Source organism: Streptomyces sp. WM4235 (assembly GCF_001279725.1).
Taxonomy (GTDB): Bacteria; Actinomycetota; Actinomycetes; order Streptomycetales; family Streptomycetaceae; genus Streptomyces.
This window is the reverse complement of the sequence record NZ_LGDE01000125.1, coordinates 1-54,368: the sequence shown is the minus strand read 5'-3', so window position 1 is coordinate 54,368 and position 54,368 is coordinate 1. Positions and strand designations below refer to the sequence as shown.

Here is a 54,368-nt window from a genome sequence, read left to right as displayed (position 1 = left end):
AAGTCGAAGTACGCGGACTCGTCCCGAACACTGTCGTGGGTCCGGCTGAAGACCTGGAACACCAGGAGCCCGATCAGGTTGCTCCACAGCACGATGCCGCGCTCGATCAGGTCCGAGAACGGGGCCTCGGGCGCGCCCCCGAACAGTGCCACGGCCTCCGGGCGCAGCAGCGGCGGCCCGGGCACCACCCGCCGCGGCGGGGTGAGTTCACCGGCCTCCAACGCGGACCGCACGATGCCGGCCAGTACCGCGGGGGTGCGGGAGGCATGAGGGACGGTCTCCTGCGGAGCGTGGTAGCCCGGCACGGGCGAGCCGTAGATCAGCGTGAACTCCGCGGAGTTGTCGAAGGACCAGCCCCGCAGCGCCCGCGTCACGGCGAGGAGCCGTGCTCCCGCCGTCGCCCCGGCCGACCGGGCGACCTGATCGGCCTCCTCCATCGCCGCGGCGGACTCGTCGTACGCGTCGATGATCAGCGCGGTCAACAGGTCGTCCCGGTGCGGGAAGAAGGCCTCCACGTCGGGGGCGGACAGACCGCCGGCGCGGGCGACGACCTCCGGGGAAAGCCCTCCGGCTCCCAGCTTCACCAGGAGTTCGCGTGCGGTGGCCTTGACGGCCGCCCGCCGGCCGGTGTCCTCGTCGCTGCCTTGGGTTCCGGAAGTATCCATGGCCAAACCGTACCTTTGGGTGACCGTGGCCCGGGGGTGGTTTTCGGTCGGTCCCGCCGCGGTCCCGCCGCCGGTGGTCGCTCGGCCTGGGACCTCCGTGCGGGGCGTAAGGGACGCTCAACAGGCCCACCGCGCGGGGTGCGCCCCGTACACCTCCATCGGGTCGGCCGGGCAGCACCGAGTCCCGGGGCCTGGGCCCCGGGACTCGGTGTGGTCCACTTCGCTGACCGTTCTTCTCAACGACCGTCCGGCTGCGGGGACACCGCCTTCCGAGACCGTGTTCCCGGACACCGGCCGACCGCGGGCCACCCAGGTGCTCCGCAAAACGGCATGTACCCGTCGGTACCGTTCCATTCATCGCACTACGCAGCGTGTTCGTCGTGACGCCGGGTCGCGGGCCGGCCCGTACGCGAGGGTGCGGGGTCACGCCGTCTCACGCGGGGGCGGCGGCCACACAGAACTCGTTGCCCTCCGGGTCCGCCATCACCACATGGTGACCCTCGAACTCCTCCACGACCTTTCCGCCCGCCGCCACCAGACGCCGGGCCTCCGCCCTGATCCGTTCCCACCGCTCGTCCGTACCGCCGTGCCCCGGCACCCGGATGTCCATGTGGAGGCGGTTCTTGGCCCGCTTGGGCTCCGGAACCCTCAGGATGGAGAGGCGGGGGCCGACGCCGTCGGGATCGTGGAGCCATGCCCCGCCGCCCGCGGGGTCGGCCGCGTCCGGGTTGTGCGCGGCCGCGCCGTCCTCCGGGGGATCGAAGTGGGCGGCCCACTCCTCGCGCGTGGCGAAAGGAGCGGGTGGCGGCTCGTCTACGTAACCCAGTGCCGTCTTCCAGAAGGCGGCCAGCGGCCGGGCATCGGCACAGTCAAGCGTCAGATCGATTCGGGTGGCCATGGCCCGACCGTAGCGCTCACCGCGGTTTCGGCCGATGGTGGCCACGCCTCCCGCGCCCCCGCCGGCGTCAGGACAGCTTGCCGCCGTAGTCGGGCAGCTTGACGGTGCGTTCGGCATGGCCGCCGACGAGGTCGCTCGTGTTGTTCCCGATGTTGGCGATGATCGTGTAGCCGCGGGCCTCGATCTCGGCGCGCTTGCCCGTCTTGTACGCGCTCACCTCGTGGAACAGGTCGGGCAGGTCCCGGACGTACAGGCCCGAGACCGGGTAGCCGACGGCCTTCAGGTTGCGTTCGGTGAGGGAGTACACGATCCCCGGGCGCGCGGTCACGAAGAAGACGGCGACCCCACGCTCACTGGCGTACCGGGTGAGCTCACGGACCTTGCCGATCGCGGGGGTGGGGAAGGTCCAGAACCAGTGGAAGTCGGTCTCCAGCGAGCTGTTGTCGATGTCCAGGACGAGCGCGGGCTTCTCCCCGGCGGGCGAGGCGGCGATGCGCTGCTCGATGGCGGGGCGGGCCGCGTCGATGACGTCGGCGACGTCACGCTGCCAGGTGGCGTAGTCGATGCCGAGGATGGCGGCGTTGCCGCCGGGCGCGGAAGCGGCGGGGGCCGAGACCGCGGGCACGGACGCGGGCGCGGATCGTTCGGCCGCGTCCGCGACGGTGGCCGGAAACAGGGTGAGGACGGTGGCCGCGGCGGCCACCGCGGCGGCGGTGGCGGTGCGGGTGGTGCGGGGGCGGGTGCTGCGCATGGGGGACGCTCCTCGTCACACGTTGGCATGTACGCGCCCATGCTTGGGGAGCGTCGTCGGTATGTCTACTGGCCGGTAAGAAACATTTGGTGGCCGACGGATGAATGCCTGGTCGCGAGGACCGGGCCGGACGGAGCGGGTGCGCGCGGCGCGCGGGCCGCAGGGGCGCCGGACGCGCGGCGTGGTTCCCGGCCGGGCGGCGAGGGTGCGCGGGGAAGTGCTGCGGCGACAGTGCCGGAGCGGTTTCCGGCCGGGGCGGCGAGGGCGCGTGCGCGGGCGAACGGCGTCTCCGCGCCCCGACCGACTCGCCCCGCCCTTCGGCGGGCCAAACCCCCTCCGCGGGCCAAACCCCTTCCGCGGCGGCTCCGAATGATGGACGAGGCCGGGCCGGCTTCCCGTCCGTGGGTGACCGACCGAGAGAGCGGACGCGGCGGCCGCCCGGCCCTCGCGACGACCCCTTCGCGTCGATCTGCGCGGCGCGGCCCGACAGCGTGCTCGCGCCCCCTTGCGCGTCACGGCAGTGCCCCGCGCCCCGTGCCCCACGCCCTGTGGCACCGGAGGACGACGCCGCCGGCCGTGGCGAACCGGCCCACCGTGTCCGGCTGTTCGCGTGCCCGATCCCCGGAGGCCCGGGACCCGGATGCCGATGCCGGGGCCGGTGCCGACCGCTCTCGACACGAACGAGTGCGCGTACCCGCTTTGCGCCCGAACGCTCGACCTCACGGCCCGCCAGGGGGCAGACTCGGGACAGCAGTCGATCGAGGGAGCGTCCCATGAGCGCGCAGCCGGTCCACCCGCACGGACCGCGTCGGATCCCGAGGCACGCCGAGGGCATCGCGGCGGCGCTGTCGGGGGAGTGCCGGCGGGAGTTCCACGCCGAACTCCTGGTCGCCGCGCCCGACGAGGCGAAGGGCGTACTGCTGCGTTGGTGGGGCCGGGCGATGCTCGCCGCCGACGCCGACCAGGGCCCGCGGGTCGCGGGCGCGCTGGCCGGGCACACCCCGACGGTGTCGGTCGGGGAGATGATCGAGCGCCGGCGGGCGGCCGGCCTACCCGTGTGACCCGCCCGGTGTTCCGTTCGAGGAGGGTGCTCGCCCGCGACCGGGCCGGCGTACGGCCGGTGGCCGGCGGCACCGGTGTCGGTGCTCCGTCGTAGGGTGCCCGTCAGCCGACCACCTCGTTTCGGAGAACCTGTGCCCTCTCTCGCGCGCCTCCTGACCACCATCGCCCCCGTGTTGTCCCCGGCCGAGGCGGATGCTCCCCACGTGGAGTCCTGGTCCCCGTCGAGCCGGCTTCTGGTCCAACGGGGCGACGCCGAGCTGCTCGTTCAGGAGCTGGAGGCTCCCGTCGGAGACCGCCGGCCCGCGCGGCCCGTCCGCATCCCGGCGCCCTGGCCGCGCGGGATCGGGCAGTACGCGGTGGCGCCGTCGGCGGATGTGGCCGTGTTCTCCGGGGCGCACGCCCTGACCGCCGTGGACCGGACGGGAGCGGTGCGCTGGGAGGTACGGCACCGCTGCTGGGCGGGGTGCGCGTCCCACGACTCGTACGAGGAGTACGCGCACGACCGTGATCACCGGTACGCGAGCAGCGGTTCGGCCGCCTTCTCGGCGGACGGGGCCCTCGTGTGGGCCCACGTACGGGGACCGTTGGAGCAGGACGGACAGGAGAGGGCCGCGGGGATGGAGGAATGGCTGGTTCTCGACGCGGCGGACGGAAGGGTTCTCGCCCGCGCCGCCACGGGGTCGGCGGCGGCCGGGTCGATCCACGTCCCGCCCGCCGACCCGGGGCGGATGGGCCTGTCGATCGGTGAGGGGCAGGACGGCGCCCCCCTGCGATGGGGGCGATGGGACGGTGCGACGCTCTCCATCGAGTCCTTCGCCGACGAGGACCTCGTGCTGTCGGCGGTGAGCCCGTCCGGCACGCGCCTGCTGACCGTCGCGCACGGACAGGAGGCACTCGCCGTGCACCGGCTCGTGGACGGATCCGCGGAACCCGGACCGGAAGCGGAACTGCACGCCGACACGGTGATCCCCCGACATCCGGAAGCGGACCCGGACGACCAGGACGTCGAGGTCTTCTGGGACTACGAGGCCGGCTTCCTCGACGAGGACACCGTCATCGCCGCGACGGTCGAGAGCGACGAGGAGTCCGGTGCGGGCCGGCACTGGATCGTCGACCTGGCCCGGGAGGGGGCGGTCGATCCGCTCCTCCATCCGTACCCCGTCACCGGAACGGTTCGCGCCCTCGGCGACGGCACCTGGTACACCGTCTCCCCGGCGGACCACGTCATGCGGATCTGGGGCTTGAGCTGACATTGGACCCGAGGCGGGTACCCGGTCGCAGGTCCCTCCCACCGCCGTCGGCGAGGGCGGCCGCGCCCGGTGCCCGAGACACCACGAGGTCCCGGATGCGGGGGCTCCGGGACCTCGTGGGGTTCATTTCGCCGAGCGTCGGGTTCAACGACCGATCGGCGAGCCGGTCACCGGCGTGGACGGGAAGTCGCCGGGGCGAAGGTGGTGTCCGCCCCCGGCCGGTCACGGCGCCGCGGCCTCCCCGGCCGGCCCCGTCCGGGCGGCGAGGCCCGAGGCCTCGTCCGTGGGTGCGGCGTCGGCCTGCCGGGGGAGCCACCGGGTGCTCCAGTCGTCCTCGCCCACCAGATCGGCGGGGGAGGACACCAGCGCCGCCTCGACGCGGCCCCAGGTGCCGTCACCGACCCAGATCCGGTACCGCTCGGCCATGCTGTGCCAGGGCCCGTACCGAGCGGGTAGATCCCGCCAGGCGGCACCCGTCGACAATTTCCACACGATGGCCTCGACGGCCGTGCGCTCCACACGGGCCGCGGGCCTGCCGAGCCGCGTCTCGATCGCGGTCCAGGCCTCGTCACTCAACTGAAATCGGCGCTCCACGGGAGCATCAACGACTGGCCGCACCCCACCGGCACGCCCGGAGAGCCACCGGTTCCCGCTCGCCGCATTTCAGGGGGGTTTCCGGGCAATGAACACCATTCGGTATGGAAAGCGGATTAGCGGGCAGGAGCCGGGTTGAAGGCTGCCCCGTGCGCCCCTCCGGCGCACGAATCCGCCGGGAGTCACCATGCTGATCATCCTCGGGCTGGTCGTTCTGATCGCCGCGGTCGTCGTCGCGGTCGCCGGTGTCCTCGGCAACGCCGGGGTCGGCCACGGGATCGGACAGGGATTCGACGTCTTCGGCTACCACGTCACCGGTTCGACCGGGACGCTGTTCCTGTACGGCATCGTGGTCGGCGCGGTCGTGCTGTTCGGTCTCCTCCTTTTGCTGGCGGGTGCCCGCCGTGCCTTCAGGCAGGGGCGGACCGCGCGTGCCGAACTCGGCGAATCACGTCGACAAGAGGCGGCCGCCAAAGCGGAACGCGATCAGCTGATCAGTGCCCGCGAGGAAGCGGCCGCGGACACCGGGGCCGTACCGGCCCGGGACCCCGCGACCGGGGTCGCGCCCACCCGGTCCCCGGCCGATCCGGCCCCCACCCCAGCCTCCACCAACCAAGCCCCGCCCACCGACGAGTCCCGCCCCGCGGGAGGAGTCCCTCGAAGGCGGCACCTGTTCGGACACTGATCCGTCCCCCACCCCGGAGCCGTGTGGCCGCCGGGTCCACAGTGAAGAATCATTACGCGAAAATCGGAGGGCACCGTGATCATCCTCGGAGTAATCCTGCTCATCGTCGCGATCGTGGCCCACATCAGCATCCTGTACACCATCGGGATCATCCTCATCGTCGTAGGCCTGATCCTGTGGATTCTGGGCGCCATGGGGCACGCGCTGGGCGGACGCAAGCATTACTACTAGGCGGCGCCGGTAGGCGGTGTCCTTCACGGCCGTCCCACACCGGCCCGGTACGTGGCAACCACACGCACCGGGCCGGTCGTTCGTTCCACGCGCGGATGAGAGCCCACACACGGAGACGAGGGGTGGACACCGATCACGGTGTCCACCCCCACCCGCCTGTGCGGCCGTTCCGGCGGCCCCCGCGGGCGGGCGCCGCGCCCGCGGGCGGGCGCCGCACGCGGGATCCGACCGGGTGTGAGACGCGTTCGCCCGGGCATGCGTTCGATGATTTCGGGAGGTCGGCTCCCCACCGCGCCCCGCGGACCCACGCCCGCGCGGCCGGAAGGCCGCCAGAAGGGACATCATCATGGCGGACCACGCACAGGCCGCGTCCGACGACGGGGGCAAGACCCCCGTGGCCGGCCAGGGACATGCGCACGACGGTAGAGGTGAGAGCCCGGAGGAACGCGCCGACCGCCAATGGCAGGAGCTCGTACAAGAGATACGCGTGGCTCAGACCGGAGTGCAGATCCTCTTCGGCTTCCTCCTGACCGTGGTCTTCACCCCGCTCTTCCACGGGCTCCCGTCGACCGACAAGACGATCTACATCATCACCGTCGTCCTGGGATCGCTCGCCACCGGTGCCCTGATCGCCCCGGTCGCCTTCCACCGCATCGTCTCGGGCCGCCGCATCAAGCCACAGGCCGTGGCCTGGGCCTCCCGGCTCACCTTCGTGGGACTCGTCCTGTTGCTGGCCACCCTCGTGACCGCCCTGCTGCTCGTCCTGCGGGTCGCCACCCACAACATGCTCGCGCCCTGGATCGTGGCCGGCGTGTTCCTCTGGTTCCTCGTCTGCTGGTTCCTCCTGCCCCTGTGGGCCCGCTTCCGCTACACCTCCGAGGACTGAGAACCGGCCAGGCATGAGGGGGCGTTCCGAGGGCAGGCGGATGAATCCACCGCCCGCGTTCCGGAGGCCCATGTGAAGACCTGTGTGTCGGACACGATTTCGATGCGTCTGGAAGAGGAGGCGGGACTCCCGCTCGTCGTCGAGGCCCGGATGACCTACGAAGGCAGCGACCCGCACGCGGTCCGGGCACGGTTCGTGTACGGCGAGACCTTCCTGGCCCAGTGGTACCTGGACCGCCAGATGCTGGCCGACGGGCTGCGCCGGCCCGTGGGGGAGGGAGACGTCACCCTGCGACCGCAGCGCGACGGCGCGGATGCCGCCGTCCGCTTCGAGCTGCGGGGCGACCCCTCGTCGGGTCAGGGGCGAGCGGTGCTGCTCGCGGACGCCGGCGCGGTGTCGCGGTTCCTGGAACAGACCTACGCCATGGTGGCCGCGGGTGAGGAGAACCAGGACGTGGACGGCTTCCTCGCCGAGGTGTTCGCCGCCGAATGAGATGCCCGGCGCCGGCCGGCCCGGTGCATGCCCGACACCGCGACGGGTACGCGGGTGACAGCCACACGAGAGCCGGCCACACGAGTGACGGGCACACGAGCCCGTGCGGTCCGGAAACAGGCGGGAGGCGGAGCCAGTGGTCATGAAAGCGGTCGGATGGGCACGCTCGTTCCCCATCGCCCAAGGAGTCCGTGCGGCACGCCGCTGGACGGACGAACACCTCGACACCCTTCCGTGGGCACGGGAAGCACCGGACACCGTGCACTCCGTCCTGCTCACCGTGTCCGAGTTGGTCACCAACGCGCACCTGCACACCGATGGCGCCGCACATCTGGTGCTGACCTGGGACGGCAGCTGCCTGCACGTCAGCGTGGCCGACGACGACCCCCGCCTGCCCGAGCCGCGCGAGGCCGGCGACGGAGCGACCTCCGGGCGCGGCCTGGGCATCGTGGCGACGCTCGCCGACACCTGGGACGTGCACGCCTGCCACGGCGGCAAGGCGATCACCGCCTGTTTCCACCCCGCCGGTCCGCCGCACCCGCACATGAACTGAAAGAGCGTCACGCGACCCGCCGAGGGGTGGACACGCCACTCCCGAGGACGGCGCGCGAACCGGTGGCCCCTGCCACCCCACCCACCGACACCCACTCATCTCGACTCCACCCCGGCGGGTTTGTGCCCGGGGGTTGCGGGCAGCCGCCTCAGCAACCGAAGAGACGAGGCCGCGGCCTGGAGGCCAGCATGAACACAAGCACACTCATCGCGATCATCATTCCCGCCGCGCTGGTGCTCGTCACCCTCGCCGCGGGGCTGTGGTTGTTCACGCGCCGCAGGAACCTCCAGCGGCAGTTCGGCCCCGAATACGACCGGACGGCCGAGGCCGCCGGCAGCCGAATGGCGGCCGACCGCGAGCTGCGGGCGCGGCAGCAGCGCCACGACACGTTCGAGATCAAGGACCTGCCGGCCGAACGCCGGACGGAGTACGCCGAGGAGTGGCGGGGCGTACAGGAAGCCTTCGTGGACCGCCCGGAAGGGTCGGTCGCCCGGGCCGACGAGCTCGTGTCCCGGCTGATGCGGGAGCGCGGCTACCCGGCGGACGGGTTCGACGGACAACTGCGTGACCTGTCCGTCGAACACGGACGCACCCTCGAGCACTACCGGGCGGCCCACGAGGTCAACGTGCGCAGTGGCGAGGGCGAGACGACGACCGAGGAACTCCGCGGGGCGATGGTGCACTACCGCGCCCTGTTCGACGACCTGCTGACGAACACGAACCAAGGGAGCCGATGACATGCGCGAGAACGAAGACACGACCGGCCGACCCGTCGAGGGCCGCCTGACCACGGAGAACCTCGCCCACCCGGGTACCGAGCGCGGCTCCTCGGTGTATCCCGGTGGCGCCGACACCACAGCCGGGACCGAGGGCGACGTCATACGCGACGACCCGCGCGGGTTCGGCCGGGACGGCCTGCCGGCCGACCCCCTGGACGGCGTACGGGACGACCCGCGTGAGGTCTCGGCGGACGACCCGACGGCGTTCGGCCGGGACGTCCTGCGGGACGAGCCGGCGCGAACCGAGGTGCGCACCGACGAGGTCGGCGCCGGCGAATCGGACGAGCCGCTGCTCGGGGGAGCCGACGCGGACGGCCTGCGCAAGCAGTGGAGCGAGATCCAGGGGCGCTTCGTGGACGACCCGCAGGAGGCGGTGCGATCCGCCGACACCCTGGTGGCCGAGGTGATGCAGGAACTCGCCCGGACGTTCTCCGCGCACAAGCAGGACCTGGAGGGCCAGTGGGACCGCGGCGAACAGGTGGCCACCGAGGACCTGCGCCTCGCACTGCAGCGCTACCGCTCTTTCTTCAACCGCCTCCTCAACACCTGAGGCGCGCACCGGGTCAGGCCCCCGCACCGGGGCCCTGACCGCCGCGCGTCCGCCGGTCGCCGCGACACGAGCGGATGCCGGAGCGGGCCGGATGAACCACGCTGGACCTCCCGGGGCGAGTCGCCCCTCACCGGACAGCGGAGGAAACCGTCGTGGACCGCGCGACCGAACCACCCGGGGCCCGGCGTCGGACACACGACGCCGGGCCCCGCGCCGTGTGAACACCGACTCCTGAACCGACTTCCGAACCGACCGGGCCGCACCCGGCTGGCGGAGCGGATCGAGGGCAGAAGGGCAACGACACGGAGGGAGGTTCCGAATGCCCGGAATCCACAGATGGCTCGACCGCGTGAAAGAAGGCGCGACCGCGTTCGGCGAGCGCCGCGCGCAGGCCCAGGCGCGCCGCGACGCGGAGTACGGGGAGAGCGCGGAGGAGGAGCGGGCGGCAGAGGCCCGACGGGCCCGCCCCCGTACGCCCGACCCGGCCGCGGCGGTGCCCTGGAGCGTTCGGGTGGCGGCCGAGGCGGGCTGGCGGTTCCTGGTGCTCGCGGCCACGCTGTGGGTGCTGATGCGGGTCATCGGCTCCGTCCGACTCGTCGTCCTCGCCTTCGTCGTGGCCCTCCTCGTCACCGCGCTGCTCCAGCCGACGGTCGCCCGCCTGCACCGCAGCGGTCTGTCCCAGGGACTGGCCACCGCCGTGACCGCGATCTGCGGGTTCCTCGTGCTGGGCCTGGTCGGCTGGTTCGTGGTCTGGCAGGTGCTCGACAATCTCGACACCCTTTCGGGGCGCCTCCAGGAAGGCATCGAGGAACTGAAACAGTGGCTCCTCGACAGCCCGTTCCATGTGACCGAGCAACAGATCAACGACGTCGCGAACAACCTGAGCGACGCGATCGGCACCAGCACCAGCGAGATCACCTCCAAGGGCCTCCAGGGCGTGACCGTGCTCGTGGAGATCCTCACCGGCATGCTGCTGGCGATGTTCTCCACGCTCTTCCTGCTGTACGACGGCAAGCGCATCTGGCAGTGGACGCTCAAGCTGGTCCCGGCCGTGGCCCGGCCGGGCGTGGCCGGCGCCGGACCGCGGGCCTGGCGCACGCTCACCGCGTACGTGCGCGGGACGATGATCGTCGCCCTGATCGACGCGCTCTTCATCGGCATCGGCATCTACCTCCTGGGTGTCCCGCTCGCCGTGCCCATCGGAGTGGTGATCTTCCTGGCGTCGTTCGTGCCGCTGGTCGGCGCGGTGGTGTCCGGGGCCCTCGCGGTGGTCGTCGCACTCGTCACCCAGGGCGTGTTCACCGCACTCATGGCCCTGCTGGTGGTGCTCGCGGTCCAGCAGATCGAAGGGCACATCCTCCAGCCCTTCATCCTTGGACGGGCCGTTCGGGTCCATCCCCTGGCCGTGGTCCTGGCCGTCGCGACCGGCGGACTGGTCGCGGGGATCGGCGGCGCCGTCGTCGCCGTACCGCTGGTCGCCGTCGCCAACACGGTGATCGGTCACCTGCGCGCCTACGCGGGGGACGAGGGCGACGAGCCCCCGGCCGAGGACGGTACGCGGACCGGGGCGCAGCCGGGGCCGGAGGCCGGCCCCCAGTCCGCGGCCGACCCGGGGCCGACCGCCGCCGCCGACGGCCCCGCCTGAGCCGTCCGCCGGGCCGGGCCGGGACCGACGCGCGCGTCTCAGTAGCGCAGGGCGGTCCCGGTCTCGGCCTTCACCTCGCCGGAGAGGTTCCGGGTGCTACGGGCCGTGCCCTTGCCGGTCGCGCCGGCCGCCACGTCCGCGAGGGTCACCACGACGGTGTCGAGCAGGTTGCCGCCGCTGTCGCGGAAGTTGACCTGGACGGCGAAGGACTTCTTGTCCTCGGCCGTGTTGGACACCGTCACGGGCACGGTGGTGCGCCCGTCGCCGTCCTGGGCGACGGTGCCGAGGGTCACGTCGTTCTTCGCGCTGACCCCGTCCTTCACACTGTCGAGCTTCTTCTTGGCCTCGGCGGCCGCGGAGTCCAGGCCCGCCCCGACCGACTGCACGGCGGACGCCGCCTTCGAGGCGACGTCCGACGGGGTGCTTCCGTCGGAACACCCCGTCGCACCGGCGGCGAGACCCGCGAGAACGACCAGCGAGAGGGCGCGCATCCACACACGGTTCATTCGGCTCTCCATTGCAGCTCGGGCCGGCCGCCGCGGGTGCGTGGGCGGGACGGCGGACGATCCATCGATGGCGGTTCGGCAACGCCATGATGGATCCCGAAGCCCGTGAACGGGCGGCCCCGTGTGCGGGTGTCGCGGTGAACGCCCCTGATGGCGCCTCCGGGGGCGCCTCGTGTCAGCTCGTGGGCAACCGCCGGTCAGGAGCGGGCCGGCCCCAGCAGCACGGCCAGCCCGAGGAGCACGCTGACGTTCGCACCCACCAGGGAGAACCACTGCCCGGCGCGCATCCGGAAGCGGGCCTTGACCAGCAGCGTCCACTCAAGGGACAAGGCGAGCAGCGCGAGGGCGAGCAGGGGCAGCCACAGAGCCGTCCACCAGCCGTCCGTGCCCCCGAGCCGCACCGACGCGAGGAAGCCGCCGCCGAGCGGCACCGCCAGGTCCCAACCCGGCTTCTCCGCAGGAGGCTTGACGTCGTTCCTCGGCTCTTCCGCAGTCGTGTCCATGGAGGCCCAAGGTACACGGAGCGTCGTGAGGGAGCCGGGGCGTCACGACCTCACCCCGGGCGGGCGGTGTGGTGGGGGGAGTGAGGTGTCGTGGCACGCGTGCGGGGAGGGAGCCGGCGCCGTGGCCGGTTCCCTCCCCGCACCGTCGGTGGGGTCAGCTCAGCGGCTTGTCCAGGACCGCCTTGAGGTGGCTGAACGTGGCCAGCGACCAGTGACCGTGGTAGTTGCCCATGCCGCTCTCGCCGACCCCGCCGAACGGGAGGTCGGAGACGGTCAGATGGGCCACGGGGAGGCCGAAGGCGAGACCACCCGAGGAGGTCTCGTGGGTGAGGCGTTCCCGCGTGGTCTCCGACTCGGTGAAGGCGTACAGGGCCAACGGCTTGTCCCTGCCACCGATGAACGCGATGGCCTCGTCCAGCCCGGCCACCTCGACCACCGGCAGGATCGGACCGAAGATCTCCTCGCCCATCACGGGGGAGTCCGGGGACACGTCTGCCAGGACCGTGGGGGCGATGTAGCGGGCCGCCCGGTCGTGGTCACCGCCGACCACCGTACGGCCCGAGGCCAGCAGGCCCGTGAGGCGGTCGAAGTGACGGTCGTTGACGATCCGGCCGTACGCGGGGGAGGCGGCCGGGTCGTCCCCGTACAGCGAGTGCACGGCGTCGGCGAGGGCCTTCTCCAGCTCCCGGGCCGTCTCGGGGTCGGTGAGCACGTAGTCGGGGGCGACGCACGTCTGCCCCGCGTTCATGAACTTGGTCGACGCCAGCCGGGCGGCCACGACGGCCAGGTCCGTGCCACGATCGACGAACGCGGGTGACTTGCCACCGAGTTCGAGTGTCACCGGTGTGAGGTGCTCGGCCGCGGCACGCATCACGATCCGGCCGACCGTCCCGTTGCCGGTGTAGAAGATGTGGTCGAAGCGCTGGGCCAACAGCTCCGTCGTCTCGGGGACGCCGCCTTCCACCACGGCGACCGCGTCGGTGTCCACGTACAGCGGCAGCAGCTCGGCCACGGCCCTCGACGTGGCCGGGGCCAGCTCGCTGGGCTTGGCGACGACGCAGTTGCCCGCCGCGAGCGCGCCGATGACCGGGGCCAGCAGCAGTTGCAACGGGTAGTTCCACGGGGCGATGACCAGGACCACGCCCAGCGGGTCCAGCACGGTGTGGGCGGTGGCCGGGTTCAGCCGCTCGGGCACCGCCACCGGCTGGGGGCGGAGCCACTGCGCGAGATGGTCCAGCGTGTGGTCGATCTCCCGCACGACGAAATCGATCTCGGTGCGGTAGGCCTCCTCGCGCCCCTTCCCGAGGTCCGCGTGGAGCGCGCCGGCCAGCTCGTCCCCGCGTTCCTTCAGCAGGGCGCGTACCGCCCGGAGCTGCGTCGTACGCCAGGAGAGCGACTTCGTGCGACCGGAGGCGAAGCCGGCGCGGAGGCGCTCGACGGTGTCTGCGGGCTGCTCCGGGAGGTGGTTCGACATGCGGTGACTCCTGAGGGGAAAGGCCAGGCCGGGCGTTGCCGTCGCCGGACGTGAGGATCTGCGGCGATCGTCGGGCGGGCGCGCCCCGCCTGCGGAGGGGCGGCGCATCGCCTCGATCGATGTATATAGCAACTAGTGTGGCCGGATTATTCCGCTCCAAACGCGGACTCCCCGGGGGCGTCGGGTGCGGTCTCGGGCGCGAGGTGCGTCGAGGCCGCCGCTCCGTCCTCCCTCACGGCGTGCGGGCGTCGGATTCCAGGGCGGCCTTGAGGTTGCGCAGGGTGACGCGGATGTTCCGACGCTGGAAATCGGCGAAGGTGTGCCCGCCCGTCGCGATCTTGTCGAAGGTGTTCGCGACGAGATCCGGCCACGAGCGGCGGTCGTCGGTCCACGTCTCCGTCACCCTCGTCCCCTCGGGGACCGCCTCGAACCGGTACTCCCAGGTGGCGATGGGCCCGCGCAGGCGCGGCCGCTTCAGTCCGATGGAGTGGACCCGGAAGCGGAACAGCTCGTCCTGGTCCGCCGCCGTCACGGTGCAGCGCGTGGTCCAGCGGAAGGCGCCACGCTTGTTGTGCCCGTCGAAGACCGTCCCGACCGGAACGGGACCCGGCTCGCGGGTGAGGGTCGCACCCAGGTTCTCGGGGCTCCAGCGGCCCATGAGCGAGGGGTCGCACACGTGCCGGTACACCGTTGACGGGCTGGCCTCGACGATGACGCTGTCGGAAACGCTGAGCAGGCGGGTCATGGAACTCCAATCCCCGGAGGCCGACGTTACCGCCTGGTAGCCGGGCTGGGCGAGTGACCCCGCACCGGAGTCTCAGCCGGCGGTGCGGACCGGGAAGGTGAACGCGTACCCGTGCTCCACGAACCACGGCAGGAGCGTGCGCAGGGCCTCCACCGTCTCGCCCCGGTCGCCGCCCCCGTCGTGGAACAGCACGGTCGGGTCCGCGGGCAGCCCGCTCTCCACCGCGGCCACGATCGCGGATGTGCCGGGGCGGCTCCAGTCCTCGGGGTCCACGCTCCACCCCAGGGGCCGCATCCCGTGCCGCGCCGCGATCCGCCGGCTGTCCGGGGTGAAGGCGCCGCCCGGTGCGCGGTAGTAGTCGACGGTCGCTCCCGGGGCCGCCTTCTCGATCGTGTTCTTGGCGTCGAGGATCTGCCGCTCCTGGTAGGCGACGGGCTTCTTGTCCATCGTCATGTCATGGCTGACGGAGTGGTCGCACAACCGGTGTCCGTCCGCCACCACCCGCCTGACGAGATCGGGGTACTTCCCGGCGTTCGTTCCGATCATGCAGAACGTGGCCTTGACCCCGTACCCCTTCAGCACGTCCAGGACCTTCGGCGTCCAGACGGGGTCGGGTCCGTCGTCGATCGTGATCGCGACGTCCCGTGCGCCGCCGTCCGCCGCACGGGCGATGGAGAGCGGCACCGTCGCCGCGGCGGGCGCCGTCCGGGCCTCGGGTGTCGTGGGCCGTGTGGTCGCGGAGGCCACCGCGGGACAGCACAGCGAGGCGAGGGTGAGCGCCGTCGCCGTGAGGGCGAAGACGGCCGTGCGGCGGGTGGCCGACAAACTGCTGATTCTCATGAAACCGCTCTTCACTGGTGACGGGACGGTGCCCCGGGGGACCAGGGGCACCGTCCCAGGCTAGGAACCCCGAGCGGCGTCCGGCCTCATTCCTTCGGCCATTCCCGGTGCCCGCCCGCCGCCGCGCCCGCCCGGCCCTCGCCGGCCTGAACTCGCCGTCCATCAGCCTTGTTTACGCGCTCACAACGGGATTCGCACGGCCTTAACCTGTCGCGCATGCCCTTGTTCCGCAGAGCGAAGAAGGCCGCGGTCCCCGCCGACACGGGGCTGCCCGTCCCGCCGTGGTGTCCCTTGGGGCCCGCCGAATGGCAGGAATTCCTGGCCCTCCTGAACAACCTCTTCCTCGACGGCGAGGGCTCGGACCAGCCGATGCGGTTCGGTGCCGAGCAGCACCTGCAGCTCGGCATCGGCAGCGGGATCCCGCTGGACCTGGCGGAGCTGGCCCTCCTGGTCCGGCCGCTGCCCCGGGCGCAGTGGCGCGAAGCCGCCGTTGGGCACCTCAACGGGCTGCTGGAGCTCGGCGACCGCCGCAGGGCCCTGCACCAGGCGGGCTACGAGGAGGTCGGCCCGCTGCTGCTGCCGCGGGTCGTGCCCCTGCGCACCGTCGCCGAGGACTTCGCCCTGGTCAGACCCCTGACCGAGGACCTGGGCGTGGTCCTGGTGGTTCGCGTGGACGGCGACCGCTCGTCCCCCGTGCCGGCGTCGCAGTTCCGCACGTGGAACGTCGACGGGGACGAGGTGTGGGCGCTCGCCGAACGGAACCTCGCCGCCGAACCCGTCGTACGGGATGACAGCGGATCGGCCAACCCCATGGTCTCCGTGACCTGCGAGACCGGCTTCACCTGTACCCACCTGCTGCGGGCCGCCGACCTCCTGGGCCGTCCCGCCCCCCTGGGCATCCTCGCGATGGTGCCGCACGAGGGATTCCTGTACTTCCAGGCCGTGGACGGACCCGACCTGCACTCCCAGCTCGTCGGCTACTCCACCGTCACCCTCGACAACTGGGAGAAGGCTCCGCCCGAACAGCGGCTGACCCCGAAGGTGCTGTGGATCCACGAAGGCGGCATCGAGGCCGTGGGTGTGGAGCCCGCCCCGGCCGGCAGCGGACGCCCCGGGGTGATCACCGGGTCCGCGTCCTTCATCGCCATGCTGTCGTCGTTCCGCCCGCCGGACCCCGAACACTGACCGCTCCCGGCCCGGCGACGGGCTGGGACACTGGGCCCGTGCCGTTCTCCCGTGAACCGATCCGCAGCGACCCGCCCTTCTCCCCGCCCCGTGCCCTGCTGACCCAGTCCTGGCTCGACCTCGCCTTCCTGCACTGGCCGGTCGACCCGGCGGACGTGGCTCCACTGCTGCCGCCCGGGACCGTCCCCGACACCCTCGACGGCGTCACGTACGTCGGTCTCATCGCCTTCCGGATGGATCGCGTCGGCTGGCTGGGGCTGCCGGGCGTCCCGTACCTCGGATCCTTCCCCGAGACGAACGTGCGGCTGTACTCGGTGGACGCCCAGGGCCGACGCGGGGTCGTCTTCCGCTCCCTGGACGCCTCGCGCCTGGTGTCGGTGGCGGTCGCCCGGACCGTGTTCCGGCTGCCCTACCAGTGGTCGCGGATGTCCCTCGACCGCACCGGTGACGTCGTCACGTACACGGGTGTGCGCAGATGGCCCGGCCCTCGGGGCGCACACTCGCGGATCGCCGTCCGCGTCGGGGATCCCATCGACGAGCCCACGGTGTTGGAAGACTTCCTCACGGCCCGCTGGTGTCTGCACAACGACTTCCCCGGTGGTCCGCTGCACCTGCCGAACACCCACCCCCGCTGGCCCCTGCACCGAGCGGAACTGCTCGAATGCCGGGAGGACCTGATCGCCGCGGCCGGTCTGCCCACCCCGACCGGGGACCCGGTCAGCGTCCTGTACTCGCCCGGGGTGGCGGTCCGTTTCGGGCGCCCCAGCCGCTTCGCGGCGGCCCCGCCCCCTCCCCGGTGACCGACCGGCGCGGCATCCGACCCGCGTCGTGACCGCCCCGCGCCGGGGTTCAGGAGGCGGAAGGGGAGGGCGCCGTCGGCGGATGCCGCAGGAGGTACAGGCCCGTCGCGGCGGCCAGCACCGTCGCGCACACGGTGAACGTCAACCCGGCACCCACCAGTCCGAGCCACAGCGTCAACGCGCCCACGCCCACCACCGGGAGCGAGATGCCCGTGTACGCCACCACGAAGAACGAGGAGATCGTGCCGCCCCGGTGCGCGGGCGGCGCCGCGTCGCTCACGGCCGTGAGCCCCGCGCGGAAGGCCATCCCCTGCCCCAGCCCCCCGCACACCGCTCCCGCCACGAGCAGCGGCATCGACTCGGTCCACAGCGAGGCACCGACCAGCAGGAGACCGACCACCAGGACGAGGCAGCCCAGCGGCAGCGCCCGCCGTACGGGCATGCGCCCCACCAGGACCTGACCGATCGTCGAGCCGAGGAACACGGTGAAGACCACCAGGCCGGCCGTGGCGTGGTTGGTCACGCCCAGGGTCTCGGACACGAAACTCGGCGCGATCGAGGTGAACAGTCCGAGCAGCGCGAACCCGGCGAACGCCGCGAGCGCGCACGGCACGAAGACACCGCGGATGTCCGGTGGAACGGACAGCCCCTGCGGCTTCAGCGGGGGTAGGCGTCGAGGGTGCTCGACCGTCTCGGGCAGCAGCAGCACGATGGCGCACGCGAAGCACAGGAGGACGAGGTGGGCCAGGAACGGCAGGATCAGCGGCAGCGGCGCGTACTCGGCCAACATCCCGGCCAGCAGCGGACCGCAGCCCAGGCCGCCCATGTTGGCCGCGGTCGCGGCCAGTCCGGCGCGCCTCTTGCGCTCGGGGGGCGCCAGTTCCAGGACGGTGACCGTACCCACGCCGCTGAGCAGCCCGGCCGAGAACCCGGACAGCACGCGGCCCGCGAACAGCAGGGGCAGACCGCCCTCCAGCAGGAAGCAGCCCGCGCTCAGCGCCGACAGCCCCAACGCGTACAGCAGTACGGGCCGGCGGCCCGCCTCGTCGGAATAGTTGCCGGCGACCAGCAGCGTGACGATGACCCCGATGGCGTAGGCGGCGAAGACGAGCGTCACCATCAGCTCGGAGAACCCGAGTTCCTCCCTGTACAGCCCGTACAGGGGAGTGGGAAGCGTCGTGCCGGCCATGCCGATCGCGAACACCGCCGCCGCGCTCAGGTATCCGAGCCGTCGCCGGTCGTGCCCACGGCCCCGGCTGATCTTCGCTGCCATGGAGCACACAGTAGAGCGCGGGGCCCGAAAGCCCGGAAGGCCCCGTCGGCGCATGTCGGCGGGCGGCGGGGGCAAGCGGTGGAACACAGCCTTTCGGAGCCGCATGGCGGAGGTGTTGAGGGTGACAGGTGCGAGGGTTCTCGAGTTCTTCCCCGCCGGTGGTCCGCGCGGAAGCTGGCCCGCCGAGGAATCCGCGGCGCGGCGCCGCGCCTGCGGCGAGGCGGTGCGCGTCGTGATGGACCTGGACCAGGACGCCTTCCTCGTGGTGGCCCAGGATCATGACGCGGGCGCCTTGACGGGCTGACTCCCCGGGCGGGGCGGGCACTTCGCGCGGACGCCCGGCACGGAAGCGGGAAATCGACCGCGGTGCGAACCCACCACCGCCCGCGGGCGGGCCGGCTTCCGGTCACGCCACACCCTCCACCTCGGACGGGGCGCGGCTTCGACTCTCGGGCAACGGATTCCCCGACAGGGCGTCCGTGTTCGGGGCCACCGGCTTCGGTGCCAACACGATCACCGAGTCCTCCGTACCCAACCGCACCCGCTCCCGCTTGTCCGGGTTGATCCGGACGCCGTACGAGGGGCCCCGCGCGCCGCCCTCGTGGAGCCGGAACCCGATGACACAGTGCCCCTGCCTGAGGCCGGACTCCACCACCGTCGCGAAGGTGACCGAACGGTCGGGCAGCACGTAGCCCGTCGCGGGCCTCAGATGGAGGGTGTCACCGCCGACCGTGAACAGGTCGTCGAAGACGTCGGCCAGGGCCGGGTTCTCCGCGATCTGCGTCATCAACAGGCTGATGAGCCGGCCGCCGACGATGAAGTCGGCTCCCTCCCGGGCGGGAGCGAGCAACCGGTTGCGGTCGTCGGTCATCTCGGTCACGACGGCCAGTTCACGCCCGGAGGCCTCTTCCAGCGCGCGCAGGTGGAGCAGGGTCACCAAGGTCCTGTCGTCACCGCCCAGGGTCCCGGGCGCCGCGGACACGTCGTCGTACCCGAGGACGATGACCCTGTCGAACGAGAGCACGTCCGACTCGTCGAGGATCCGCGGGTCCGTGACATCGCCGCTGTGCACGGTCACCCGCATGCGGCGTCCCGGGGACCGCGCGCAACGACCGGCGTCCTCCAGCGGCCCCTCGCCCTCCGCCACGACCACGAGGACCGAACCGTCGGGGACACACCGGTCGAGTTGCTCGACGACGAGCGGAGCACGGTGGTTCCACCCGAGCAGCAGGAACCGCTCCGGGGGCGGCATCGGCGCGCGCGGCACCACGATCGCCTCCTCGTCCACGGTGGGCGGCCGGTCCGCCCTGGCCGCGGTGTCGTCGTCCTCGGTGATCAACACGATCCGGTCGTCCGCCCCGAGCACCCTGTCGGAGGCCGGATTGAGTTCGACGCCGCCCGCCCCGCGCAGAACGCCGATGACGCTGGAGGTGTCGTAGGCGAGCAGCAGGTCACCGAAGGTGCGCCCGACCAGGGCGGGTTCCTCGATCATGTAGATCTCGTCGCCGCCGAAGTCCAGCAGCTCCTGGTAGACGAGGGAGAGACCGGGCCGGCACGAGGTCTGGGCGATGAGGCGGGCGGTGATGTCCTCGATGTTCAGCACCCGGCCGTGGGCCCCCGCGGCCAGGTCCGCCGCCCGTTGGTGGCGCCCGTCGCGCACCGCCGCGACGACGGAGGGTCGGCCCCGCCCGCGCACCGCCGCCTCCAGCGCCAGCAGCGTCTTCACCACGTGGGCGTCTCCGTCCTCGCCCTCGTGGGTCAGGACGAGGACGGCGCGTGCCGTCTCGGGGCTGACCAGGGAGACGACCGCGGGATCGGTGGTCACGCCGTTGCGACAGATCAGCCGGGTGTGACCGAGGCGGCCGAGAGCGGTGTCGATCTCGTCCTCCATCTCCGCCTTGTCCTTCGGCCCCAGGACGGCGATGACGGCCCGGCGCTGATTGGAGTTGGCGACGGTCAGTTCGGAGACGATCGGGAAGACCTGGTCCGACCAACCGAGCAGCACGGTGTGCCCCGACTCCAGGACGGTGGACCGGCCGCGCCGCAGGGCCAGCACCTTGTCGTTGAGGCCGGTGGTGATGAGGCTGACGAGGGTGGAGACGAACAACAACGCCACCAGGGCCAGCAGGACCGAGATGACGACGTACAGGGGGCTGCCGACGGCGCCCCCGATCTTCAGGGTCTGACCGACGCTCACCCAGACCGCGGCGAGCTGCCCGGACCACGTCGTCGGCGCGTCCTGGTCGGCCCAGACCAGCGCGACGCTGGCCGGGATCACGATGACCAGACACAGCAGGGTGAGCCAGCCGATGAGCAGCGCGGTCCCGCGCGCCACGATGGTGTCGAACCAATAGCGGGTACGCGGCCAGGTGGGGTCGGCGCGTTGTTCCGTCGTCCTGCGACCTGTCAACCGGGGTTCCTCGGTCAGCTGTCGGTGCCGGGTGCGCGTCGCGTTCACGACTGCCCGGCATCGGTGGTTTTGTACGGGATGCAGGCTAGTGCGCCCGCTCGACGCGAACGGAGCGCCGGCACGGAATCCGCCCATCGCGTGACGTGTCGATCTCGAGTTCGGGCCCGGTGCTCAGCCGGGGCCGGGGGCGCGTAGGAACGGCCACGACGGGCATGAGCGCCCCGTGGCATCGAACACTTCCCCCACCGCGCCCCGCACCACCCCCGCGATCCAGGGGAACAGCGCCGTCGCGCTCGCCGTGCGCACCCGCTCCGCCCTGCGCGACACCGCGGTGCGCGTGTGGGACGACAACGTCGCCGACTACGCCGCCGCACTCACCTACTACGCGGTACTGGCCCTCGTGCCCGCACTGCTGGTCTCGGTCTCCCTGGTGGGGCTGGCCGGCCCGGGCACCCGCGAGCGCCTGATCCTCGACCTCACCTCCTACGCCCCGCCCCAGTCAGCGGCCACGCTCCGCGAGGTCCTCGACTCCCTGACCGCGAACCCGTCCTCCATGTGGCTGCTGCTGGCCAGTGGCATCGTCAGCGCCCTGTGGTCGGCCTCCAGTTACCTCGCGGTCTTCCGCCGCGCGCTGCACGCGATGTACCGACTCCCCGACACGCGACCGCCCCTGCGCGCCGCCCACGTCCTCGTCCTCACCGCCGCGCTGCTGCTGGGCCTGCTGGTGACCGGCGCGGCCAGTCTGGTCGCCTCGGGCCCCTTCGCCCGCCGCGTCGCGGCCGCCGCCGGATACGAGGGCGTGGACACCATGGCCGTGCTGCGCTGGCCGACCCTGCTCGTCATCGCCGTCTCGCTGATCCTCATCCTCTTCCGCACCGGCCCGGCACGTGCCCGGGGAACCCGCCGCGGCCTTCCGGGCGGCGCGCTGGCGGCCATCCTCTGGCTCGCCGCCTCGGCGCTCTTCACGCTCTACACCGAGTTCGGCACCTACAGCCGGCTCTACGGTTCGCTCGCCGGGATCGTGGTCTTCCTCATCTGGCTCTGGTTCACCAACCTGGCGCTGCTCACCGGCGCCCAGTTCAACGCGGTCCTGGCCCGGGACGGGCAGCGGCCGGATCCCGACGCGTCCTGACCGTCCGAGGCGCGCCGCGCCCGGCGCGGTCGTGTCCGTGCGGGTGGCGCGTCGTTTGGGTGGACATGGCTCCGAAGCACTCCACGACCACCGGCACGGCTCGGCACCGCGGCGCGGACGACGGCGTCCTGGCCACCCTCGTCCCCCGACAGACGAGCCGTGCCGGCGCCGAAGGGGCGCCCCTGTTCGAGGAACTCGCCCACGAGTGGACCGCGCGCGGCGCCACCGTACCGGGTGAACCCGATCCCCTCTGGCAGCGGCTCGTCTCCTGGGACCACCACCAGCGCGAGATCGCCGCCACGATCCGGGACCTCCACCTCCGCGGAGCCGATCCCGCACCCCAGCCCCCCGGTGGCGGGACGCGGCGACAACCGGTCTGACGGCCCTGCGAGGGGCCGACGGGGCCCTGGGGGCCGTCTTCGGCGTGCGCCGGCGGACCGCGAGGCGTCAGGGAGACGACCACCGGGTCGTCGTCGAGCCCCGCGGCGACCGTCTCCCACATGCCGGCCGCCGGGTGGCTGCGCTCGGCACGTGCCAGGGCGCCCCGGCCCCCCATGTGGACCGCGATGGAACGGTGCCCCCGCGCACGCCCGGGCACGGCCTCGGGGGCGTCCGGCGCGGCTTTCACGAGTGTCGGGGTGCGGCCCCCGTCGCGACCCTGATGGCCAAGGCCGCACCCCGTACCAACGAACGTACCCCGAATCGGCCGCCGTGTGCGTCCCTGGTGCGTTCACCCACGTCAGACGGTACTCGGGCGCTCCACGTCCGACGGTAGGGAGACCGGCGGGCGGAGGCCTTCGCTAGCGTGTCGGCCGGAACCCTCTGGAGGACGCATGAGCGCACGGCCCGAGTACGCGCCCGCCCTGCCGCCGGCCCCCGCCCCCGCGGCGGCGGCCGAGCTGCTCGGCCGCATCCGAGCCGACCGCAACGCGGAGCGCTGGGAGCCCGCCTTCGAACGGGACTGGGCCCAGGCCCTGGAGTACGCCCGCCACAGCTACAGCCTCGCCCCGCTGCACGACGTGGTCCGCACCTGGCAGGTCCGCCTCACCGCCGCCCCGGCCGTCGACGCCTTCCAGGCCTCGGACAGGGACGACACCGACGGCACCGCCCTCGAGGACCTCTTCGGACCCCGCCGGTGAGCGGTTGGCCGGTACGACTGTCCCCCCACGCGGCGAAGGCGCTCGCGGGACTTCCCGAGTACGCGGTGGAGATCGTCCGTGACGTCCTCGACATCGCCTCCCGCGACCCCTGGTCGTTCCCGGCCTTCGACAACCGGGACCCCGAGGGGGAGGACGTCCGCTCCGCGACGATCGGGCAGCTGGCCGCGGTGTACTTCGTGAACCGGTCCGCCGGCCGTCTCTACGTCATCGACGTCGTCTGGCTCGGCTGACCGCCCCGGCTCACGCCCGGGTGGTGGCGTCCACGGCTTCGCGGATGAGCGAGGCGACCTCGCGCGGATGGGCGAGCATCACGAGGTGCGAGGAGGGGATCTCGACCGTGGTCATGCCGGCCCGCTCGTAGCCGTGACGTTCCACGTCGGGGTTGATGGTGCGGTCCTCGCCCGCCACCAGCCCCCAGGAGGGCCTGGTCTTCCAGGCCGCCGCGGGAGCCGCCTCGGCGAAGGCCCGGGCGGCCAGCGGGCGCTGTGAGACGGCGAGGACGCGTGCCAGGTCAGGGTCGATGTCGTCGGCGAAGATCCGGGGGAACCGGTCGACGTCCACCGACACGTCGGTTCCGGTCCCGTCCGACCCGTCGAGGGGGAAGGGGGTGTACACGAGGGCGGAGGCGAGCTCGGAATCGGGGAACCGGCCCTGCAGCTCGGCCAGGCTCTCGTTCTCCTCCAGGGCGTAACCCGCCAGGTAGACGAGGGCCTTCACGTTGTCCTCGACCCCCGCGACGGTGATGACCGCACCGCCGTAGGAATGCCCCACCAGGACGACGGGGCCGGCTATCGCGCGTACCACCGAGGCGATGTACGCGCTGTCCCCGATCAGGCTGCGGTTGGGGACCGCGGGTACCACCACGTCCAGGCCGTCGGCGAGCAACAGGGGCACGACGGACGCGTAGCCGGCGGCGTCGGCGAACGCGCCGTGGACCAGGACCACGGTCGGGGTCGTCGGCCGGGCGTTCGGGGTGTGAGGGCTCACGGAAGAGTCTCCTGGGGGAGGTGGGGAGGGCCGCGCGGGCCGCGGCGGGACGAGCAGCACGGTAGGGGCGCCCGGCGGCGCCCTCTTCCCCGTCAGTGCCCGACCTCTGGCCTGTGCGCGCAGCACCGCTGCCGGTGCCGCCCCACGCCGTGCCCCACGTTCGTTCCGCCGCCCGTCTTGCCCAGCCCTCAGGGGCCGAAACGGTCGCAGGTTTGCGGGATTGTAACGATCACGCACGCGACGCGCAGGCGAAATTCAGAAGTTACATTCTCGTTATAATCGGTGCGGCTGGGGTGACATGTCATGATTCGGCACGATATGAAGATCGCCGGAGAGGTACATTCGAGGGTCTCTCCGCGCCCGCACCAATAACATGCCGACCCTCCATCCGGAAGCTTGTGGACCCATGCATTTTTTTCCCGTGCTGGGTAACTTGCGTCGGCATGACCACTGCACATGCAGACCTGGACCGCAGCCGAAGCGGCTACCTGGAACTTCCCGGGGAGTTGCGCCTCGACAGCCCGGACGTGGAAGACGGAGCTTCCCTCTGGCGTATCGCTCGTGACTCGAAGACCTTGGACCTGAACTCCTCGTACAGCTACCTCCTGTGGTGCCGTGACTTCGCCGGCTCCTCGGTGGTCGCCCGTGACGAGAGCGGACGGGCCGTCGGGTTCGTCAGCGGATACCGCCGGCCCGAGGCCCCCGACACCCTGTTCGTGTGGCAGGTCGCCGTCGACGAGTCCCTGCGGGGCCGGGGCGTGGCCGGGGCGCTGCTCGACGGCCTGTCCGTCCGCGAGGCGAGGAAGCAGCCCCTGCGCTGCGTCGAGACGACCATCACGCCCGACAACGCCGCCTCGGAGCGACTGTTCGCCGCGTACGCCGCGCGCCACGGCGCGCCGCTGACCCGCGAGGTCCTCTTCGCGCCCGGTGACTTCCCCGAGGCCGACGCGCACGCTCCCGAGGTCCTGCACCGCATCGGGCCGCTGGCCTTCTGACCCTTCTCGGGCCCGGTTCTTCCCCCGTCCCACGACACCCCCACGTGGCCGGCCGCGCCGCCGATCCGTCGCCGCGTCGCGCCACGTCGCACCTCCGCACGCCGCACGTCGCACATTCACAAGGAGATTTCGTTGACCATCACCGAGCCGCTTCTGAGTGTTTTCGAGACCGTCGAGTCCGAGGTCCGCAGCTACTGCCGTGCCTGGCCGACCGTCTTCGAGAAGGCGAGCGGCAGCCGACTGTACGACGAGCGGGGGCGCGAATACCTCGACTTCTTCGCCGGAGCCGGATCGCTCAACTACGGACACAACCATCCCGTGCTGAAGCGTGCCCTGCTGGACTACATCGAGCGGGACGGCATCACACACGCCCTGGACATGTCGACCACCGCGAAACGGGACTTCTTGGAGACCTTCCAGTCGACGATCCTGGCCCCGCGCTCCCTCCCGTACAAGGTCATGTTTCCCGGGCCGACGGGGACCAACGCCGTCGAGGCCGCGCTGAAGCTCGCCCGGAAGGCCAAGGGACGCGAGGCGGTCGTGTCCTTCACCAACGCATTCCACGGGATGTCCCTCGGCTCGCTCGCCGTGACCGGCAACGCCTTCAAGCGCGCCGGCGCCGGCGTGCCCCTGGTCCACACCACGCCCATGCCCTTCGACAACTACCTGGGCGGGCAGACACCGGACTTCATCTGGTTCGAACGGCTGCTGGAGGACCAGGGGTCCGGGCTGAACCAGCCCGCCGCCGTGATCGTGGAGACCATCCAGGGCGAGGGCGGCGTGAACGTCGCGCGCCCCGAGTGGCTGCGACAGCTGGCGGACCTGTGCCGGCGCCGCGACATGCTGCTCATCGTCGACGACGTCCAGATGGGCTGCGGCCGCACCGGCGAGTTCTTCTCCTTCGAGGAGGCGGGCATCACCCCGGACATCGTGACGCTGTCCAAGTCCATCAGCGGCTACGGGCTGCCCATGTCGCTCTGCCTGTTCAAGCCGGAGCTGGACATCTGGGAGCCCGGCGAGCACAACGGCACCTTCCGCGGCAACAACCCCGCGTTCGTCACGGCCACCGCCGCCCTGGACACGTTCTGGCGCGACGGCGGCCTGCGGGACCGCACCCTCCTCCAGGGCGCGCGGATCGAGCAGACGCTGAGTGAGATCTGCGCCGAGGACGGGGGTCCGGGAACGACCCACCGGGGCAGGGGCATGGTGTGGGGCCTGGAGTTCGAGGACAGCACCCGGGCGACCGCCGTCTGCCGGCAGGCCTACGAGCACGGCCTCCTCGTCGAGACCTCCGGTCCCGAGAGCGAGGTGGTCAAGCTCCTGCCGCCGCTCACGCTGACCCCCGCCGAACTGGAAGAGGGTCTGGAAATCCTGACGCGCTCCGTCCGCGAGACGGCCTGACCACCCCGCGCGTCGCATGTGAAGAGAGGTGAACGAAGAATGATCGTCCGTTCGTTCAAGGACATCGAGGGGACCGACCGGCATGTGAAGGCCGCGTCCGGTACCTGGGAGAGCAAGCGCATCGTGCTCGCACGCGAGCGCGTCGGCTTCTCCCTGCACGAGACCGTGCTCTACGCGGGCACCGAGACGTCGATGTGGTACGCGAACCACGTCGAGGCCGTCGTGTGCACCGAGGGCGAGGCCGAACTCACCGACGAGGAGACGGGCGAGAAGTACCTCATCACGCCCGGAACCATGTACCTGCTGGACGGCCACGAGCGGCACACCCTGCGGGTCGTACGGGACTTCCGCTGTCTGTGCGTCTTCAACCCGCCCGTCACCGGGCGCGAGGACCACGACGAGAACGGCGTCTATCCGCTGCTCACCGAGCCGCACAGCGCCTGAGAAGACGTAGAGAGGAGAGGCAGGCAACATCATGATCACCACAACCGCGCGCACCACGGACACGTATCCGACCCGAGGATCCGAGGAGGTGCTGATCGGCCGTCAGGACCCCGTCGTCTGGTCGGCGCCCGGGACGCCGGGGCCGCTGTGGGGGCATGAGCTGGAAAGCTTCGAGCGACAGGGCTTCCACCCGGTGGACCAGCTGATCACCCCCGAGGAAGTCGACGTCTACCGGACCGAACTGGACCGTCTCGTCGCCGACCCCGCGATCCGGGCGGACGAGCGGTCGATCATCGAGCCGGCCTCGGACGAGGTCCGCTCGGTGTTCGAGGTGCACCGCATCAGCAAGGCCTTCGCGCAACTCGCCGCGGATCCACGGGTGGTGGGTGTGGCCCGACAGATCCTCGGGTCGGACGTGTACGTGCACCAGTCCCGGATCAACGTGAAGCCCGGCTTCGGCGCGCGCGGCTTCTACTGGCACTCCGACTTCGAGACCTGGCACGCGGAGGACGGGCTCCCGCGCATGCGAACGGTCTCGGTGTCGATCGCGCTGACGCCGAACTACCCCACCAACGGCGGCCTCATGATCATGCCGGGCTCCCACCGGACCTTCCTCGGCTGCGCCGGCGAGACCCCCAAGGACAACTACAAGAGGTCCTTGCAGATGCAGGACGCGGGCATCCCCTCGCAGGAAGCGCTCTCGAAGTTCTCGGAGGCCTGCGGCATCAGGCTCTTCACCGGCCAGGCCGGCTCGGCCACCTGGTTCGACTGCAACGCGATGCACGGTTCCGGCGACAACATCACGCCCTACCCGCGCAGCAACGTCTTCTTCGTGTTCAACAGCGTGGACAACGCGCTGGAGGAGCCCTTCGCGGCGCCCGTCCGCCGCCCCGAGTTCATCGCCGCACAGGACGTCGTCCCGGTGCGCTGACCCCTCGGCGGGCCCGCCCGCACGTGTGACCTCACGGGGAACACCGTCGCCATTCGGCGCGGTGTTCCCCGCACTCGTGCGGGTCCATCACCCTCCCGCCCTCTTGCGCGACCGCCGGCGAGCGGCTTTGGTGGCACGGGTTGCCACGGAAGGCCGACGGGAAGGCTGGGTCCCATGGCGGACAGCACGCGCATCGAAACCCGGCACGGCGAGGACCGTCCGCCACGCAAGGCGAGTTGGCGCCACATCGGCCCCGGCATCGTCGTCGCGGCGACGGGTGTCGGCGCCGGTGATCTCGTCGCGACGCTCATCGCGGGCGGCAAGTTCGGCTACACCCTGCTGTGGGCGGCCGTCATCGGCTGCCTGGTCAAGGTCTCCCTCGCCGAGGCGGTGGGCCGTTGGCACCTGGCCACCGGTCGGACCCTCTTCGACGGCTGGCGCAGTCTCGGACCGTGGACCACCGTCTACTTCGTCGGCTACGTGGTCGTCTGGGGGTTCGTCTACGGCGCCGCCGCGATGTCGTCCAGCGCCCTCCCGCTGGCCGCGCTGTTCCCCGACGTCATGGACCTCAAGGGCTGGGCCGTGCTGTGCGGCCTGGTGGGACTGGTCTTCGTCTGGTTCAACCGGTACGCCGTCTTCGAGAAGGTCATGACCGTCCTGGTCGGCGTGATGTTCCTGGTCACGGTCTACCTCGCGATCCGGGTCACCCCCCACCTCGACGAGGCCCTCGCGGGCCTCGTGCCCGTCCTCCCGGACGGTTCGCTGATCTACACGCTCGGCCTGATCGGAGGCGTCGGCGGCACCATCACACTTGCCGCGTACGGCTACTGGGTCAACGCCAAGGGGTGGACCGACACCGGTTGGATGAAGGTGATGCGGCTCGACAACCGCGTCGCCTACGTCACCACCGGGATCTTCGTCGTGGCCATGCTCTTCGTGGGCGCCGAGCTCCTGTACTCCTCCGGCGCCGCGCTCGCCAAGGGCGACAAGGGGCTGCTGGACCTCAGCCGCATCCTGGAACAGCGCTACGGGAGCGCCACCGCCAAGCTCTTCCTGGTGGGGTTCTTCGCCACCTCGTTCACCTCGCTGATCGGGGTGTGGCACGGAGTCAGCCTGATGTTCGCCGACTTCACGAGCAAGTACCGGCCCTCCCTCGTCCCGGCCGGAACGGACCGGGAGAAGTCCTTGCCCTTCCGGGCGTACCTGCTCTGGCTGACCTTCCCGCCCATCAGCCTGCTGTTCCTCGACCAGCCCTTCGGGCTCGTCATCGTGTACGGGGTGATCGGCGCGTTCTTCATGCCGTTCCTGGCCCTCACCCTGCTGTGGTTGCTCAACTCGACGCGTACGCCCGCCGATTGGCGAAACGGCGCGCTGAGCAACGCGATGCTCGCGGGCGCCGGCCTGCTGTTCGTGGTGCTGTGCGTCCAGCAGGTTCGAGAACTGCCCTGGTAGCCACACCGACCACCGGCGGATTGGCGGTGGTCGCTCTCAGGGGTGCGTCGCGTGGTCGTAGGCGGCGATGATCCGTTCCAGGAAGGCGGCCACGGTGACCTGCTCCTCGGGCGTGAGATTGGTGGCCGCGGCGGTGACTCCCTGGATGAGCGGGGAGACGTACGCGTAGGAGCGGGCCTCCCAGTCGTCCGCGGGGGTGACGATCACCTTGCGGCGGTCCGTGGGGTGGGGGCGGCGGGTGGCGTGGCCGGCCGCGACGAGCCGGTCGATGACCAGGGTCATCGCCGCGGTGGAGGTGCCGAGCGCCCTGGCGAGGTCGGTGGGTGAGGTCGGGCCGACGCTGACGAGGTGGCCCATGACCGTCAGCCCCGCCGAGTCCGTGTGCAGCTCACGCCCCAGGTACCTCTCGAAACGCTGCTGGCGCAAGGTCATGTTCCGCAGTTGCTCGCGGAGCGTGTTCGCGTGCACGTCCGGCCCGGCGGCTGAATCGACATTGACATCCATGCGGCCAACGATACTCTGAATATTGCTAAGAATATTGGTAATCAAGGATCAGAGGTAAATATGGATGCCACTCGACCCGCGGGCGGGGCCGCCGCGCCCTACCGGTGGAGGTGGATGATCCTGGCCGTGATGCTCGTCGCCGAGGTCATGGACCTGCTGGACGCGTCGATCGTGAACGTGGCCGGGCCCGCTCTGGAGGAGTCCCTCGGCGCCACCTCCACCGGCCTGCAATGGGTGATCGGGGGGTACGCGCTCACCCTGGGAGCCGGACTCGTCCTGGGCGGACGCCTCGGCGACCGGTACGGCCGGCGCCGCATGTTCCTCATCGGCCTCGGAGCCTTCACCGCGACCTCCCTGCTCTGCGCCCTCGCACCCGACATCGAGCTGCTGATCTGCTTCCGCCTGCTCCAGGGCACGGCCGGCGCCATGCTCCTGCCCCAAGGGCTCGGACTCCTGCGGGAGAACTTCTCGGGCGCCGAACTCGCCAAGGTCTTCGGCATCTTCGGGCCCGTGCTGGGACTGGGCGGCATCATCGGCCCGGTCCTCGGCGGCGCGCTCATCTCGGCCGACCTCCTCGGCCTCGGCTGGCGGCTGGTGTTCCTGGTCAACCTGCCCATCGGCATCGCGGCGCTCGTCGTCGCCGCCAAGGTGGTCCCGAGGAAGCCCGGCGATCTCGCCGTCACCGTCGACGCCGTGGGCGCGGCACTGATCGTGACGGCCTGCGCCCTCCTCGTCCTCCCGCTCAACCAGGGGCAGGAAGCCGGCTGGCCGCTGTGGACCTGGCTCTCGATGGCCGGCTCCGCGCTCTGCTTCGGCCTGTTCGCCCGCCGGCAGCGGCGCGCGGCCGTCGGCGGCCGCGAACCGCTGGTGACGCCCGGGCTGCTGCGCAAGCCCGCCTTCACCGTCGGGCTCGGCGGCATCGCCCTCTTCTTCGCCGGACTGGTCGGCACCCAGCTCGTACTGACCCTCTACCTCCAGATCGGAGAGCAGTTCACGGCGGGCGAGGCGGGGCTGGGCAACCTTCCCCTGGCGGTCGGCACCGCCATCGGCGGCGCGCTCAGCGGCGCCTTCCTCGCGGACCGGATCGGCAGGGCCGTCCTGCAGGTCGGCCCGCTCGTGCAGCTCGGGGGAGCGGCCCTGCTCTGGTACGAGCTGGGGCGGGTGGGGGAGACCTTCTCGCTCGGGGACATCGCCCCGGGCGTGGCGGTGGCGGGCATCGGCTCCGGCATGGTGATCGCGGCCCTGTTCAGCTTCATTCTGGCGGCGGTGGACGACGACGAGATCGGCTCCGCGTCCGGTGTCCTGTCGGCCGTCCAGTCGCTCGGCGGCTCGATCGGCGTGGCCGTCTTCGGATCGCTCTTCTTCGACAGGGCCGGGACCGGTGACTTCACCACCGGCTTCCGACACGCACTGGTTGCCCAGGCCTGTCTGTTGGTGGCGTTCCTGGCCGTCACGTTGCTCCTTCCGAAGAAGGGGCGCCCGGAGGTCGAAGAGCACGAGGAACCCGCCGTCGCCGTCCCCGCGCCCTGACGGACTACGTCTCGCCCGGGGGCGCCGTCCACAGGTGCCGCAGGGTGGTGAGGACGAGGGCGCACACCTCGTCCGGGTCGGCGCCCGCCAGCGGCTCGCGGGCGACGACCGTCCGCATCAAGCCGATGCCCAGGAGCCAGGCCATCGCCAGATCGGCGCGCAGGGCGCCGTCCGGCGCGCCGGAGAGCGAGGCCAACGCCCGCTGGTACTCCTCGCCGAGCTCACGCAGGGTCCCGGCGGCGTCCTCGCCGCGCCCCACCGACCGCAGGTACACCTCCAGGGAACGGTCGCCCGTGCCGGCCGCGCTGCTCGTGAGCATGGAGCGCAGCGCGGTCTCGAACAGTTCCTCCGGCGGGGTGGCCCGTACCTGCTCCAGACCGCCCCGCGCGAGCACCTCGGTGAGCAGCCCCTGCTTGGAGCCGAAGTAGCGGAACAGCAGCGCCTGGTTCGAGCCGGCCAGTTCCGCGATGTCGCGGACGGTGGCCCGCTCGTAGCCCCGCTCGGCGAACAGGTCGCGCGCCGCGTCGAGTATCCGGCGGCGGGTGGCCGAGGCGTCGCGGCGGCGCTCGCCCGCGCGCGGGCCCGTGGCTTCGTCCATCGTCGCTGTCCTCGCTCCGCCGTCTCGTCCTCGCTCCGCGTCGCGCGCCGGCGCGTTCCGCGTGCGCCGGCCGTTCGTGGGCGGCCTGTCAGGATAACGACGCCGAGGCCCCGTTGACCGTCCGGAGGGACCGTCCTACGTTTGTAAGCAGTCGCTTACATATGGAGGCCGAGATGCCCGCACCGGACACCGACACCACCGCGCCCCTGGCCTACCCCTTCAACTCCGCCGAGGGACTCCGACTCGCCGACGCCTACGAGCAGGTCCGGGAGCGCCCCGGACTCTTACGCGTCCAACTTCCCTACGGCGAGAGCGCCTGGCTGGTCACCCGCTACGCCGACGCCCGGCTCGTGCTCGGAGACCGGCGCTTCAGCCGCGCCGAGGGTGCCCGCCACGACGAACCCCGCCAGTCCGAGGGGCGCTCCGACAGCGGCATCCTCGCCATGGACCCGCCCGACCACACCCGACTGCGTTCCCTGGTGGCCCGCGCGTTCACCGTCCACCAGGTGGAGAAGCTCCGGCCCCGGGTACGCGAACTCACCTCGGGACTCCTCGACGACCTGGAGGCGGCCGGCCCGCCCGCCGACCTGGTGGACCGGTTCGCGCTCCCCCTGCCCGTCGCCGTGATCTGCCGGATGCTCGGGGTCCCCGAGGAGGACCGACCCCGCTTCCGCGTCTGGAGCGATGCCGCCCTCTCGACCAGCTCCCTCAGCGCCGCCGAGTTCGAGGCCAACCGCGAGGAACTGCGCGACTACATGCGCACCCTGATCCACCACCACCGAACCCGGCTGCAGGACGACCTGATGACGGCCCTCATCGAGGCCCGCGACGGATCCGATCGGCTCTCCGAGCTGGAACTGGTCGACCTGTGCGTGGGCATCCTGGTCGCGGGCCACGAGACCACCGCCTCACAGATCCCCAACTTCACCCTCACCCTGCTGGAACACCCCGACCAGCTCGCCCTGCTGCGATCACGCCCCGAACTCATCCCCGACGCCGTCGAGGAACTGCTGCGCTTCGTCCCGCTGGGCAGTGGCGCCAGTCAGCCGCGCTACGCCACCGAGGACGTGGAGGTCGGTGGCACCCTGGTGCGGGCCGGCACGCCGGTGCTGGTCGCCACCGGCGCCGCCAACCGCGACGCGCTGCGGTTCAGTGCCCCGGGCGTCCTGGACATCACCCGCCACGGCGCCCCACACCTCGGCTTCGGCCACGGAGTCCACCACTGCCTGGGTGCCCCGTTGGCCCGCCTCGAACTCCAGGAGGCATTGGCCGCCCTCGTCACCCGATTCCCCGGCCTACGCCTCGCGGGTGACGTGACGTGGAAGTCGCGGATGCTGGTCAGGGGCCCGAGCGTGATGCCGGTCGGGTGGTGAGCGCCATGCCCGGGAAATGGACCGTACGCGCGGACCGGCAGCTGTGCATGGGCTCGGGGATGTGCGCCGCCGTCGCCCCCGAGGTGTTCACCCTGGAGGACGAGCACGCCTCGGTGCGGACGCCGGAGACGGACGAGGACGCCCGGGTGCTGGACGCGGCGGACATCTGCCCGGCTCAGGCCATCACGGTGCGCGAGGCGGGAACGGTGATCGCCCCGCGCCCGTAGGGCGTGTCGCCGCCGCACGGTGGGCATCCGCCTCGGGGCGGGGAGTGTCAGTGACCGGCGGCGACCTTGACCAGGGCGACCGCGGTTCCGATGACCGCGTCCACGACCCCGGCCAGTACGGCGAGGACGGTACCGGACCCCATGCGGATGCCCCCGTAACACCCCCAGGTGAACAGGCCGGCGACGTTCACCCCGGCCGCGATCAACAGGGCGGTGTCCACGTCGATCGCGGTCAGTGCCGCCACGGCGAGCAGGGTGAGGGGGCCCGCCGCGGACAGCAGCAGGGGACTGCTGACGGACAGCATGTGGCGCAGCTCGCGGCCGGTGGCGAAGCGGCCGTGGACGACGCGGTGGGCCTGTTGGTCCGCGACCAGGGCGGCCAGCCACAGGCCGACGGCGGTCGTGAGGATCGTGGCCGCCGCTTCGGCCGTGTCGGTGTGGCCGAAGCCGGCGAGCCCGACCACCACCGAGATCATGGTGATCGTCGCGTACAGGCGCTCCTTGAGGCGCGCGGCGGCGAACATCGGTTCGTCGTCGAGGGCCTTGTCGGGTGCGGGACCGTGAGCGGGGGACCCGGCCGCGGGGGTCTCGTCGTGGGCCATGGTGCACACCGTAGGGGCGGTGAGGCGTCACGACCGGCAGGTGGTGGCGAGGACCGGTGCCGTGTCCGGCGCGGCCGGCGCGCGCCGCGCGGTCGGGCCTCGACGTCGTATTTCTGTATCGGCGGACACAGAAAGAGGGGAAAGACGCCGGGAGGGTTTCTTTCCTCCCGGGAGGGCCGGGATTCTCGACCGATTTTCTTCAGTCCGAGCGTGCTACTGTGATTTCAGTTGCAGTTGTGGTTCCCAAACTTCGAGTGCGCTCACCGGTCGTTCCGGCCGGTGAGGGTGCTTTTGTGTTTCCGGCATTTTCCGGACGGGAAGATCATGCGGCGACTCGAAATCCACATGGTGTGGATTTCTGGGCTGTGCCCCGAAGGAGATTGACATGGCAAATGGCACCGTGAAGTGGTTCAACGCGGAAAAGGGCTTCGGCTTCATCGAGCAGGAGGGTGGCGGACCGGACGTGTTCGCCCACTACTCGAACATCGCCTCCCAGGGCTTCCGTGAGCTCCAGGAAGGCCAGAAGGTGAGCTTCGACATCGCGCAGGGCCAGAAGGGCCCGACGGCCGAGAACATCGTCACGGCCTGACGCTCGCGATCACGCGTGGCCGGGGCCCGCACCCTTTGGGTGCGGGCCCCGGCTCGTCGCGTTCTCATGTCCTTCGTGCGCTCCGCGCAGCCAGGGCAAACGCCTGTGGGCGGCCCCGACCGAGTCGGGGCCGCCCACAGGCGTTCTCGTATTCCGAGGAGGTCAGTGCTTGAAGGTGTCCTTGACCTTCTCCTTGGCCTCGCGGGCATCGCCCTTGGCCTGGTCCGCGCGGCCTTCGGCGGTGAGGCGCTCGTTGCCGACCGTGCGGCCCGCGGCTTCGTTGACCTTGCCCTTGGCCTGCTCGGTCTTGGCCTGGGTCTTCTCTTCAGCCGACACAACCATCACTCCCAAACATTGAGAAAGTCTCTTGCCTCGGTTCGTATGACCCGTTCTCGGGCCCGCAAACAGGGTGGGTGTGAACGGCGGTCGTGCGGGCCGGCCGGCGGGGCGACATCGACTTCCCGCCTGGGGCGATAAAAAACAAATAAGTTTTGTGCGCATGGTCGGGCCGGGCGCGGGCAGTCGGCGTTTCGGAGGTTGATGACAATGGTTCCCCTGCTTCTCGTTCTACTGCTCGCTCTGATTCTCTTCGGTGCCGGTTTCGCGGTGAAGATCCTCTGGTGGGTCGCCATCGCGGTACTGGTGCTCTGGCTGGTGGGCTTCGTGGCCCGCCCGAAGGGTGGGAGTGGCCGCTGGTACCGCTGGTAGTCACGCTCGTCCATGCATGAAGGTGGGGCCCGCTCCTCGACAAGGAGCGGGCCCCACCGTCATGTTCGGCGGACACAGTGAGCCGGGAGCGGTGGCTCCCGGCGGATGGTGTTGAATTCTCTCGGGGCCCCGGTGCCACATGGCAGCGGGGCCTTGACGTGTTCCCGTCCGATGAGGTGGAAGTGACAGCAGAGAACCCGCTCGATCGTCTCGACGACGACGACTACCCCGCCTACACCATGGGCAGGGCCGCCGAGATGCTCGGAACCACGGCCGGCTTCCTCCGCGCGATCGGTGAGGCCCGCCTGATCACCCCGTTGCGCTCGGAGGGCGGCCACCGCCGATACTCCCGCTACCAGTTGCGGATCGCCGCCCGCGCCCGGGAACTCGTCGACGGCGGAATGGCCATCGACGCCGCCTGCCGCATCGTCATCCTCGAAGACCAGCTCGAAGAGGCCCAGCGCCTCAACGCGGAGTACAGAAAGGCCACGGCGCAGTCGCCCGCCGACCGCGACCCCGATCCAGGACACTGAGCCGCCCCGAGAGTACGAGGCCCGATCCGATCCTCTCCGCGAGGTGACGGTGCCGGGCCCCGACGTCCCCGCTCGGCCGAGGGGCCCGTGGCACCATCGGCCCATGCGCTACCGATACGCCACCGAGGCCGACGCACCCGCCATGGCCGCGCTCTTCGCCGCCAACCATCACGACGCCCTGACCGCGGAGCAACGCCGCGCCCAGGGGTTCGTACAGGGGGCCTTCGACGAGGCGGCGCTGCGTGCCATGGCCGGGGACGGGGAGTTGCTGGTCGCGGACGAGGAGGGCCGGCTCGCCGGTCTCCTCGCACTCTCCGTCGCGGCGGACCTGCCCACACCACCGCCTGCGGTGCTGGGGCTGCTCGCCGCCCAGGACGCACTGGAGTGGCGAGGACGCCCCCTGAGCGATGTGCGCTGGTTGCTCTACGGGCCCGTCGTGGTCGATGCGGCGTTCCGCGGGCGCGGGGTGGCACGGGCGCTGTTCGCGAACGCCGTAGCCGAGGCCTCCGGACGAGCCGAGGCGGTGGTCGCCTTCATCGAGGAGGGGAACGTGCCGTCCTGGCGGGTGCACGTCGACGGCTTCGGGATGACCCCACTCGGCACCTACGAGGCCGGTGGACGCACCTACCACGCCATCGCGGCTCCGGCGGAGGGGCCTTCCTGATCGCCGCGGCGGCCGTGCCCGCCCCCTCCCGGACGCCACGCCGAGGGAACGAGGCGGATCGATTCGCCTCACCGGGCGCTCCTAGGGTCGGTTACCGAATCCCCCCACGGAAGGTACTGATCCGCCCATGAAGCTCCGTCACACCGCCACCACGGCCCTCGCCTCTCTCGCTCTCGTCCTGTCGATGCCGGGTTCGGCCTCGGCCGCCGTGGGCGAGTTCCACTACAAGTTCGTCGATGAGTTCGGGCAGGAACAGTCCGTCGTCCTGCAGAACCCGCACAGCGGCAAGTGCGTCAACCTGTACGCGGTGGGCGAGGACGACGAACTGCCCGGCTACGGCCCGCAGAACTCGACCGACTCCACGGTGACCGTCTACCTCGGCGCAGGTTGCACCGGATCGCAATGGCGGCTGCGGCCCCACGGCAAGCCCGCGACCGACGAACTCGAAGTGCGCTCGGTGCGGTTCGACGTCAGGACCGCCTAGCCTCTCGCGCCGCCATGGTGCTCCCGCCGTCGACATCACCGTCGTCCGCGGCGGGAACGCCCTGCCGGGGGCCGTTGCCGCCGGTGACACCTCCGTACCGACTCGCGCGCCCCCGGCCGATCAGCGGGTGGTCATCACCACCTGGCTCGAACCGTCGGGCAGGCCCGCGAGGGCGACCTGGTCCCCCGCGAACGCGCCGGCGCGGCCCGGCCAGGGCAGGGTCCGGAAGGGGGTCCACTCACCGGAGCGCTCGCGCGTGCTGTGGTGGACGTTCCCGTCGAGTCCCACCGCGAGGACCTGGCTGTTCCCGTTGGACATGCCGGTGATCGCGACGGATTCGGCGCCCATCATCGCGGTGGACACCCCGGGCGGACCGTTCCAACCCTGCCAACCCCCGTCGGCGCGGCGGACGGTGTGCCAGATGTTGCCGTCGTTGCCGATGGCCACGATCTGGCTGTCACCGCCGGGCAGTGCGGCGATGGCGAGGGCGCGACCTCGGAACTCGGGAGCGTTGACGCCCGCCACGACCGACCAACCGGTCCAGGAGCCGTCGGCCCGACGGGCCCCCAGGCGCATCCTGCCGTCCTCGCCGAAGATCAGGACCTGGGCGGAGCCGTCCGGCATCCCCGCCGCCGACACCTTCGTGGCCCGCAGGAGACCCGTGCCGCCCTCACCCGCCATGACGGACCATCCCTGCCACGAGCCGTCGGGGCGACGGATGTCGTGGTGGACGTTCCCGTCCCTGCCGACGGCCACCACCTGGGCCGAGCCGTCCGGCGACCCGGTGATCGCGGCATCCGACGCCTGGAAGCCCGGGTCCTCGCCGACCCCCGCCATCGCCGCCCAGCTCTGCCAGGTGCCGTTCGCGAAACGGATGGTGTGGTAGAGGTTCCCGTCGACGCCGCGGCCGATCAGCTGTGTGCTGCCGTCCGGCATGGCCGCCACCGACACACGGGAGCCGACGAACCGGAACGATCCGCCGTTGCCGGACAGCGGGCCCGCGCCGCTCCACGTACCGTCGGCGTCGCGGGTCACGCGGTGGAAGGTGTGCGGGGTGACGTGCGGAGTGTTCTTCGCGATGATCTCTCGCTGGAGTTCCCCCGCCCCGAGCCCGGAGCCGTTCTGGTTCACGTCGTCGGTCATGACGATGTTCATGTTCTCCGCGATGTTGGAGCCGCTCCAATCCCCCTTCAGCTTGGCCAGCAGCCGGGGGTTGAGCCGGCGCTCCAGGTACAACAGGTACTGGGACGCCACGGAGGAGGGGACGACTCCGATCTTCTCCAGGCCCTGGGCGAGGATCAGATCGGGGATCGACAGCGACGGGTCGATGATGCCTTGCAGGACGAAGAACCTGTCCGCGTCCCGGCCCGGATCCTTGTCGAGCACCTGATCCCCCCGACGCAGGACGGCGTCGAAGTTCTTCCGCAGCGTGTTCGGGTCGAACAGCGCCTTCACGTAGTCGGTCCAGTGCGTGTCCGCCTGGACGTAACTGCCGCGGTAGCTCTGCGCGGAGGGGCCCCAGGCCCACGGAAGGGAGGTGGTGTCCTTGTCGTCGATGAGGATGACGTGCCTGCCCGCCGCCATGTACTGGTCGTAGGTGGAGGTCGGACTCAACGAGTCGTCCGCGAGTGCCGGATTGCCGGCCCCGCCGCCGAGCGCCTGGCCCAGGGCGGTGACGGCCTCCGTGTTGTCGGCCCGCTCGGTCCGCGGGGACGCCGCGGTCGACAGCCTGATGATGACGATTTCCCTCGGATGCCCCCTGATCCACTCCGCGACCTGGTTCACCTCGCCGCGCACCACGCCACCGCGGCCGTCGGGCGCGTCGAGGAACTGATTGCCCATCGGGCCGCCGTGATAGGTGAACCACCTGTCACCCTGCTTGCACAGACGCAGGTCGAAGTACCGCGCACCACCCTGGAGTTGGTCCACCAAGGTACCGCTCTGCGTCCGGGACATGCTCGCCGCGATGGAGGGGAACCGGTGGGCCAGGTCGGCCTGGTCTCCGAAATCGCACACGCCGCTGTTCCTGGTGATGCTCCAGGAACCCGAGTCGTGGCTGCCGGGCATCACGATCCGGTTCAGCGGGCGATCACCGATGGTGTCCCGGAGGCCGCCCATCCAGGCACCCAGGTCGACGGCGGGAGCCGCGACGGTACCGGCGACCGACGCCGGGCGCACGGCCGCCGTGGCAGCCGTGACCGCGTCGGTCGCCGTGACCGGCGTCGCTCCGCAGACGCCGGGGGCCAGGCCCAGACCCAGTCCCACGATCAGGGATCCGGTGGCCAACCGGAGACGAAAGCCCATGTGCGTTCCCTTTCGGTTCGATGGTGCCGGTGTTCGGTGCACGGCCCCGGTGCTTTCGTACGCACGCGCCGGTGACCGACGCACGAACGCGCGACGGACCGCGCGGGATCACATCTCCCGGGCCGGCTCCGCCAGGTGGGAGCGGACCAGGGCCAGGTAGTCCGCCGCCAGACGGTGGCAGTCTCCGGGCCAGCGGGCGGAGAGGTAGTTCCCGTCGCGGACGGTGAAACCGCGCCCGGGCTTCGCGGCGGTGTCACGGACGGGCAGCGACGGTCCGGCCAGAAAGTGGCTCGGGTCGGCGAGGGCCGCGGTCACCTCGGCCTGAACGGTGGTCGGATAGGTGCGGTAATACCGCCCCAGCCACAGCCGGGTGAGGTTCCAGGCGGTGAGTTCCAGCAGCGAGGTCAGTGCCGTCGTCCGCCGTCCGTACAGGACCGACCGCCCCGTCGAGGGGTCCTCGGCGCGCGCTCCCAACAGCACGCCGTGACACACGGCCCCCACCGGCAGCCCGACGGTGAGGACCCGGGCGAACAACCGCTGGGCGGTGATGTTCTCCAGCAAGGTACGCATCCCCGCGGCGTGCCCACCTGGGACGAAGAGCCCCGTCAGCGCCGCCGGATCGACCCGCGCGTAGGACAGCGGCGCCTGGAACCACGGGTCGTCGGTGAGCCGCCGGTACGCGTCGAGTTCGGCGCGGCGGGTCATCAGCCAAGGGGAGAGCCAGGAGAAGCCGACATCGGTGAGCCTGTGGTCGGCCAGGGCGACCTTCCCGTCGGGCGTCGCGAACCGTACGTCGAGACCGGCATCGCGCAACGCGGCCCACGGCACCGCCGCCTCGGTCGGGTCGTAGCCGGAGGCGGGCAACAGGAAGACGATCACGGAGTACTCCTCGGGCCGGCGCCGTGCCGGCGGGTGCGGGCCAACTCGGCGGCGACGCGCGGTCCCTCGTCTCGCAGGGTCCGCGGGGCGAGCCGGCCGGCGGTGATGAACTGGTGCGTCGACCCCGACGCCGCAGCGCGCAACGGTCGACGATGAACCCCGGACCGGGGCCGGTCGGCAGGGACAGGGTGCCACGGTCGTGGCCGAAGGACCCGGTCAGGACGGCGTCCCGCGGCCGGGGCGTCCACGACGGAACGGCGTCGGCAGCGGTACCGCGACGTGGTACGGCTCGATGCGTGACAGGACGGGCACGATGATCCTCTCGGTGTGTGCGGCCCGACCCTAGGAGCGCCCGGGGGTCCCGGTCATCCACCCCGGCGGCCACCTCGTTGACTTCCCGGACCGCCGCCGGGCGGAGTCCGGCCCGCCACGGCCGGTTGACGGGAGGCGCGCCCCCGCATTGACTGACCGCCATGTCCGGCATCGAGCCCTCCACCGTCGCCGCGTGCTACGCCCGCGCGGTGCTGAGCGCCACCACGAAGGGCGCCGACGAGCCCGGTGCCTGGAACTCGCCCATGGACCGGCTGGGGTTCACCGAGATGCGCGAGTTGTGGGAGACGGTGATCGGCACAGAGGGCGCCGATCCCCACACCGGCCTGCTCGTCGGGGACCGGATCCGACCGGGGAGCCTGCACGTCCTCGGCCACGTGGTCCTGACCTGCGCGAGCCTCGCCGACGCCGCCGACGCCGCGGCGCGCTACCACCCGCTGGTCAGCCAGGCCGGCACCGTCACCCTGCACCGCGGCGACGACCGGACCCGCATCCGCTACCGGCCGACCGTGGATCCCGCGACCATGCATCCCCAGCAGGTGGAGGCGATCCTCACCGGCATGGTGAGAGCGGCCCGCTGGGTCGCCGGGGACGACTGGGCACCCCGATCCGTGTCGTTCACCCACCCGCGCGCCGGCTCCGCGGAGCCGTACACCCGTGTCCTCGGCTGCCCGGTCACCTTCGACGCGCCCGAGAACGCGATCACGGTCGGCAACGAGGACCTCGACCGGCGCCGCGCCCCCTGCGACCCGGAACTGGGCGCCCTGCACCGGGCCTACGCCGACCGGCTCCTGCACGAACTGTCGAAGGCGGTAAGCATCGGGCAGCGGGTGCGCCAGTGGTTGGAACACGCCCCGCTCGACGGCACGGGCCCCGCCGACCCGGGCAGGGAACTGAACCTCAGCGCCCGGACCCTGCGCCGGGCCCTCCAGGAGGAGGGCACCTCGTGGCGGACACTCCTCGACGCCGCCCGCCACGCCCGGGCCCGGCGCCTGCTGGAGACCACGGACCTGCCGTTGGACAGGATCGCCCCCCTGGTCGGCCTGAGCGGCGCGACGGCCCTGGTCCGGGCCTTCACCCGCTGGGAGGGCATCACCCCGGGCACCTACCGCGGCCGGCACGCGGGAGCGACCCGCTGAAACGCGAACGGGTCCGGCCGCCCGCCGTGCGTCGGCGGACGCGGCGGGCAGCCGGACACGGGGGAGAGGGTCCTCGCGTTCGCGCCTTGCCCTCGGGCTAGCGGAGCGCGCCGAACGCCTTCGTGAAGGCCAGCGGCTGCTGGAGGATCGAACTGCACGTCGGGTCGGCGTGGTTCACGGCGCCCTGCGCACACTGGCGGTCGCGCGTCGCGGACCACATCGCCAACCGGCCGATGCCCTTCGACTTCGCGAAGTCCACGAGTTGTGTCGCGTCCGCGACGGTGAAGACCTCGTTGGCGACGTCGTTGACGCCGATCATGGGCGTGACGGCGACCGTCTTCCAGGCGGCCGCGTCGGTGAGCCCGAGCACTGCCTTGATCTGGGCCTGGGTGGCCGTCGCGGCCTGGACGGCGTACTGACCCATGTCGCCGCCGTACGAGGGCCCGTAGTCCATGGCCATGATGTTGACGCCGTCGATCCGTACACCGGCCCGCTTCGCGTCGGCCAGCAGGGCGACGCCGGGCTGGGTGAGCCCCTCCGGCATCACCGGCAGGGTGAACGCCACGTCCAACCCCGGGTGCGACTTCTGGAGCGCGGCTATGGCCTGCGCGCGGCGCGCGTTGGCTGCGGTGTCCGGCAGCGCGGCGCCCTCGATGTCGAAGTCCACCTTGGTCAGGCGGTACTGGTCGATGACCTTGCCGTACGCGGCGGCCAGCGCGTCGGCCGTCGCGCAGTTCAGGGCCAGCTCGTGCTCGGCGGCGCCACCGAAGGAGACCCGGACGTCACCGCCCTTGCCCCGCAGCGCGCCGATCTGCGCGGCGACCTTGTCGCTCGCGAGGTCCGTGACACCGCCCCACAGCGGTGCGCAGCCGCCACCGGAGGTGATGAAGGCGAGGTGGAACTCGTTCACGCCGGTCCTGCCGGCGGTGTCGACCAGGTCGTAGGCCGGGTACAGCGAGGTGTCCACGTACGGCGCGAAGCGCGCCCCTCCGGCCGGGGCGCCGGTGACCGGCGGGGAAGTGGGGGTGGTGGGGGTCGCGGTCGGTGACGCGGTCCGCGTGGGTCGGGTGGAGGGCGCCGTGGTGACGGGGGCCGTCGCACTCGCGCTCGCCGACGGGGTGGGTGTCGGACGTCCCCCGGGCGGGGGCGTCGCACCCTGGTCCACGGAGCACTTCACGCCGTTGATCAGGCAGGCCGTCGGGTTGCCGGGAGTGCCGGTCCCGCTCGTCACGAAGCCCACCGTGACGGAGGCGCCGGCCGCGAGCCGTTTGTTCCAGCTCGCGGGCTTGACGGTGACGTGTGGACCGTCGACCGTGTGCGTGCCGTTCCACAGGGAGTCGATCCTCGTGCCGGCGGGCAGGTCGAACCGGAGGGTCCAATCGGCCTGCTCCTGCGCGGTGTTGTTGGTGATCACGTACTGACCGGTGTAACCACCTGTCCAGGAACTGGACTTGGTGTAGACGGCTCCGACCGCGGCGGCCTGCGCGGTACCGGTGAACGCGAACGCGGCGCCACCGATCACCGCCGCGGCCGCGATCACGCCTGTTGCCTTCGCCGTCTTGCTCGTCCTGCGCCGGTGGCCGGTCGTGCTGCCCATCGCGTGCCTGCCTCTGAGTTGCTGGAAATCCGAGTTGCCGGAAATCGGGGGTGCGGCAGCACGCTAGCCGCCCCGAAGCGGACATCGGTTCGATTCGAGGCGGCCGGTGTGACTCTTAGGTTCCGCTTAAGGCGGGGGTAAGAGGGGGCTGAGGAAAGGGACCGGCGGGGCGGCCGGCATGTCCCGGGCGGGACGGGGGCGGGTCAGAGGTCGAGGTCGAGGAGGGCGTTCTCGACGACCTCGGTGAGAGCCGGGTGGATCCAGTACGGCTCCTTGGCGAGCGAGAGCGCGTCGATCCCCCGCGTCATGGCCAGTACGAGGGGCTGGATCAGGATGGCGGCCTGCGGCCCCATGATGTGCGCGCCGAGCAGGCGCCCGGTGCCGGGCTCGGCGAGCACCTTGCAGAAACCGGTGGTGTCCTCCATGGCCCAGCCGTACGCCACGTCCGCGTAGGAGGCCGTGCCGACGAGGAAAGCGCCCCCGCGGTCGCGGCACTCCTCCTCGGTCGCGCCGATCGAGGCGATCTCGGGGCGGGTGAAGACGGCGGACGGCACGAGGTCGTGGTCGGCGCCGATGAGGTCCTGCGGATGGCGGAGGTTGTGCGAGACGACCTCGGCCTCGCGGTTGGCCACGTGCTTCAGCGGCACCGGCGTACAGACATCACCGAGCGCGAACACCCCTTCGGCGGTGGTGTGTTGATGCTCGTCCACCACGATGCGGCCGTCGTCGTGGGTGCGGATGCCGGCTGCCCCGAGGTCCAGCCGGTCGCCGTTGGGGATCCGTCCGGCGGCCACCAGCAACATGTCCGCCTCGACCGTCGACCCGTCGTCGAGTGTCAGGGTCAACGCGCCCGCCTCCCCCCTCACGGCCGTGAGTTCGCGCCCGAGCCGCAGGTCGTAGCGGGTGCGGGCCAGGTCGGTGAAACGCTCGGCGATCGTCTCGTCCTGCGGGCCCAGCAGGTGCGGCTCGGTCTCCACGACGGTGATCTCGGTTCCCGTCGCGTGGAAGACCTCGGCGAGCTCGGCGGCGATGTACCCGCCGCCCAGCACGGCCAGTCGGCGAGGCGGTGCGTCGATCCGCATGACGGTGTCCGACGTCTCGTACGGCACCCCGGACTCGACCACCACGGGCGGCACCGCGGGACGGCTGCCGGCCGCGACGACGATCTGCCCGGCGGAGACGTCCACGGCGCCGCCGTCCACGTCGATGCGCAGTCGGCGGGGACCGGTGAAGCGGGCCGTGCCCTCGTACACCGTGACGTTGGCCGCGTCGAGGCGGCCCTGCCGGCCCCGCGCGCGTTGCGCGTCCAGTCGCCCGAACACCCGGTCGCGAGCCTCCCGCCAGCGCACGGCGCGCAGCCGCGCGTCCACGTCGTAGATGTCGGCGCCGAGCACGGTCCGGGCCACATGGGCGGTGTAGGCCAGCATCTTGCTCGGAATGCATCCGGCGTTCAGGCAGGTCCCGCCGAACCACTTCTCCTCGACGATGGCCACGTCGAGATCGGCGAACGACTCGTCGATGACCGCGTTGCCGGATCCCGCACCGATGACGATCAGATCGTGATGACGCATCACTCCAGCGTACGAGGGGCACGCGCCGTGTGGAGGGCGCCCCGCTCCGCGGGGTGCGGCCGGATCCTCGGACGCGCCGCCCTCTCGTGCGCGCCGTGGGGGATGGGCCCATTCGGTCCCCCGAAGTGGGCCGTTTTGATGCGTGTGGGTGGGGTAGGCGGCATTTCATCTGGTAATCAAACTCATCGGTGGAAGAATCCCCGGATGTCACCCGAGGCGTCACCCGAGGTGTCAGCCGAGGCGACTCGGGACGACCACCGACCGCGTTGCGAATGGAGAACCCCGTGTCCGTCGTGAAGAGTGCCCTCCCGGCTGCCGACCTGAAGATCGTCGGCGAAGCCCTGCAAGGCGCGCTGGTGGATCTGGTCGACCTGTCCCTGGTCGCCAAGCAGGTGCACTGGAACGTGGTGGGCCCCCGCTTCCGCTCCGTTCACCTGCAGCTCGACGACGTGGTCGTCTCGGCCCGCACCCACTCCGACGTGGTGGCCGAGCGGGCCTCCGCCCTCGGCGTGACCCCGGACGGACGGGCGTCGACCGTGTCGTCGTCCAGCGGCATCGCCGACGTGAAGGCCGGGTGGATCAAGGACGTCGAGGCGGTGAAGATCCTCGTGGACGGACTGGCCGCGGTGGTCACCCGGATGCGCGAGCGCATCCAGGCCACGGGTGACGCCGATCCGATCACCCAGGACATTCTCATCGGCCTGACCGGCGACCTGGAGAAGCACCACTGGATGTTCCAGGCCGAAAGCGCCTGACCGGGTCAGAGTCGTGTAAGGGCGCTGACCTGCTAGTTGATGCACTTCACGATGTTTCGTGGCGGGTCGGCGGGGCCCGTGAACGTACGGAATCGCACCGGAATCCGAGGCCTGAGCGGAAGGATTCCGGCACGCTGCACCGCTGCGACTGGTGCCTCGTGAGGTGGTGTGTCCCAGTGCAACCCCGGCCGTGATCTGTGCGGCCGGGGTTCTGCCATGTCGGAAGCGACCGTTTGGGTACTGACGCAGATCGTTTCCGTCTCGGCGTCAACGCGTGCCGGCCCGTCGTACACCCCTCCTCGGATGGGTCATCGCCCGCAGGCAGGAGCTGGGCGAGCGTCGCCCAGAGCCGCAGGGATGTGCATCTATTGCAGGATCAGCTCGCCGATCGGATCGGCCTCGAACGCCGCAGCGTCCAGCACTACGAGAACGGCGAGCGGGACCGAGGTACGCCGATCGCCTTCTGATCGCCTGTTGGTCGATTGCCTTCCGATCCGCCGTCCATCTGGGCAGGCGCCCGCCGCCGGTTCAGCGGAACACGTCTACGGGATGCCCATATCGCCGCCGGCGTTTCAGATGAGCGACTGGCTGACTTGGCCGGGATCGGCCGGGGCGCCGTGCCACAGGTCCGCGTCCACCGAATAGCCGGCCGCCTCGATCGCCGCGACCGTGCGCTCGACGTCGCCGTGCGAGCGGGCGCCGGGATCCGGACGCTCCGGCACGTGGTGAACGAAGCCGCCGAGGCCCATACACAGAGCCTGGTACAGGTGGGTGTGCAGGATGAGCGCGTGCCAGCCCTCATCCACGACACGGGACGGCACGAGGCCCTGTGGGGTGCGGGCCGCGACAGCCAGGGACGCCAGCGCGTCGACCACGATCCTGCCGGCCGGCTCGGGCTCCATGCCCGGGTTGTTGTCGAGGACGGTGTGCATCACGCCGTTGAACTGAGCGTCGGTCAGCAGCGCCCGCGGTGTCACCGGCGCGAGCAGCGTCGTACCGGTGACAGCCGGCTTGGGGTCCCCCTGCTTGCTGGTGCACGGCGGAGGGACCGGGTGCGGAGTGGACATGCGTTCTCCCTGAGAGTGAAGGACGGTCAGTGCGTGCCGATGACGATGGCGGCGAGGAAGCCGAGCGCGACAAGGACGTACCCGAGTTGACGTGCGCGTTCGTCGCTCACCGGCGCGTCGCATCCGTGACGGGCCGGCAAGCCGGGTCGCGGATGTCATGTGCCCAGGTCGACGGACGGGCACCCGAGGCGGAATGCGGAATGGTCTCCACCCCACCCGCGCGGATGATCCGGTCACAGCGGACACAGATCTGCCCGACGGCGCTCACGCCGGCTCCACGTCGCCGGGCGCCGCGGTGAACTCCACGCCACTGTCGTCGCGGATGTACGCGGTCCGCGCGTACTGCTGCCGCCCGGACACGGTGCCGACAGGGTCACGGAGTACCGCCATCAGCGTGCCCTCGCGGTCCGTCTTCCGGTCTCGCACCTGCCTGTGCAGCAGCGGGTGGTCGACGTGGTTGAACGCCTCGTCCGGTCGCGCCTGCTCGCGTACCGCCATGCTCGTGCTCCTTACCGTGGTCAGCGGGTGGTGACCCCAGCCTGACGGACCGGCAAGGCGTGAACACTCACAGATTTGTGAGTACTACAACCCCACCCAACGGGCCATTCCGCCCAAGCTGTCCGGTGCCCGTCGAGACATGTGCACCAGCCCGCGAATCGTCGCGCGGGTCCCCGGCAGGTGCCGCGTCTGCTCCGGCGCCACCTTCCGCGCTTCGGCCAGGAACCGGAGGGACGTCCTCGGTGAGCCGGCCTCCATCTCGACGAGCGCGCGGTCCACGAGGTACCGGGCCCGGCGTGACGTCAGCGTCGAGTCCGGCAGCCTGATCGTGCGGGCCCGACCGAGGGCCGCGTCGAAGTCGCTCATCGCGATCGCCGTGCCCAGCTCGTGCAGTCGCACGTTGACCCGGCCGAAGGACAGCCAGTGCACCTCCCCGGCTTCGCCGCCGACGCGGTCGGCCATCTCCCGTGCGGCAGTCAGGTGGGTCTGGACAGCACCCGCGTCCTCGTTCTTCGCGGCCACCGTCGCCAGGCCAAGATGCAGTTGCCCGGTTACGGCGAGGGCCTCGCGGCTCGTCTCCCCGGCGAGCAAGGCGTGCCCCGTCGCGATGAGCGGAGCCGAGGTGGCGCACCGCCACAGCGTCGCCCGCTTGTACCGCTGCACCGCCTCGATGCACGGGTCGGAGGCACGGCCCGCAGCCCATTCCATGCGGTCCAGGGCGATGCGCGCGAGGTCCGGGTAGTCCAGCTTCAGGGCGATGTCGTGGGCGGTGCGGTACCCGGACGCCAGCCCACGCCACACGTCGGTGGACGGGGCCGTCCAGACCGTATGCGTCAGCTCGACGAGCAGTGCGGGTAGTGCCTTCGCCGCCGCACGGAGGTGCGTCGCGCGGACCTGCCGGCAGAGGGCTTCTGCCTCGGCGATCAGGACCGACGTCGGGCGGACGGTGGTGAGGTCGGGGTTCGGTCCGAGGTCGAACCGGTCGAGGGCTTCCCGGATCGGGGCGACCAAGGCGAGGAGCCGGTCGGCGGGGAGTGCGGTCACTGCGGCGGGTCCTGTCAGCTTGGACGAGTCCATCCGCAGTGCGTGGGCCACGGCCGCCACGAAGCCGGGAGTCGCGGGGCGTGCTCCGCACTCGACCTGGTTCAGGAGGCTGAGGCTGTACGGGATCCGATCGGCCAACTCGCGCTGCGTCAGGCGGGCGAGGCGCCGCTGTTCCCGGATCCGGGAACCGGTGTGGTCATCGTCGGGTAGAGGCATACTGGTTCTCCGTCCAAGACTCGGCATCAAGGACGTTACCCGCGTACAGCACGCCAGGTCTCCGATCGCCCCGACTCCTCACGGATCGGGGGCGGTTGCGTAGGGTCGGGGACCATGACGACGAGGACTCTGTACCTGCTCTGCTCGGCCGCCCCGCCCGTCTTCGACATCGCCGGCGTGGTCGAGGAGGCACAAGCCCACGGCTGGGACGTGTGCCTCGGACTGACGCCGACGGCCGCCGAGTGGCTGGAGGACAGCCTCGACGGACTGGCCGCTCTGACCGGACACCCGGTGCGCTCGCGGTACAAGAAGCCCGGTCACCCGGACGTGTGGCCACCGGCGGACGCGGTGCTCGTGGCCCCGGCGACGATGAACACGATCAACTCGTGGGCGCTCGGGATCACCGGGACGTGGCTGGTCGGGTTCGTCGCGGAGGCCATCGGCAAGGGCATCCCGCTGACGGTCGTGCCGTGCGTGAACAGTGCATACGCGCAGCACCCGCAGTTCCCGCTGTCGTTGGAGACGCTGCGCACCGCTGGAGTCCGGGTGCTGTACGGGCCCGGCTTTTTCGAGCCGAACGCGCCGGGAGAGAAGCGTGCGTACCCGTGGGCCGCAGCGCTGGACGTCGTCGACGAGCACCGGCCGTAGGGCCCGGACGCACGACGGACCGGTCACGCCGATACGGCCGAGACGCGGCCCGCGGCGATCGCTTCCGTGAGGTGGGCGTAGTCCCGCTCGTTCAGGTCGGCGTAGCTCTCCGCGAAGCGCAGGACCGCACGGTCGAAGACGTCGCGCCGGCCCAGGTACGAGGCGATGGCGATCCGGTCGCCGGAGCGGGCGTGCGCCCGCGCGAGGGTGACTCCGCACAGCTCGGCGAAGACCTTCATGCCGCGCGGCACCATCTGCGACGGGTCCACGATCCCCTTCCAGTCCAGCAACTGACGTACGTAGAAGTCCCGGCGCCGGCCGTCGATGCCGTGGACCTGCTGCCAGCCGAGGAAGATGTCCCCGGCGGCCTGCATCAGCCGCTGCCCGGCGACCACGCGTTCCCCCTGCGTGGCGAACTCGCTCCCACCGGCGTGCGCGGCGAGCACCGATTCGCCCGCCTCCTTGGCCTGGAGGATGAGCGGGTCCTCGTCGTCCCGGCCCAACAGCAGCACGACCCAACACCTCATGCCGACACTGCCGACACCGACCACCTTGCGCGCCATGTCCACGACGCGGAACTGCTCCAGGAGGTGCCGCCGGTCGGGCGTGAGGCTGTCGCCGTACTCCCTGACCAGGCCGCGGATCTCGTCTTCGAGCGCGGCGCGTTCCTTGTCCTGGATCAGCTCGGAGACCGGCGTGATCAGTCGTGGAGCGGCGGCGAACCGGCGCTCGCCCCCGACGACCTCGGTGAGCTTCTCGAAGGCCCGCATGCTGTCGCGCCCCCGTGCCTTCGACAGTTCCGCGGAGACGCGCTTGCGACCGCGCGTGTGCAGCGCGCCGGCCGCCACCGTCTGGAGCTGCGCCTCGTCGACCCGCGCGTACCAGACGTCGAGGGTGCGCATGGCGGCGAAGCGGCGCATCTGCTCGCGGTAGGACCGCACCCCGGCCCGTACGATCGCGGCGCACTCGTCGTCGGTGAAGGAGTTCTCCCGCGCGGCGATCACCAGGCTGACGGCCAACCGCTTGACGTCCCACTCCCACGGACCGGGCAGCGTCTCGTCGAAGTCGTTGATGTCGAAGAGCAGGTTCCGCTCCGGGGAGCCCAGCAGGCGGAAGTTCAACAGGTGAGCGTCCCCGCAGAGTTGGACGCGGATACCGGAATCGGGTGTGCGGGCCAGATCGCCCGCCATGATGGCCGCCGCACCGCGGTAGAACCGGAACGGCGACTGCGACATCCGCCCGTAGCGGAGCGGTACGAGTTCCTGCACCCGGGTGGCGGACTGCCGCTCGATCACGTCGATCGGGTCCGTCCGATCCGCGGACGCGTCGAACTCGCCGTGTGCGGAACGGGGCGTCCGCCGCCGTGCGGCCCGTCCGAGGGCCACGCGGTCCTCGGCCGAGAGCGGCGGTCCGGCGCCGGCCGTCTTCGAGGTCGCCTTACGCTTCGTCATCGCTGTGAACCTCCAGGCCGCCTCTGGGTCGCCGTCTCCCGGTACGGGCGCGGCGCTCCGACATCGGCTCCGCGCCCGTGTGTCCCCGTGTGTCCCCGGTGTCCGCGAATGATCCGTCGGCTCCGCGCCCGTGCGGCCTTCGCCACCGTGCTCACGCCCGGACCCGCTCAGTAGAAGAGCTTGTACGTGACGTCCTTGGGAATGGGGGAGGGCACGGTGTCGGTGTAGAGGAGCCGGACCGTGGTGAACCGCTGCACCTCGGGGTGCGCGGGCCACGGCTTGGGATTGCTGAAGGTCACGGTCACCGGGTGGGGGTGGAACCGACCGGCCGCACAGTAGGGGCGGCAGTCGTTCACCATGTTGGTGCCGGTCGCCGTGGCGGTCTTCGGGCCCCAGTCCTCCCAGTCGAGTCGTACGAGGCGGCTGTTGCCGTCACCGCACGCCAGCAGGTAGTCCTCGGGCCGCACCTGGGCCTCGTTGGAGCAGTCGAGCACCACGAGGGGTTCCGGTGCGGCGCGCGTCTGCGCGGAAGCGGGCACGGCGCCCGCCACGAGGGCGGCGGCCGCGCACAGCAGGGTGGCCGTCCTGACCCCGGCCCGGGGCGTTGCGGGAGTGAGCCCGCCGTCTCCTGAAGTGACCACAAGACCCTCCTTGACCGGGCCGTCCCGACATCGGTACTGCCGTAGCCCTGATCAGCTTCCCCCATCCGGGCGTACCGCGCACCCGCTGCGCGGCCGGACGCGGGCCCGCCGGGCGAGAGGGGCGCGCTCGGAGACGGCGGGCGTTGCCCGCTACGCCCGCGGCAGCGACTCGCCCTGTACCGCCTGGATGTCCAGCTCCACCTTCAGCGTCGTCCCGATGGCGGCGATGCCCGCCCGCACCACCTGGTTGTAGTTCATCGCGAAGTCCTCGCGGTGGAGGTCCGCGGTGGCGCGGAACGCGGCGCGCGTGCCGCCCCACGGGTCGGCGCCGGTGCCCAGGTAGGCGAGGTCCAGGTCCACGGGCCGTACGACGCCGCGCATGGTCAGCTCGCCGTGCACGGTCCAACGGTCGGACCCGGCGGGCGTCAGGCCCGTCGAGCGGTACGAGAGCTCGGGGTAGGTCTCCACGTCCAGGAAGTCGGGCGACTTCAGGTGGCCGTCGCGCAGGTCGTTGCCCGTGTCGATGGAAGCGGCGCCGATCCTCGCCTCCACACGGGACGCGGACACCGCGTCCGGGGAGATCTCGATCCGGCCGGTGAACTCGGTGAACCGCCCGTGCACGCTGGAGATGCCCAGGTGCTGTGCGACGGCGCCCACGGAGGAGTGCGCCGGGTCGATCGTCCACGGCCCCGGCGGCGGCAGCTCCGTACCTCCCTGACGGGCGAGGACGACCTTGCCGACCTCGGTGCGTCCACCGGCCGTGACGATCGCGCTCGACGCGCTGGGCGCGTAGCCGACCGCGGTGACTATGACGGTGTACGCCCCCGGCGCGAGCGCGGTCGTGTCGCGTACGGCTCCCTCGGCGTCGGCCTCGGCGCGGACCACCTGCGTGCCCGTCATGTCGGTCACCGTGACGACCGCGTGCGACACGGCCCATCCGTCGCGCGTGAGGATCCGTGCGGTCAGTCCCATCCCGTTTTCTCCCTGCCAAGCATGTCGAGATCGTTCGAAAATGGCCGGCCCGCGGGGCGCGCCTCCGCTCGGGGCGCGCCCCGAGGGGAGGCGCGCCCCGCGGGCCGGGGTCCGGCTACTCGCCCGGGTGGGCCAGCTCGATGTCGTGGTCGTCGACACCGCGCACGCCCACGCTCAGGGCCGTGGCCACCGGCGGGTAGCTCGTCGCGATGACGGTGTACTCGCCGCTGTCCAGGTCGGTGAAGGCGTACGCGCCGTCCGCGCCGGTCCTCGCCGTGTCGACGACGTTGCCCGCCGTGTCGATCAGCGTGACCCGCGCGTCACCGAGCGGGCCGTGCGGCGCCCGTACGACACCCTGGACCCGTGCGCCGGGGCTGAGCTCGACCTCGACCCGGGTGACGCCGGCGCCGCCGACCTCGACGGGCAGGGCCGCGGGGCGGTGCCCGAGGGCGTTCACCGCGATGGTCACCGAGCCCGGCACCATCTCGACGAAGGAGAACTCTCCCTGCTCGCCGGTGGTCGCGGACGCCAACACGTCACCGCGGACGTCGGTCACGATGACCATCGCGTCCTGGACCGGGTCACCGCTCCCGGCGGCCCGGACGAGACCGCTCAGCCCGCTCGTACCGCTCAGCAGGATGTCGTACGCGACCGGCTCGCCGTTGACCACGATCGTGGACGCCTGCGGCTGGAAGCCGTCGGCCGAGGCGATCAGGACGTACGAGCCCGAGCCGGGCGCGTCCACGGCGTACGAGCCGTCGGCACGCGAGACCGACCGGCCCAGCTGGCGTCCCGCGAGGGAGATCAGCGTCACGGCCGCCCGGGGTACGGGCGCGCTCTCGGAGCCGCGCACGTAACCGCCCACCGGAGTACCACCGTTCACGGGACCGGTCCCTTCGGTCGCCACCGCGGTGACGACGGTCGACTGCTGCGTTGCCCCGGGCTCGGCGTCGTCCGTGCCGGGTCCGGCTTCGGTCGCGGTCTCGTTCCGCGCCGTGCGTTCTACGCCGCCGGTCTCGGCGAGCCGCGACGCCGAGGTCGTCACGGACGCGGGGACCGCGACGTCGTCGCCGCGTCCCGGGCCCGCCTCGACGGGCGAGGCGGCCTGCTCCAGACCGCCCGAGGTCCGCAGCGGGACCTCCTTGATGAAGATCGTGACGAGGAAGGCGATGAGTGCGAGCGGCGCGGCGATCAGGAAGACGTCCGCGATGCCGTGGCCGTACGCGCTCTCCATGACGGTGCGCAGCGGGCCCGGCAGGCTGTCCATGTCCGGGATGCTGCTGCCGGAGCTGGAACCGGCGGCGGCCGCCGCGTACTTCGGGTCGAGGGTGGCGAGCCCGTCCTGGGCGTAGTGGGTGATCCGGTTGGCCATCACCGCGCCGAGCGCGGAGACGCCGATCGCGCCGCCGAGGGAACGGAAGAAGGTCACCGTGGAGCTGGCCGACCCGAGGTCGGACGGCGCCACCTGGTTCTGCGTGCACAGCACGAGGTTCTGCATCATCATTCCGATGCCGAGGCCCAGCAGCGCCATGAAGATCGCGATGTGCCAGTACTCGGTGTCGTAGCGGATCGTGCCGAGCAGGCCCAGACCCGCGGTCACCAGCACGCCACCGCAGAGCAGCCACGCCTTCCACTTGCCGGTCTTGGTGATCACCTGGCCGGAGACGGTGGAGGAGACGAACAGACCGGCGATCATCGGAATCGTCATCACGCCCGACATGGTCGGGGACTTGTCGCGGGCCAGCTGGAAGTACTGGCTGAAGAACACCGTGCCGGTGAACATCGCGACACCGACGAACAGCGAGGCGATCGACGACAGCGCGATGGTGCGGTTGCGGAACAGGCGCAGCGGGATGATCGGTTCGGCGGCCTTGGACTCGACGAGCACGAACAGCAGCCCGAGGGCGATCGATCCGCCGACCATGGCGAACGTCTGCCAGGAGATCCAGTCGTACTTGTCGCCGGCGAACGTGACCCACACCAGCAGCAGCGACACGGCGGCCGAGATGAAGAACGCGCCGCCCCAGTCGACCTTGACCTCGCGCTTGACGACGGGCAGGTGCAGGGTCTTCTGGAGCACGATCAGCGCGATGATCGCGAAGGGCACGCCGACGTAGAAGCACCAGCGCCAGCCGAGCCAGTCGGTGTCGGTGATGACGCCGCCG

The 54,368-nt window shown here is 71.4% G+C and carries 60 protein-coding genes (1 of these 60 running past the window's edge); 33 read left to right on the top strand and 27 right to left on the bottom strand.

All coding sequences use genetic code 11. The features are described 5' to 3' along the window. The 3 genes from ADK55_RS12585 to ADK55_RS12575 form a co-directional block, all read right to left on the bottom strand. A protein-coding gene (locus tag ADK55_RS12585; RefSeq protein ID WP_053678069.1) for a TetR/AcrR family transcriptional regulator crosses the window boundary here: on the bottom strand, window positions 1-665 show its 5' portion. Its footprint begins 85 nt before the window's first position; 665 of the gene's 750 nt are visible here — the first part of the coding sequence; the start codon lies at window positions 663-665; its stop codon lies beyond the left edge, outside the window. Between the two features lie 433 nt (window positions 666-1,098). After that, complete coding sequence (locus ADK55_RS12580) at window positions 1,099-1,563, bottom strand: VOC family protein (protein WP_053678139.1); 465 nt, start codon at window positions 1,561-1,563, stop codon at window positions 1,099-1,101. Between the two features lie 67 nt (window positions 1,564-1,630). After that, window positions 1,631-2,314 (bottom strand): HAD family acid phosphatase, encoded by a 684-nt coding sequence (locus tag ADK55_RS12575; RefSeq protein WP_053678067.1) that lies wholly within the window; start codon window positions 2,312-2,314, stop codon window positions 1,631-1,633. Window positions 2,315-3,087: 773 nt separating this feature from the next. Here ADK55_RS12575 and ADK55_RS37615 point away from each other — a divergent pair. After that, the gene (locus ADK55_RS37615) at window positions 3,088-3,375 is read left to right on the top strand and encodes a hypothetical protein (RefSeq protein WP_053678065.1); all 288 of its coding nucleotides are present in this window, start codon (window positions 3,088-3,090) and stop codon (window positions 3,373-3,375) included. A 132-nt stretch (window positions 3,376-3,507) separates the two neighbouring features. Beyond that, the gene (locus tag ADK55_RS12565) at window positions 3,508-4,626 is read left to right on the top strand and encodes a hypothetical protein (RefSeq protein WP_053678063.1); all 1,119 of its coding nucleotides are present in this window, start codon (window positions 3,508-3,510) and stop codon (window positions 4,624-4,626) included. A gap of 222 nt (window positions 4,627-4,848) precedes the next feature. Here ADK55_RS12565 and ADK55_RS40950 read toward each other — a convergent pair whose 3' ends face one another. Beyond that, a complete protein-coding gene (locus tag ADK55_RS40950) occupies window positions 4,849-5,220 on the bottom strand; it encodes a transposase (protein WP_159041370.1) in 372 nt (123 codons plus the stop codon). A 187-nt stretch (window positions 5,221-5,407) separates the two neighbouring features. On the opposite strand from ADK55_RS40950, the gene ADK55_RS35535 reads away from it, so the two are divergent. From ADK55_RS35535 to ADK55_RS12525, 8 genes are all read left to right on the top strand, one after another. Further along, window positions 5,408-5,905: a hypothetical protein gene (locus ADK55_RS35535; RefSeq protein WP_063839516.1), complete on the top strand. Its 498-nt coding sequence runs from the start codon at window positions 5,408-5,410 to the stop codon at window positions 5,903-5,905. A 75-nt stretch (window positions 5,906-5,980) separates the two neighbouring features. Beyond that, a complete protein-coding gene (locus tag ADK55_RS39175; RefSeq protein WP_199826501.1) occupies window positions 5,981-6,136 on the top strand; it encodes a DUF6131 family protein in 156 nt (51 codons plus the stop codon). Between the two features lie 346 nt (window positions 6,137-6,482). Continuing rightward, window positions 6,483-7,022: a DUF6328 family protein gene (locus ADK55_RS12550; protein WP_053678059.1), complete on the top strand. Its 540-nt coding sequence runs from the start codon at window positions 6,483-6,485 to the stop codon at window positions 7,020-7,022. A 102-nt stretch (window positions 7,023-7,124) separates the two neighbouring features. Beyond that, window positions 7,125-7,514, top strand: coding sequence for an SsgA family sporulation/cell division regulator (locus tag ADK55_RS12545; protein ID WP_159041369.1), 390 nt, complete (start codon window positions 7,125-7,127; stop codon window positions 7,512-7,514). Window positions 7,515-7,656: 142 nt separating this feature from the next. Then, window positions 7,657-8,067: an ATP-binding protein gene (locus ADK55_RS12540; RefSeq protein ID WP_053678137.1), complete on the top strand. Its 411-nt coding sequence runs from the start codon at window positions 7,657-7,659 to the stop codon at window positions 8,065-8,067. A gap of 188 nt (window positions 8,068-8,255) precedes the next feature. Continuing rightward, window positions 8,256-8,804 carry a hypothetical protein gene (locus ADK55_RS12535; RefSeq protein WP_053678056.1) on the top strand — a complete coding sequence of 183 codons (549 nt, stop codon included), beginning with the start codon at window positions 8,256-8,258 and terminating at the stop codon, window positions 8,802-8,804. A gap of 1 nt (window position 8,805) precedes the next feature. Then, the gene (locus ADK55_RS38515; RefSeq protein ID WP_159041368.1) at window positions 8,806-9,396 is read left to right on the top strand and encodes a hypothetical protein; all 591 of its coding nucleotides are present in this window, start codon (window positions 8,806-8,808) and stop codon (window positions 9,394-9,396) included. A 319-nt stretch (window positions 9,397-9,715) separates the two neighbouring features. Continuing rightward, window positions 9,716-11,041 carry an AI-2E family transporter gene (locus ADK55_RS12525; RefSeq protein ID WP_078998841.1) on the top strand — a complete coding sequence of 442 codons (1,326 nt, stop codon included), beginning with the start codon at window positions 9,716-9,718 and terminating at the stop codon, window positions 11,039-11,041. A 38-nt stretch (window positions 11,042-11,079) separates the two neighbouring features. Here ADK55_RS12525 and ADK55_RS12520 read toward each other — a convergent pair whose 3' ends face one another. From ADK55_RS12520 to ADK55_RS12500, 5 genes are all read right to left on the bottom strand, one after another. Beyond that, complete coding sequence (locus ADK55_RS12520; protein WP_053678054.1) at window positions 11,080-11,547, bottom strand: hypothetical protein; 468 nt, start codon at window positions 11,545-11,547, stop codon at window positions 11,080-11,082. Between the two features lie 197 nt (window positions 11,548-11,744). Next, the gene (locus tag ADK55_RS12515) at window positions 11,745-12,050 is read right to left on the bottom strand and encodes a hypothetical protein (RefSeq protein ID WP_159041367.1); all 306 of its coding nucleotides are present in this window, start codon (window positions 12,048-12,050) and stop codon (window positions 11,745-11,747) included. Between the two features lie 154 nt (window positions 12,051-12,204). After that, the gene (locus ADK55_RS12510; protein WP_053678050.1) at window positions 12,205-13,524 is read right to left on the bottom strand and encodes an aldehyde dehydrogenase family protein; all 1,320 of its coding nucleotides are present in this window, start codon (window positions 13,522-13,524) and stop codon (window positions 12,205-12,207) included. Between the two features lie 232 nt (window positions 13,525-13,756). Further along, window positions 13,757-14,269 carry an SRPBCC family protein gene (locus ADK55_RS12505; protein ID WP_053678048.1) on the bottom strand — a complete coding sequence of 171 codons (513 nt, stop codon included), beginning with the start codon at window positions 14,267-14,269 and terminating at the stop codon, window positions 13,757-13,759. Window positions 14,270-14,341: 72 nt separating this feature from the next. Further along, entirely contained in the window at window positions 14,342-15,109 is a 768-nt protein-coding gene (locus ADK55_RS12500) for a polysaccharide deacetylase family protein (RefSeq protein ID WP_053678046.1), read from the bottom strand. Between the two features lie 216 nt (window positions 15,110-15,325). On the opposite strand from ADK55_RS12500, the gene ADK55_RS12495 reads away from it, so the two are divergent. Further along, window positions 15,326-16,294: a hypothetical protein gene (locus ADK55_RS12495; RefSeq protein WP_053678045.1), complete on the top strand. Its 969-nt coding sequence runs from the start codon at window positions 15,326-15,328 to the stop codon at window positions 16,292-16,294. Window positions 16,295-16,332: 38 nt separating this feature from the next. Then, window positions 16,333-17,094 (top strand): YqjF family protein, encoded by a 762-nt coding sequence (locus ADK55_RS12490; protein WP_053678043.1) that lies wholly within the window; start codon window positions 16,333-16,335, stop codon window positions 17,092-17,094. Window positions 17,095-17,143: 49 nt separating this feature from the next. Here the strand turns inward: ADK55_RS12490 and ADK55_RS12485 are convergent, their stop codons facing one another. Beyond that, window positions 17,144-18,367 carry an MFS transporter gene (locus ADK55_RS12485; RefSeq protein ID WP_053678041.1) on the bottom strand — a complete coding sequence of 408 codons (1,224 nt, stop codon included), beginning with the start codon at window positions 18,365-18,367 and terminating at the stop codon, window positions 17,144-17,146. Between the two features lie 121 nt (window positions 18,368-18,488). Here ADK55_RS12485 and ADK55_RS12480 point away from each other — a divergent pair, with 121 nt between their 5' ends. Further along, window positions 18,489-18,671 carry a hypothetical protein gene (locus ADK55_RS12480; RefSeq protein WP_371591313.1) on the top strand — a complete coding sequence of 61 codons (183 nt, stop codon included), beginning with the start codon at window positions 18,489-18,491 and terminating at the stop codon, window positions 18,669-18,671. A gap of 102 nt (window positions 18,672-18,773) precedes the next feature. Here the strand turns inward: ADK55_RS12480 and ADK55_RS12475 are convergent, their stop codons facing one another. After that, window positions 18,774-20,777 (bottom strand): CASTOR/POLLUX-related putative ion channel, encoded by a 2,004-nt coding sequence (locus ADK55_RS12475; protein ID WP_234350017.1) that lies wholly within the window; start codon window positions 20,775-20,777, stop codon window positions 18,774-18,776. Between the two features lie 223 nt (window positions 20,778-21,000). Between ADK55_RS12475 and ADK55_RS12470 the strand changes: the two genes are divergently transcribed. The 4 genes from ADK55_RS12470 to ADK55_RS12455 all read left to right on the top strand — a co-directional run bounded on the left by ADK55_RS12470 (window position 21,001) and on the right by ADK55_RS12455 (window position 23,299). After that, on the top strand, window positions 21,001-21,909 hold the full coding sequence (locus ADK55_RS12470) for a YihY/virulence factor BrkB family protein (RefSeq protein WP_078998837.1): 909 nt from the start codon (window positions 21,001-21,003) through the stop codon (window positions 21,907-21,909). A 65-nt stretch (window positions 21,910-21,974) separates the two neighbouring features. Next, entirely contained in the window at window positions 21,975-22,289 is a 315-nt protein-coding gene (locus tag ADK55_RS12465) for a hypothetical protein (protein ID WP_159041366.1), read from the top strand. 453 nt (window positions 22,290-22,742) lie between these two features. Next, on the top strand, window positions 22,743-23,048 hold the full coding sequence (locus ADK55_RS12460; RefSeq protein ID WP_053678036.1) for a DUF6247 family protein: 306 nt from the start codon (window positions 22,743-22,745) through the stop codon (window positions 23,046-23,048). Further along, a complete protein-coding gene (locus ADK55_RS12455; RefSeq protein ID WP_053678034.1) occupies window positions 23,045-23,299 on the top strand; it encodes a hypothetical protein in 255 nt (84 codons plus the stop codon). Before ADK55_RS12460 ends, ADK55_RS12455 begins: the two co-directional genes overlap by 4 nt. 10 nt (window positions 23,300-23,309) lie before the next feature. Here the strand turns inward: ADK55_RS12455 and ADK55_RS12450 are convergent, their stop codons facing one another. Continuing rightward, window positions 23,310-24,056, bottom strand: a complete 747-nt coding sequence (locus ADK55_RS12450) for an alpha/beta fold hydrolase (protein ID WP_053678032.1) — start codon at window positions 24,054-24,056, stop codon at window positions 23,310-23,312. Window positions 24,057-24,499: 443 nt separating this feature from the next. On the opposite strand from ADK55_RS12450, the gene ectA reads away from it, so the two are divergent. The 5 genes from ectA to ADK55_RS12425 all read left to right on the top strand — a co-directional run bounded on the left by ectA (window position 24,500) and on the right by ADK55_RS12425 (window position 29,279). Then, window positions 24,500-25,051 carry a diaminobutyrate acetyltransferase gene (gene ectA, locus ADK55_RS39170; protein ID WP_053678030.1) on the top strand — a complete coding sequence of 184 codons (552 nt, stop codon included), beginning with the start codon at window positions 24,500-24,502 and terminating at the stop codon, window positions 25,049-25,051. Between the two features lie 132 nt (window positions 25,052-25,183). Continuing rightward, a complete protein-coding gene (gene ectB, locus ADK55_RS39165; protein ID WP_053678028.1) occupies window positions 25,184-26,452 on the top strand; it encodes a diaminobutyrate--2-oxoglutarate transaminase in 1,269 nt (422 codons plus the stop codon). A gap of 39 nt (window positions 26,453-26,491) precedes the next feature. Continuing rightward, complete coding sequence (locus ADK55_RS12435; protein WP_053678026.1) at window positions 26,492-26,896, top strand: ectoine synthase; 405 nt, start codon at window positions 26,492-26,494, stop codon at window positions 26,894-26,896. A 31-nt stretch (window positions 26,897-26,927) separates the two neighbouring features. Further along, on the top strand, window positions 26,928-27,827 hold the full coding sequence (thpD, locus tag ADK55_RS12430; protein ID WP_053678024.1) for an ectoine hydroxylase: 900 nt from the start codon (window positions 26,928-26,930) through the stop codon (window positions 27,825-27,827). A 174-nt stretch (window positions 27,828-28,001) separates the two neighbouring features. Further along, window positions 28,002-29,279, top strand: a complete 1,278-nt coding sequence (locus tag ADK55_RS12425; protein WP_053678022.1) for an Nramp family divalent metal transporter — start codon at window positions 28,002-28,004, stop codon at window positions 29,277-29,279. A 36-nt stretch (window positions 29,280-29,315) separates the two neighbouring features. Here ADK55_RS12425 and ADK55_RS12420 read toward each other — a convergent pair whose 3' ends face one another. Then, a complete protein-coding gene (locus tag ADK55_RS12420; protein WP_053678020.1) occupies window positions 29,316-29,783 on the bottom strand; it encodes a MarR family winged helix-turn-helix transcriptional regulator in 468 nt (155 codons plus the stop codon). Between the two features lie 60 nt (window positions 29,784-29,843). Here ADK55_RS12420 and ADK55_RS12415 point away from each other — a divergent pair, with 60 nt between their 5' ends. Further along, window positions 29,844-31,313 (top strand): MFS transporter, encoded by a 1,470-nt coding sequence (locus ADK55_RS12415; RefSeq protein WP_053678018.1) that lies wholly within the window; start codon window positions 29,844-29,846, stop codon window positions 31,311-31,313. A 4-nt stretch (window positions 31,314-31,317) separates the two neighbouring features. On the opposite strand, the gene ADK55_RS12410 is transcribed toward ADK55_RS12415, so the two are convergent. Continuing rightward, window positions 31,318-31,911, bottom strand: a complete 594-nt coding sequence (locus tag ADK55_RS12410) for a TetR/AcrR family transcriptional regulator (protein ID WP_053678016.1) — start codon at window positions 31,909-31,911, stop codon at window positions 31,318-31,320. A gap of 173 nt (window positions 31,912-32,084) precedes the next feature. Between ADK55_RS12410 and ADK55_RS12405 the strand changes: the two genes are divergently transcribed. Together ADK55_RS12405 and ADK55_RS12400 are read left to right on the top strand one after the other, a co-directional pair. Further along, the gene (locus ADK55_RS12405) at window positions 32,085-33,284 is read left to right on the top strand and encodes a cytochrome P450 (RefSeq protein WP_053678129.1); all 1,200 of its coding nucleotides are present in this window, start codon (window positions 32,085-32,087) and stop codon (window positions 33,282-33,284) included. 5 nt (window positions 33,285-33,289) lie between these two features. Next, window positions 33,290-33,511, top strand: coding sequence for a ferredoxin (locus tag ADK55_RS12400; RefSeq protein ID WP_053678127.1), 222 nt, complete (start codon window positions 33,290-33,292; stop codon window positions 33,509-33,511). Window positions 33,512-33,558: 47 nt separating this feature from the next. Here the strand turns inward: ADK55_RS12400 and ADK55_RS12395 are convergent, their stop codons facing one another. Continuing rightward, window positions 33,559-34,113, bottom strand: a complete 555-nt coding sequence (locus ADK55_RS12395; protein WP_234350016.1) for a hypothetical protein — start codon at window positions 34,111-34,113, stop codon at window positions 33,559-33,561. Between the two features lie 385 nt (window positions 34,114-34,498). On the opposite strand from ADK55_RS12395, the gene ADK55_RS12390 reads away from it, so the two are divergent. After that, window positions 34,499-34,702 carry a cold-shock protein gene (locus ADK55_RS12390; protein ID WP_053678014.1) on the top strand — a complete coding sequence of 68 codons (204 nt, stop codon included), beginning with the start codon at window positions 34,499-34,501 and terminating at the stop codon, window positions 34,700-34,702. 162 nt (window positions 34,703-34,864) lie between these two features. Here the strand turns inward: ADK55_RS12390 and ADK55_RS36310 are convergent, their stop codons facing one another. Next, window positions 34,865-35,038: a CsbD family protein gene (locus tag ADK55_RS36310; protein WP_078998835.1), complete on the bottom strand. Its 174-nt coding sequence runs from the start codon at window positions 35,036-35,038 to the stop codon at window positions 34,865-34,867. Between the two features lie 210 nt (window positions 35,039-35,248). On the opposite strand from ADK55_RS36310, the gene ADK55_RS12385 reads away from it, so the two are divergent. The 4 genes from ADK55_RS12385 (at window position 35,249) to ADK55_RS12370 (ending at window position 37,091) form a co-directional block, all read left to right on the top strand. Beyond that, on the top strand, window positions 35,249-35,410 hold the full coding sequence (locus tag ADK55_RS12385) for a hypothetical protein (protein ID WP_053676175.1): 162 nt from the start codon (window positions 35,249-35,251) through the stop codon (window positions 35,408-35,410). 182 nt (window positions 35,411-35,592) lie between these two features. Then, on the top strand, window positions 35,593-35,943 hold the full coding sequence (locus ADK55_RS12380) for a MerR family transcriptional regulator (protein WP_053678011.1): 351 nt from the start codon (window positions 35,593-35,595) through the stop codon (window positions 35,941-35,943). Between the two features lie 103 nt (window positions 35,944-36,046). Further along, the gene (locus ADK55_RS12375) at window positions 36,047-36,607 is read left to right on the top strand and encodes a GNAT family N-acetyltransferase (protein WP_053678009.1); all 561 of its coding nucleotides are present in this window, start codon (window positions 36,047-36,049) and stop codon (window positions 36,605-36,607) included. A gap of 127 nt (window positions 36,608-36,734) precedes the next feature. Beyond that, window positions 36,735-37,091 carry a hypothetical protein gene (locus ADK55_RS12370; RefSeq protein WP_053678007.1) on the top strand — a complete coding sequence of 119 codons (357 nt, stop codon included), beginning with the start codon at window positions 36,735-36,737 and terminating at the stop codon, window positions 37,089-37,091. 120 nt (window positions 37,092-37,211) lie between these two features. Here ADK55_RS12370 and ADK55_RS12365 read toward each other — a convergent pair whose 3' ends face one another. Together ADK55_RS12365 and ADK55_RS12360 are read right to left on the bottom strand one after the other, a co-directional pair. Next, window positions 37,212-39,395 carry a hypothetical protein gene (locus tag ADK55_RS12365; RefSeq protein ID WP_053678004.1) on the bottom strand — a complete coding sequence of 728 codons (2,184 nt, stop codon included), beginning with the start codon at window positions 39,393-39,395 and terminating at the stop codon, window positions 37,212-37,214. Window positions 39,396-39,503: 108 nt separating this feature from the next. Next, window positions 39,504-40,274 carry a type 1 glutamine amidotransferase domain-containing protein gene (locus ADK55_RS12360; protein ID WP_053678003.1) on the bottom strand — a complete coding sequence of 257 codons (771 nt, stop codon included), beginning with the start codon at window positions 40,272-40,274 and terminating at the stop codon, window positions 39,504-39,506. A gap of 473 nt (window positions 40,275-40,747) precedes the next feature. Between ADK55_RS12360 and ADK55_RS12355 the strand changes: the two genes are divergently transcribed. Then, window positions 40,748-41,743 (top strand): AraC family transcriptional regulator, encoded by a 996-nt coding sequence (locus ADK55_RS12355; RefSeq protein ID WP_053678001.1) that lies wholly within the window; start codon window positions 40,748-40,750, stop codon window positions 41,741-41,743. Between the two features lie 97 nt (window positions 41,744-41,840). Here ADK55_RS12355 and ADK55_RS12350 read toward each other — a convergent pair whose 3' ends face one another. Both ADK55_RS12350 and ADK55_RS12345 read right to left on the bottom strand, forming a co-directional pair. Beyond that, a complete protein-coding gene (locus ADK55_RS12350; RefSeq protein WP_053677999.1) occupies window positions 41,841-43,340 on the bottom strand; it encodes a cellulose binding domain-containing protein in 1,500 nt (499 codons plus the stop codon). 203 nt (window positions 43,341-43,543) lie between these two features. Next, entirely contained in the window at window positions 43,544-44,911 is a 1,368-nt protein-coding gene (locus tag ADK55_RS12345) for a mycothione reductase (protein ID WP_053677997.1), read from the bottom strand. 284 nt (window positions 44,912-45,195) lie between these two features. On the opposite strand from ADK55_RS12345, the gene ADK55_RS12340 reads away from it, so the two are divergent. Further along, entirely contained in the window at window positions 45,196-45,666 is a 471-nt protein-coding gene (locus tag ADK55_RS12340) for a Dps family protein (protein ID WP_053678123.1), read from the top strand. 572 nt (window positions 45,667-46,238) lie between these two features. On the opposite strand, the gene ADK55_RS12335 is transcribed toward ADK55_RS12340, so the two are convergent. From ADK55_RS12335 to ADK55_RS12325, 3 genes are all read right to left on the bottom strand, one after another. Continuing rightward, complete coding sequence (locus ADK55_RS12335; RefSeq protein ID WP_053677995.1) at window positions 46,239-46,733, bottom strand: hypothetical protein; 495 nt, start codon at window positions 46,731-46,733, stop codon at window positions 46,239-46,241. Window positions 46,734-46,997: 264 nt separating this feature from the next. Further along, window positions 46,998-47,231, bottom strand: coding sequence for a hypothetical protein (locus ADK55_RS12330; RefSeq protein WP_053677993.1), 234 nt, complete (start codon window positions 47,229-47,231; stop codon window positions 46,998-47,000). 84 nt (window positions 47,232-47,315) lie between these two features. Then, window positions 47,316-48,491, bottom strand: a complete 1,176-nt coding sequence (locus tag ADK55_RS12325) for a helix-turn-helix domain-containing protein (RefSeq protein ID WP_053677991.1) — start codon at window positions 48,489-48,491, stop codon at window positions 47,316-47,318. 114 nt (window positions 48,492-48,605) lie between these two features. Here ADK55_RS12325 and ADK55_RS12320 point away from each other — a divergent pair, with 114 nt between their 5' ends. Further along, window positions 48,606-49,139, top strand: coding sequence for a flavoprotein (locus ADK55_RS12320; RefSeq protein WP_053677989.1), 534 nt, complete (start codon window positions 48,606-48,608; stop codon window positions 49,137-49,139). Between the two features lie 23 nt (window positions 49,140-49,162). Here the strand turns inward: ADK55_RS12320 and ADK55_RS12315 are convergent, their stop codons facing one another. The 4 genes from ADK55_RS12315 to ADK55_RS12300 all read right to left on the bottom strand — a co-directional run. Next, complete coding sequence (locus tag ADK55_RS12315; RefSeq protein ID WP_053677987.1) at window positions 49,163-50,590, bottom strand: DUF2252 domain-containing protein; 1,428 nt, start codon at window positions 50,588-50,590, stop codon at window positions 49,163-49,165. 167 nt (window positions 50,591-50,757) lie between these two features. Next, the gene (locus tag ADK55_RS12310; RefSeq protein ID WP_053677985.1) at window positions 50,758-51,231 is read right to left on the bottom strand and encodes a hypothetical protein; all 474 of its coding nucleotides are present in this window, start codon (window positions 51,229-51,231) and stop codon (window positions 50,758-50,760) included. 150 nt (window positions 51,232-51,381) lie between these two features. Continuing rightward, the gene (locus tag ADK55_RS12305) at window positions 51,382-52,203 is read right to left on the bottom strand and encodes a YceI family protein (protein ID WP_053677984.1); all 822 of its coding nucleotides are present in this window, start codon (window positions 52,201-52,203) and stop codon (window positions 51,382-51,384) included. A gap of 115 nt (window positions 52,204-52,318) precedes the next feature. Then, window positions 52,319-54,368: MFS transporter (locus ADK55_RS12300; protein WP_053677982.1), on the bottom strand; the 2,050-nt coding region annotated here is incomplete at its 5' end.

Excerpts from the sequence above, each read along its gene's own strand:
- ADK55_RS12580 (WP_053678139.1), bottom strand. The coding sequence starts at position 1,563 with ATGGCCACCCGAATCGATCTGACGCTTGACTGTGCCGATGCCCGGCCG.
- ADK55_RS12575 (WP_053678067.1), bottom strand. The coding sequence starts at position 2,314 with ATGCGCAGCACCCGCCCCCGCACCACCCGCACCGCCACCGCCGCCGCG.
- ADK55_RS37615 (WP_053678065.1), top strand. The coding sequence starts at position 3,088 with ATGAGCGCGCAGCCGGTCCACCCGCACGGACCGCGTCGGATCCCGAGG.
- ADK55_RS35535 (WP_063839516.1), top strand. The coding sequence starts at position 5,408 with ATGCTGATCATCCTCGGGCTGGTCGTTCTGATCGCCGCGGTCGTCGTC.
- ADK55_RS12550 (WP_053678059.1), top strand. The coding sequence starts at position 6,483 with ATGGCGGACCACGCACAGGCCGCGTCCGACGACGGGGGCAAGACCCCC.
- ADK55_RS12545 (WP_159041369.1), top strand. The coding sequence starts at position 7,125 with ATGCGTCTGGAAGAGGAGGCGGGACTCCCGCTCGTCGTCGAGGCCCGG.
- ADK55_RS12540 (WP_053678137.1), top strand. The coding sequence starts at position 7,657 with ATGAAAGCGGTCGGATGGGCACGCTCGTTCCCCATCGCCCAAGGAGTC.
- ADK55_RS12535 (WP_053678056.1), top strand. The coding sequence starts at position 8,256 with ATGAACACAAGCACACTCATCGCGATCATCATTCCCGCCGCGCTGGTG.
- ADK55_RS38515 (WP_159041368.1), top strand. The coding sequence starts at position 8,806 with ATGCGCGAGAACGAAGACACGACCGGCCGACCCGTCGAGGGCCGCCTG.
- ADK55_RS12525 (WP_078998841.1), top strand. The coding sequence starts at position 9,716 with ATGCCCGGAATCCACAGATGGCTCGACCGCGTGAAAGAAGGCGCGACC.
- ADK55_RS12520 (WP_053678054.1), bottom strand. The coding sequence starts at position 11,547 with ATGAACCGTGTGTGGATGCGCGCCCTCTCGCTGGTCGTTCTCGCGGGT.
- ADK55_RS12515 (WP_159041367.1), bottom strand. The coding sequence starts at position 12,050 with ATGGACACGACTGCGGAAGAGCCGAGGAACGACGTCAAGCCTCCTGCG.
- ADK55_RS12510 (WP_053678050.1), bottom strand. The coding sequence starts at position 13,524 with ATGTCGAACCACCTCCCGGAGCAGCCCGCAGACACCGTCGAGCGCCTC.
- ADK55_RS12505 (WP_053678048.1), bottom strand. The coding sequence starts at position 14,269 with ATGACCCGCCTGCTCAGCGTTTCCGACAGCGTCATCGTCGAGGCCAGC.
- ADK55_RS12500 (WP_053678046.1), bottom strand. The coding sequence starts at position 15,109 with ATGAGAATCAGCAGTTTGTCGGCCACCCGCCGCACGGCCGTCTTCGCC.
- ADK55_RS12495 (WP_053678045.1), top strand. The coding sequence starts at position 15,326 with ATGCCCTTGTTCCGCAGAGCGAAGAAGGCCGCGGTCCCCGCCGACACG.
- ADK55_RS12485 (WP_053678041.1), bottom strand. The coding sequence starts at position 18,367 with ATGGCAGCGAAGATCAGCCGGGGCCGTGGGCACGACCGGCGACGGCTC.
- ADK55_RS12465 (WP_159041366.1), top strand. The coding sequence starts at position 21,975 with ATGGCTCCGAAGCACTCCACGACCACCGGCACGGCTCGGCACCGCGGC.
- ADK55_RS12460 (WP_053678036.1), top strand. The coding sequence starts at position 22,743 with ATGAGCGCACGGCCCGAGTACGCGCCCGCCCTGCCGCCGGCCCCCGCC.
- ectA (WP_053678030.1), top strand. The coding sequence starts at position 24,500 with ATGACCACTGCACATGCAGACCTGGACCGCAGCCGAAGCGGCTACCTG.
- ADK55_RS12435 (WP_053678026.1), top strand. The coding sequence starts at position 26,492 with ATGATCGTCCGTTCGTTCAAGGACATCGAGGGGACCGACCGGCATGTG.
- thpD (WP_053678024.1), top strand. The coding sequence starts at position 26,928 with ATGATCACCACAACCGCGCGCACCACGGACACGTATCCGACCCGAGGA.
- ADK55_RS12425 (WP_053678022.1), top strand. The coding sequence starts at position 28,002 with ATGGCGGACAGCACGCGCATCGAAACCCGGCACGGCGAGGACCGTCCG.
- ADK55_RS12420 (WP_053678020.1), bottom strand. The coding sequence starts at position 29,783 with ATGGATGTCAATGTCGATTCAGCCGCCGGGCCGGACGTGCACGCGAAC.
- ADK55_RS12415 (WP_053678018.1), top strand. The coding sequence starts at position 29,844 with ATGGATGCCACTCGACCCGCGGGCGGGGCCGCCGCGCCCTACCGGTGG.
- ADK55_RS12410 (WP_053678016.1), bottom strand. The coding sequence starts at position 31,911 with ATGGACGAAGCCACGGGCCCGCGCGCGGGCGAGCGCCGCCGCGACGCC.
- ADK55_RS12405 (WP_053678129.1), top strand. The coding sequence starts at position 32,085 with ATGCCCGCACCGGACACCGACACCACCGCGCCCCTGGCCTACCCCTTC.
- ADK55_RS12400 (WP_053678127.1), top strand. The coding sequence starts at position 33,290 with ATGCCCGGGAAATGGACCGTACGCGCGGACCGGCAGCTGTGCATGGGC.
- ADK55_RS12395 (WP_234350016.1), bottom strand. The coding sequence starts at position 34,113 with ATGGCCCACGACGAGACCCCCGCGGCCGGGTCCCCCGCTCACGGTCCC.
- ADK55_RS12390 (WP_053678014.1), top strand. The coding sequence starts at position 34,499 with ATGGCAAATGGCACCGTGAAGTGGTTCAACGCGGAAAAGGGCTTCGGC.
- ADK55_RS12385 (WP_053676175.1), top strand. The coding sequence starts at position 35,249 with ATGGTTCCCCTGCTTCTCGTTCTACTGCTCGCTCTGATTCTCTTCGGT.
- ADK55_RS12375 (WP_053678009.1), top strand. The coding sequence starts at position 36,047 with ATGCGCTACCGATACGCCACCGAGGCCGACGCACCCGCCATGGCCGCG.
- ADK55_RS12370 (WP_053678007.1), top strand. The coding sequence starts at position 36,735 with ATGAAGCTCCGTCACACCGCCACCACGGCCCTCGCCTCTCTCGCTCTC.
- ADK55_RS12365 (WP_053678004.1), bottom strand. The coding sequence starts at position 39,395 with ATGGGCTTTCGTCTCCGGTTGGCCACCGGATCCCTGATCGTGGGACTG.
- ADK55_RS12355 (WP_053678001.1), top strand. The coding sequence starts at position 40,748 with ATGTCCGGCATCGAGCCCTCCACCGTCGCCGCGTGCTACGCCCGCGCG.
- ADK55_RS12350 (WP_053677999.1), bottom strand. The coding sequence starts at position 43,340 with ATGGGCAGCACGACCGGCCACCGGCGCAGGACGAGCAAGACGGCGAAG.
- ADK55_RS12345 (WP_053677997.1), bottom strand. The coding sequence starts at position 44,911 with ATGCGTCATCACGATCTGATCGTCATCGGTGCGGGATCCGGCAACGCG.
- ADK55_RS12335 (WP_053677995.1), bottom strand. The coding sequence starts at position 46,733 with ATGTCCACTCCGCACCCGGTCCCTCCGCCGTGCACCAGCAAGCAGGGG.
- ADK55_RS12330 (WP_053677993.1), bottom strand. The coding sequence starts at position 47,231 with ATGGCGGTACGCGAGCAGGCGCGACCGGACGAGGCGTTCAACCACGTC.
- ADK55_RS12325 (WP_053677991.1), bottom strand. The coding sequence starts at position 48,491 with ATGCCTCTACCCGACGATGACCACACCGGTTCCCGGATCCGGGAACAG.
- ADK55_RS12320 (WP_053677989.1), top strand. The coding sequence starts at position 48,606 with ATGACGACGAGGACTCTGTACCTGCTCTGCTCGGCCGCCCCGCCCGTC.
- ADK55_RS12315 (WP_053677987.1), bottom strand. The coding sequence starts at position 50,590 with ATGACGAAGCGTAAGGCGACCTCGAAGACGGCCGGCGCCGGACCGCCG.
- ADK55_RS12305 (WP_053677984.1), bottom strand. The coding sequence starts at position 52,203 with ATGGGACTGACCGCACGGATCCTCACGCGCGACGGATGGGCCGTGTCG.